This window comes from Streptomyces sp. NBC_00878 (assembly GCF_026341515.1).
Lineage (GTDB): Bacteria > Actinomycetota > Actinomycetes > Streptomycetales > Streptomycetaceae > Streptomyces.
The window spans coordinates 3,964,631-4,022,301 of sequence record NZ_JAPEOK010000001.1; the positions used below are offsets into that span (position 1 = coordinate 3,964,631).

A 57,671-nucleotide genomic window follows, 5' to 3' on the forward strand; every position below is an offset into this window, starting at 1 on the left:
GGTCAACAGCGCGCTCCAGCGGGCCCGGGCGACGCTCGCCGAGAGCGACAGCGCCGCGGCCCGTGCCGCCACGTCCGACCCGCTGGACGAGGAGCAGCAGAAGCTCCTGGAGCGCTATGTGGCGGCCTTCGAGGGGTACGACATGACGGCACTCACGGCACTGCTGCACGAGGACGCCGTGATGACGATGCCGCCGTTCGACCTGTGGCTGACCGGCCCCGAGGACATCACGGGCTTCATGACGACGCTCGGGGCGCCCTGTGCGAACTCGCACCTGGTACCGGTCGCGGTGAACGGCCTGCCGGGCTTCGCCCAGTACAAGCCGGATCCGGAGACGGGTGGCTACACGGCGTGGGCGGTGCAGGTCCTGGAGACGTCAGAAGGCCGGATCACCGGGTTCCACTGCTTCCTCGACACGAAGCGGTGGTTCCCGCTGTTCGGGCTGCCCCTCAACCTCGAAGAGGAGGCCGACAAGAGCGAGTAGCGCACGCAGGGCGGAGTCCGGATCGCGCAGTCTGATCCGTCCTCCGGCGCGACGGGCGGCGAGCTGCATCCTGGCGAGCGCGTCGACGGTGGTCAGACCTGGTGGTCCGAGACCGGCGACATCGCAGACCACGACCCCGGCTCTGCTGCTCTCCAGCCGCGCGCGCACGTCCTCGCACAGCCTCGGCACCTCGTCTCGGGCGACGGGGCCGGGCAGTACGAGTACGGCAGGTGTCATGGCGTCCACGACCGGTAGACCGGACGGCGACACGGAACTCATCGCTGCCCGCTCACAGAACACGAAGCCGAGGTAGCGCAAGGTCACATTGACCTGGTCGTGGCCTGCCCCAGAGGGTTCGGCGTATGCCCCACGAATCGGCACCCGTCCGACCGATTACGGTGGTGGCGCCCCGCAGAAGAAGGCGCCCACCGCCACGTCCCTCAGTCGATGGGGAACTCTCTGGTGTCGATGGCGAGGTCGAAAGGAGCGGGCAACTTGATGGTCTCGCCGAACTTGGCGACGCTCAGGGGGCGGTAGACGTCGCCCTGCGGTTCTCCGTAGAGCGTCGCGGTGGGGCCTTCGGGGGCCCAGCGGTCGACGAGAAGGTACAGAGGAATGCCTGCGGTGGCGTAGGCGGCGGGCTTGCTGATGCGGTCGTGGCGGGCGTTGGACTTGGAGGTGACCTCGACGACGAGTTCGGCGAGGGCTGCCGGAATGTGGGTGTCGGTTTCCGCGTCCTCCCGGACAGGGGCCACCACGATGTCCGGGATGAGCATACCCAGACGCGATGGCACGGCGATGGCCAATGTCTGGAAGACCTCCCAGTCCTCGGGGATCACTGAGTAGAGGCGGCGCTGGATGCGTGCCGCGATCACGTTATGGCGGTACGCGGGAGCAGGTGACACGGTGATGATCCCCTCAATGATCTCCACCTTGCTGCCCTCGGGCCATTCCATCTCCTCCCAGAACCGGACAAGGTCGTCCCAGTTCCGGTCGGGCTCCTGGCTCACGGTGAGTGCGCTCATGGCGGTCTCCTATCGGTGCGTCACCGATCCCAGCATGCCGAACGGGACCAGTGCAGGTCCACCGATCCCGTTCACCCGTACGAGGGCCCCTGACATCAGCGGCCTCCGGCCTCGGGCCAGGTCAGGTCGGTCAGGTCGGTCAGGCGATGCGTTCCAGCACCACCGGCACGGGCGTGTACGCCGTCCCCGGTGCCGCCACGTCGTACGAACCCTCGATTGCCGCCAGGGCGTACTCGAAGCGGTCCGGGGTGTCCGTGTGGAGGGTGAGGAGGGGCTGGCCCTCGGTCACCGTGTCGCCCGGCTTGGCGTGCAGCTCGATGCCTGCCGCCGCCTGGACCGGGTCCTCCTTGCGGGCGCGGCCCGCGCCGAGGCGCCAGGCCGCGATGCCGATGTCGTACGCGTCGAGGCGGGTCAGGACGCCCGAGGCCGACGCCTTCACCACGTGCTGTTCCCTAGACGTCGGGAGCGGGCCGTCCGGGTCGCCGCCCTGGGCCGCGATCATGCGGCGCCACGCGTCCATCGCCGAGCCGTCGGCCAGCGCCTTCGCCGGATCGGCGTCCTTCACGCCCGCCGCGTCGAGCATCTCGCGGGCCAGGGCGAGGGTCAGTTCGACGACGTCCGCGGGGCCGCCGCCCGCCAGGACCTCCACCGACTCGCGGACCTCCAGCGCGTTGCCCGCCGTCAGGCCCAGCGGGGTCGACATGTCCGTGAGGAGCGCGACCGTCCTCACGCCGTGGTCCGTGCCCAACCCGACCATCGTGGACGCCAGTTCGCGCGCGTCCTCGATCGTCTTCATGAACGCGCCCGTGCCCACCTTCACGTCCAGGACCAGCGAGCCCGTACCCTCCGCGATCTTCTTCGACATGATCGAGGAGGCGATCAGCGGGATCGACTCCACCGTGCCCGTCACGTCCCGCAGCGCGTACAGCTTCTTGTCCGCCGGGGCCAGGCCGTCGCCCGCCGCGCAGATGACCGCGCCGACCTCGTCCAGTACGGAGAGCATCTCCTCGTTCGAGAGCAGCGCGCGCCAGCCCGGGATCGACTCCAGCTTGTCGAGGGTGCCGCCGGTGTGGCCGAGGCCCCGGCCCGACAGCTGCGGGACCGCCGCGCCGCAGGCCGCCACGAGCGGGGCCAGCGGGAGGGTGATCTTGTCGCCGACGCCGCCCGTGGAGTGCTTGTCGGCGGTCGGGCGGGACAGGGACGAGAAGTCCATGCGCTCGCCGGAGGCGATCATCGCGGCCGTCCAGCGGGCGATCTCGCCGCGGTTCATGCCGTTGAGCAGGATCGCCATGTTGAGGGCGGCCATCTGGTAGTCGGCGACCTCACCGCGCGTGTACGCGTCGATGACCCAGTCGATCTGTTCGTCGCTCAGCTCGCCGCGGTCCCGCTTGGTGCGGATGACGGAGATGGCGTCCATCGACAACAACGTCATGGCTTTCCTTCCGAAGTGCAGCGGCCCCTCCCGGTGCCCTGGAGGCACGCGACGCGGAGGGGCCGACCGTGAATTACTTGCGGAGATGCCCCGGCCCGAAGGCCTGCGGCAGCATCTCCGAGAGCGGCAGGATCCCGGCAGGGGTATCCATGATCAGATCCGGGCCGCCGAACTCGTACAGCAGCTGGCGGCAGCGGCCGCACGGTACGAGGATCTCGCCGCGGCGGTCCACGCAGGTGAAGTGCGTGAGGCGGCCGCCCCCGGTGTTGTGGAGCTGCGAGACCAGACCGCACTCGGCGCACAGCCCGACCCCGTACGAGGCGTTCTCGACGTTGCACCCGGAGATCACCCGGCCGTCGTCGACCAGCGCCGCGACGCCGACCGGATAGCCCGAATACGGGGCGTACGCGCGGGACATGGCCTCGCGGGCCACCTCCCGCAGGGCCTGCCAGTCGACCTCGGCCGCGGATCCGGTTTCGGCGGACGTCACGTGCCCTGCCCCCGCCGGTACGGCATGCCGTCCGCCTTCGGCATCCGCAGCCGCTGGGCGGACAGCGAGAGGACGAGCAGCGTGATGACGTACGGCGTCGCGGAGACGACCTGGTTCGGCACCACGTCGGTGAGCGCGTACCAGGTGAACATCAGCACGCCGACGGCGAAGGTGATCACGGCGGGCACGTACTTCTTCCTGACCAGCAGCCAGATCGCGCCGATGGCCAGCAGTATGGCGCCGAGCAGCAGCAGCGCGTGGACGTTCTCGGCGCCGCCGCGGAGGTTGAGGCTGTCGGTGTAGCCGAACAGGCCCGCGCCGAGGGCGAGTCCGCCCGGCATCCAGTTGCCGAAGATCATCGCGGCGAGACCGATGTAGCCGCGACCGCTGGTCTGGCCCTCCAGGTAGAAGGGGTTGGCGACGGTGGAGAGGAAGACACCGCCGAGGCCCGCCAGACCGCCGGAGATGATCACGGCCAGGTACTTGTACCTGTAGACGTTGACGCCGAGCGACTCGGCCGCGACCGGGTTCTCGCCGCAGGACCGCAGCCGCAGGCCGAAGGCCGTGCGCCACAGGATCCACCAGGTGGCCGGGATCAGCGCGACGGCGATCAGGGTCAGCCAGGAGACGTTGGTGACCAGACCGCCGAGCAGACCCGCGAGGTCCGAGATGAAGAACCAGCCCTTGTCGTTGAGGTCGACGAGCGCGTCGGACAGTCCTGGCACCGTGAAGTCGCCGATCGACTCGACCGGCGGGGACTGCTTGGCCGAGCCGCCCTGGACGCCCTCGAAGGCGAGCGGGGCAAGGTAGCGGGTGATGCCGAGGGCCAGGATGTTGATGGCCACACCGGAGACGATGTGGTTGACGTTGAAGGTGACCGTGACGATCGCGTGCAGCAGACCGCCGAGGCAGCCGCCGATGATGCCGATGATGACGCCGTTCCACGGGCCCCACTGGTAGCCGGCCCAGGCGCCGAACCAGGTGCCGAAGATCATCATGCCTTCGAGGCCGATGTTGACGACGCCCGCGCGCTCGGCCCACAGGCCGCCGAGACCGGCCAGGCCGATCGGGACGGCCAGTTCGAGCGCGGTGGACATCTGGCTGACGTTGGTGATGCCGTCGGCGCCGGTGATGATGCGGACGAGCGAGGTCAGCGCCAGGCCGCCCGCGATGACCAGCAGCAGGACGGGCCAGGTCAGCCGACGGCTGGTGGGCACCGCGGGCTGCAGCGAGGGCTGGTTGAGGTCGGTCACGGTGGTCATCGTCCGGCCACCTCCTTCTTGGTGTTGTTGTCGGAGGTGGCGCCGAGGACGTGGCCCGCCGCGAGTTCCGCGCCGACGCGGCGCTGCTGGCGGCGCAGACCCCATTCGCGTACGGCCTCGTACGAGACGACGACCGCGATCACGATCAGGCCCTGCATGATGACCGCGATCTCCTTGTCGTACCCGTGGAAGTCGAGCTCGGGCGAGGCCTTGTCCAGCCAGGCCCAGAGGAGGGCCGCGAAGGCGATGCCCGTCGGGCTGTTGCGGCCGAGCAGGGCGATGCCGATGCCGAGGAAGCCGATGCCGGTCGGGAAGTTGAGGCTGTAGGTGTGCGTGTCGCCGAGCAGGATCGGCAGGCCCGCGAGGCCGGCCAGACCGCCGGAGAGCAGCATGGCGGTGAGCACCATGCGCTTGGGGTTCACGCCGCTGGCCGCGGCGGCCGACTCGGAGGCGCCCGAGGCGCGCAGGTCGAAGCCGAAGCGGGTGCGGTTGAGGACGACCCAGTAGCCGATGCCGAGCAGCACCGCGAGGATCACGAGGCCGTAGATCTCGCCGGCGTCGCCCATGTCGAAGCCGGGGACCCAGCCGGACTCCTTCATCTCGCCGGTGGTGTTGTTGTTGCCGACCTTGACGCCGAAGACGTTGGGCAGCCAGAAGTAGGCGATGACGGAGGTCGCGATCGCGTTCAGCATGATCGTCGCGACGACCTCGCTGACCCCTCGGGTGACCTTGAGGACACCGGCGATGCCGGCCCAGAACGCGCCGGTGAGGACCGCGGTCAGGATCAGCAGCGGGACCTGGAGGACGGCCGGCAGGGCGACATGGGCACCGACGACCGCGGCCATCATGGCGGCGAGCTGGTACTGCCCGTCCACACCGATGTTGAACAGGTTCATCCGGAAGCCGATGGCCACCGCCAGCGCCGCGATGTAGTACAGCGAGGCCTGGTTGATGATCAGGACCTGGATGTCGGAGAACGTGGCCTGCTCGAACATGAGCGTGTACGGCTCGATCGGGTTCTTCCCCGAGGCGATCAGCACGACCGAGGTCAGCGCCACGGCCACGACGAGCGCGATGACCGGTCCGGCCACCGCGAGGAGCAGTCGCTCCTTGTCGAACTTCTTCATCAGCGGGCCTCGTCTTCCGGGGCGTCCGGGGTGTCTGTGCTCTCGGCGGTTTCGTCGAGCTCTGCCTGCTCTGCTTCCTCTGCCTGCACTTCTTCGAGCTGTTCTACGAGCTCTTCGTTCTCCAGGTGACCGGAGGCCGCGCCGGTCATGGCCGAGCCGAGCTCCTCCGGGGTGATGGTCGCCGGATCGGCGTCCGCGACCAGCTTGCCGTTGTAGATCACCCGGAGGGTGTCGGACAGACCGATGAGCTCGTCCAGGTCGGCGGAGATCAGCAGGACGGCGAGACCCTCGCGGCGGGCCTCGCGGATGTGGTCCCAGATCGCGGCCTGCGCGCCGACGTCCACCCCGCGGGTGGGGTGGGCGGCGATCAGGAACCGCGGCTTGTGGGTCATCTCGCGGCCGACGATCAGCTTCTGCTGGTTGCCGCCGGACAGCGAGGCGGCGGTGACGTCGATACCGGGCGTGCGGACGTCGTACGCCTCGACGATGCGGCGCGTGTCGTCCTGGGCGCCCTTGATGTCGAGCCAGACGCCCTTCGCGTTGGGCTTCTCGGTGACGTGGCCGAGGATGCGGTTCTCCCAGAGCGGGGCCTCCAGGAGCAGGCCGTGGCGGTGGCGGTCCTCGGGGATGTAGCCGATGCCCTGTTCGCGGCGCCTGCGGGTGGCCCAGGAGGTGATCTCCTCGGCGGCCAGCGTGATGGCCCCGGAGTCGGCGGGCTTGAGGCCGATGAGGGCCTCGATCAGCTCGGTCTGGCCGTTGCCCTCGACACCGGCCAGGCCCAGGATCTCGCCCTCGTGGATGGTGAAGCTGATGTCGTCGAGCAGGGCCTTGCCGCCGGGGGCGACCAGGCGCAGCTTCTCGACGGTCAGCACCGGCCGGTCGGTGACGGTCGACTCGGCGGTCTCCGGGGTGGGCAGTTCGCTGCCGACCATCAGCTCGGCGAGCTGACGCGGGGTGGTCTCGGACGGGACGGCGGTGCCGACCGTCGTGCCCCGGCGGATCACCGTGATGTCGTCGGCGACCGACAGGACCTCGCCCAGCTTGTGCGAGATGAAGATGACCGACAGTCCCTCGGACTTGAGCTCGCGCAGGTTGGCGAAGAGCGCGTCGACCTCCTGCGGCACGAGGACCGCGGTGGGCTCGTCGAGGATGAGGATCCGGGCGCCGCGGTAGAGGACCTTGAGGATCTCCACGCGCTGGCGGTCGGCGACACCGAGCTCCTCGACCAGGGCGTCGGGCCGCGCGCCGAGGCCGTAGCGCTCGGAGAGCTCGACGATCCGGCGACGGGCCTTGGCGCCGATGCCGTACGACTTCTCGCTGCCCAGGACGACGTTCTCCAGGACGGTGAGGTTGTCGGCGAGCATGAAGTGCTGGTGGACCATGCCGATGCCGCGAGCGATGGCGTCGGCGGGCGACGAGAAGGTGACCTGGTCTCCTTCGACGGCGATCGTCCCCTCGTCCGGCTTCTGCATGCCGTAGAGGATCTTCATCAGCGTCGACTTGCCGGCCCCGTTCTCGCCGACGAGGGCGTGGACGGTGCCCTTGCGGACGCTGAGGTGGATGTCGTGGTTGGCCACGACGCCGGGGAATCGCTTGGTGATCCCGGCGAGTTCGACCGCGGTCACCGATCCGTTGACCGCGCCGGCCGGAGGACTGCTTGACGCGTTGATGGCGCACTCTCCTGAAGGGAAAGGGGGTCGTCTACGCGCGTAGCGCCCCTACGGCAACATGAGGGGCCGACGCGCCGCGAGAACGGGGTACGGGGAGCCAGGCTCCCCGTACCCCGTTGAGCGGACGTAACCCCGCGGTTACGAGCGACTCCGGGAAAGATCGGTGTCCCGAACTTCCCCGGATCGCTAGGGGGTGTTTCGAAGGTCCTGTGCGGTGCCCGCGGTGTCCGGTGCGTGCTCTCGGTGTGCCGACCGGAAGCCCTCGTACTGGACGTACTTGGGCTTTCGGTCGGTGCAGCGAGAGCGCGTGCCGGGCGCCGTGGGTGCTGTGCGGGACCTTCGAAACACCCCCTAGCTGCTCCTGAGGTACTGCTGTCAGCTGGTCTTGACCTTGATCTCGCCGCCGATGATCTTCTCCTTGGCCGCCTGAACGGCTTCCTGGATCGCGGTGTCGCTCTTGAATTTCGGGTTGGAGTCCGCGAGGCCGACCTCACCGGACTTCAAATCGCCCCTGACGATACCGGTCCCCGGCTTGCCTTCCTCGACCGACTTCGCGAGGTTGTACACCGCCTTGGCGACGTCCTTCGTCGCGGAGGTGAGGATGGAGTCCTTGTACTTGCTCAGGGCTTCCTGCTGGTACTGGTCGGAGTCGACACCGATCGCCCACACCTTCTTGGCGGAGGCGGCCTCGATGACACCCTGCCCCGAAAGACCGGCCGCCGCGTAGACGACGTCGGCCTTCTTCTCGATCTGACCCTCGGCGGCCGTCTTGCCCTTGTCGGGGCTGGCGAAGCCGCCCTCCTCGGCGGTCTGCGTCAGGTACTGCGACAGGACCTTCACGCCGGGCTTGGTGTCCTTGACGCCCTGCGCGAAGCCCGCTCCGAACTTGTGGATCAGCGGGATGTCCACACCGCCGACGAACCCGACGGTGTTGGTCTTGGTCGCCTTGGCGGCGGCGACACCGGCGAGGTACGAGGCCTCCTGCTCGGAGAAGACCAGGTCCGCGACGTTCTCCGCCTCGATGGTGGAGTCGTCGACGATGCCGAAGGTGGTGTCGGGGTACTTCTCCGCGGCCGCCTTGACGGCCGGCGCGTAGGCGTAGCCGACGCCGATGACCGGGTTGTGCCCCTGCTTGGCCAGCGAGACCAGACGCTGTTCCTTGTCCGCGTCCGTCTCACCGTCGGTGGGCTCGATGTCGGCGGTCTCGTAGCCGAACTCGCTCTTCGCCTTCTCCAGACCCGCGAACGCCGCGTCGTTGAAGGACTGGTCGCCCTTGCCGCCGACGTCGTACGCGATGGCAAGACCCTTGTCGCCCTTCGAGTCCGCCGATCCGGCGGAGGTCGAGGTACCGCCACAGGCGGAGAGGACGAGGGCGAAAGAGGCGGCCGCTGCGCCTGCGAGCGCGATGCGGGGAACCCGGCGCATGTGTTGTGCTCCTGTTGTCGTACAAGCGCCGGGCGGAACACCTTCGGCGCTGGCTTCGCCGCAGATTAACGCGCGTAGACCTCCTAGAGAACCCCTTCTGTCCACCTTGTTATCCGCCTGTGCCCGAGCTCTCCCGCCGACCCGGGGCGGGCCCCCGGACCACGGAGGCCCGCCACGCCGGATGACCTGCGCGGGGAACACGGGAGCGGGCGGACATCGTCGATGCCCGCCCGCTCCTGTGACGTGGACCGCTTCGCCCATCGGGCATCGGTCCGCCCGTCCGACTACTCGGTCTTGACCTTGATGGTGCCGTCGATGATGCCCGCCTTGGCCTTGGCCACGGCGTCGGTGAGACCGGCGATCTCGCCCATCTTCGGGTTGCTGTCGGCGAGGCCGACGCCGTCCACCTTCAGGTCGAAGGTCTGGACCCCGGTCAGCGGCTTGCCGTCCTCGACCGACTTGGCGAGCGCGTACACCGCACCGCCGACATCCTTGAGCGCCGACGTCAGGATGTAGTCCTTGTACGCGGCCAGCGCCTCCTGGTTGTACTGGTCGGAGTCGACACCGATCGCCCAGACCTTCTTCTTGGCCGCGGCCTCGATGACACCCTGACCCGACAGGCCGGCGGCCTGGTAGACGACGTCCGCGCCCTTCTCCAACTGGCCCTCGGCGGCGGCCTTGCCCTTGTCGGGGCTGGAGAAGCCGCCCTCTTCGGCGGTCTGCGTCAGGTACTGCGAGAGGACCTTCACGCCGGACTTGGTGTCCTTGACGCCCTGCGCGTAGCCCGCCTCGAACTTGTGGATCAGCGGGATGTCCACACCGCCGACGAACCCGACGGTGTTGGTCTTGGTCGCCTTGGCGGCGGCGACACCGGCGAGGTACGAGGCCTCCTGCTCGGCGAAGACGAGGGACGCCACGTTGTCGACCTCGACCACGGAGTCCACGATGCCGAAGCTGGTCTTCGGGTACTTCTTGGCGGCGGCCTCCAGCGCGGGACCGTAGGCGAAGCCGACGCCGATGACCGGGTTGTAGCCCTGCTTGGCCAGCGAGACCAGACGCTGTTCCTTGTCCGCGTCCGTCTCACCGTCGGTGGGCTCGATGTCGGCGGTCTGGTAGCCGAACTCCTTCTTCGCCTTCTCCAGACCCGCGAACGCCGCGTCGTTGAAGGACTGGTCGCCCTTGCCGCCGACGTCGTACGCGATGGCAAGACCCTTGCCACCCGCGCTCTCGCTACTGCTGCTGCCGCCGCTGTCGCTGCTGGTGCCGCCGCAGGCCGTGGCCGCGAGTGCCAACGACGCGACCCCCACCGCGACGCGGGTCAGGCTGGATATCCGACGCATCTGTGGTTCCCCATTCTCCAAGCCCCGCAGTGGGTGCTGAGTTCGGCGCACATTAACGCGCGTAGACCCTTGAGGGAACGGGATAGCGCTTGGCCGTTATCCATTCGTGCCGATGGCCGGTTACGTCCTTGTGAACCCTGGGACCAAAAGGGCACACATGGTCATACAGCACCCACCACGACGGTCACGCTCCGCGCTGGGTCGGTGAAGTCCGCGTGACGACACGAGCGGTTGTTGACTGCCGACCACGCTACTGCGCGGGGGTACGCGGCGCGACCGGAAGGGACCGGCCACGCCGCCATACAGCCCCTCGTGCTCAGGCCCCGGCGTCGATGAGGGCGGCCGCGGTGAAGAGCTCCACGCCCACGGTGATCGCGGACTCGTCGGCGTCGAAGTCGCCCTGGTGCAGGTCCCGCACCAGCCGCTCCCCCGGCGTACGCACCCCGAGCCTGGCCATGGCCCCGGGCACGTGCTCCAGGTACCAGGAGAAGTCCTCCCCGCCGAGGCTCTGCTCGGTGTCCTCCACGGAATGGATCCCACGCCGTACGGCCATGGCGTCCCGCAGCAGGTCAGTGCTGTCCGGGTCATTGACGACGGGCGGCACCCCGCGGATGTAGTTGATCTCCGACTTGGCCCGGTACAGATTCGCGATCTCGTCGATGGCGGCGTGCACCAGATCGGGCGCGGCCCGCCAGGCGGCGAGATCCAGACACCGTACGGTCCCGGAGAGCTCGGCATGCTGCGGGATCACGTTGCAGGCGTGGCCCGACTCGATCCGGCCCCAGGTCACGGAGAGCCCGGACCGTGCGTCGACCCGCCGGGAGACCAGCGCGGGCACGTCGGTGACGACACGGGCGGCGGCGGTCACAAGGTCAGTAGTGAGATGCGGCCGCGCGGTATGCCCACCGGCCCCGTCCAGCGAAACTTCCAGCCGGTCACAGGCGGAGGTGATGGGCCCGTGCCGCAGCCCGATCCGCCCAGCGTCGACCTTCGGATCGCAGTGCACCCCCACGATGCGCCCGACACCCTGCAGCGCCCCGCACTCGATGACGTCCGGAGCTCCTCCGGGCAGCACTTCCTCGGCGGGCTGGAAGATCAGGCGTACGGCCCGCGGGAGCAGGCCCTGCTCGTGCAGCTGGGCGAGGACGAGTCCGGCGCCCAGGACCACGGCCGTATGGATGTCGTGTCCACAGGCGTGGGCCCGGTCGGGCACGGTCGAGCGGTACGCGCACTCGGTCTTCGTGTCCGGGATGGGCAGCCCGTCGATGTCGGCGCGCAGGGCGAGCATCGGACGCGTGGGGTCCGGGTCGCCGATGTCACAGATGAGTCCGGTCCCGATGGCGAGCACGCGAGGGCGGAGGCCGGCCCGCTCCAGCCGCGACTTGATCGCGGCGGTGGTGCGGAACTCCTGGTTGCCCAGCTCCGGGTGCATGTGCATGTCGCGACGGAACGCGACGAGTTCGGCGCGCAGCGCCTCGGGCAGCGCGCCGGGAAGCACGGCTTCCCCGGGCTGATCGGCCTCGGACTCTCGGGACATCAGTTGGTTCACCCTCTGAAGGGTAGGGCGACGCGACGGCCAACTGACCCACGATCAACAAAACTTCAACCCGTTGGGGAAAAAAACCTGGCCGCGTGGCGCATAGATATTGACTGGCTTGGGTACACTCGCCCGGCTTTCCGGCCGCCGGGCCCTCTCCCGGGAAAACCCCCGGGCGACGACGCCCATTCCCGGCCTACCGGGAACAGCTTCTCTACGCATACCACGCATACGCACCCACGGCCGGTTCTGTTCACCTGGCGGACGGGGCGGGTGGGCTTGGTGTTGTGGTGACACGTGGCCCCACCGGGCGGCAGCCGCGCACCGGCGCGAGGGGCCGTGTCGGGGTTTCCGATCGCAGCACGGCCTCCCATGGGCACCGTGAAAGTCGGCGATGACACAGCTGCGATCGGATGCCCCGTCGCGGCCCCGCCCCACTCCGGTCGGCAGGCGCGCTTTTCAGGGGCGCGGGGAACGGCGCGACAAGCCCAAGACAACCCGCACCCAACACACAACCAGCCGCCCCCAGCGCTCAGCGCCCGGCTACCGCCTCAGGTCACCGTCGACACAGTCGAGAGCCGGTGGACATCCCGCGCCGTCCCCGTAACCCCCGACAAGAACCCCTGCGCCCGCGGCGAGGCGGTCTCCGTCAGCCAAGCAGGATCGATGTCACACACAGCGACCTTGACCTCCGTACCGACCAGCGCGAGCGGCAACGTGTGCACCACGGTCGACGGGAAGCTCAGGATGGTCCGCCCGATCGGGCCCCGCCGGGCGATCAGTTCCAGCGGAAGGTCCGGCCGGACGATCTCCAGGCCGGTCTCGGCGGCCAGCCGGTGCAGCTTGTCCGGGCTCTCCCGCCGGTGGGCGAAGTACCGGGTGGCGCCGTACGTCGCGGCGAGCCCCTTCACCGCTTCGAGGTAACGGTCGGGGTCCACCACCCCCGTCTCCACCAGCGACGTGCCGACCAGGTCGGCGCCCTTCGTGAGCCGGGGCGGGCCGAACCGGGACCGCGTCCAGGAGAAGTCGTTGGCCGTGATGGTGACGCCCTCGGGCGTCTCGGCGATCGGCATGGCGGAGAAAACCTCCACCCGCCGCCCGTTCCCCGGCGTGAGCCGACGGCGGGCCCGGGCCGAGACAGGTGCGAACACCAGGTCCCGGGCCCCGGGACGCCCCCCGCGCCGGTGCCAGCGCACCAGCCGTTCGCCCTTGGCGAGCTGGGAGACGAACTCCATGGTCGCGGTCCCGTCGTCGACGACGACAAGGTCACGGGCCCGGGTGATGGTGAGCAGCAGTTGTACGTACCGCGAGAACGGGTCGCCCATCACGATCCGCTCGGCGCGCCGCAGGAGCGGGGCGAGTCCGCCGACCGTGTGGAAGGGGGCTGTCGTGCCGCCCCGTGCCTCCTCCCAGCGCACCTCGTATCCCTCGTCGCGCGCCAGCTCTGCCATGCGGCGGAGCTGCCCGCGGGTCATCGGGTCGGTGGGCGAGAGCACGACAAGGGTGAGCCCCGCGCCGGGCCGAGGCCGCCCGCCCTCCACCTCAGGACCCGGGGGTCCGGAGGGCTCCGCCGCCGTCCTGAGGGCGTGGGCATGCGCCCACTCCAGGACGTTGAGGAGCTGCACCGGGCTCTCGACGAAAGCCAGCGTTGCTGGTGCGGGTGACTGGGGGCCGGTGGACCCGGCGCGGGGACTCATCGACGTACGACCGTCGCTTTCCCTTGATCCTGTGATCCTGACGGGGATTCGGAGGTGGCTCAGACCGCGACAGGCTCGCCCGCCGCCGCCGCGATCTCGGCCTCGGCGACGACACCCGGGACGCGGCGCAGCTTCTTCATCGGGCCGAGCTCGGACTCGTAGACCTTCTTGACGCCGTCACCGAGGGAGGCCTCGATGGTGCGGATGTCGCGGACGAGGCGGGTCAGGCCCTGCGGCTCGACGGAGGCGGCCTGGTCGGAGCCCCACATCGCTCGGTCCAGCGTGATGTGGCGCTCGACGAAGGCGGCGCCGAGGGCGACAGCGGCCAGCGTCGTCTGCAGGCCCGTCTCGTGGCCGGAGTAGCCGATCGGGACGTTCGGGAACTCCGCCTGGAGGGTGTTGATGACGCGGAGGTTGAGCTCCTCGGCCTGCGCCGGGTACGTCGACGTGGCGTGGCACATCAGGATGTTGTCGCTGCCGAGGACCTCGACCGCGTGGCGGATCTGCTTCGGCGTCGACATGCCGGTGGAGAGGATGACCGTGCGGCCGGTGGCGCGCAGCGAGCGCAGCAGCTCGTCGTCGGTCAGGGAGGCGGAGGCGACCTTGTGGGCCGGGACGTCGAACTTCTCCAGGAAGGCCACGGCCTCGGTGTCCCACGGGGAGGCGAACCAGGCGATGTTCTTCGACTTGGAGTACTCGTCGATCTGGCGGTACTCGTCCTCACCGAACTCCACGCGGTGGCGGTAGTCGATGTAGGTCATACGGCCCCAGGGGGTGTCGCGCTCGATGTCCCACTGGTCGCGCGGGGTGCAGATCTCCGGGGTGCGCTTCTGGAACTTCACGGCGTCGCAGCCGGCCTCGGCGGCGGCGTCGATCAGCTTGAAGGCATTCTCCAGGGAGCCGTTGTGGTTGATGCCGATCTCGCCGACGACGTAGACGGGGTGACCCGGGCCGGCGGTCTTCGAACCGAACTGGCGCAGACGGGAGTTGGTGCTCATGGTGGGGAAGTTCCTTACTTGTCGAGGGAGTCGAGAGAAGGGCCGAGGATCCAGCTGGCGATCTCTCGGATCGCGCCGTCGCCGCCGGGAACGGTGGTGACCGCGCGCGCGGCGCCGCGTACGACGTCGTGGGCGCTCGCGACCGCCACGGGCCAGCCCACGAGGGCGAAGCACGGGAGGTCGTTGACGTCGTTGCCGACGTAGAGCACGCGCTCGGGCGCGATGCCCTGTTCCTCGCACCACTGCTTCAGTGCGAGGTCTTTCCGGTCGATGCCGTGGAGCACCGGGATCTGCAGCTTCCGGGCTCGGGCGGCGACGACCGGGTTCTTCTCCGAGGACAGGATCAGCATCTTCAGGCCGCTCTTGCGGAGGGCCGCGATACCGAGTCCGTCCCCGCGGTGCACGGAGACGAACTCCCGTCCGTCGGAGTCGATCAGCACCCTGTCGTCGGTCTGGGTGCCGTCGAAGTCGAGGACGACCGCGTCGATGTCGTCGGCGGTCGGGAGGGTGCCGGGGCGGTTCGCGTCGAAGAGCGGCGCGAGGGCCCGGGCACGGGCGAGGTCGTGCGGGTCGTCGATCTCCAGCACGCGGGCCGGGTCGGTGCGGACGAGTTCCGTACGCCCGAAGAAGCGGTGCCTGGCGATGCGGAAACCGGCCGCTTCCATGGCGTAGACCGCGCCGGTCTCCAGGAGGTCCTGGGGGCGGTCCTGGCGGCGCGGGCGGAAGGACTTGTCGTGGTTGATGCCGTAACCGCCGGTGGTCGCGGTGTCGGTGACCAGGGTGTCGGTGCCGCCCTCGACGGCGGCGCGGGAGGTGTCGACCGCCACCGGGTCGTCGTCGGCATCGCGCCACACGAAGCCGTGGAAGGGGGCCACGGTCAGCGCGGTGTCCGCGCCGTTCTCGGTGATCGCGGTCACCACGCCGTCGATGTCCTCGCGGATGATGAACGGGCTGGTGCACTGCACGAGGAGTACGGCGTCGACGGCGGAGCCGTGCAGGGCCTCGTGGGCGTCCATGGCGTGCAGGACGGCCGCCTCGGAGGTGGCGGTGTCGCCGGCGATGGCGGCGGGGCGCAGCACGACCTCCGCGCCGGCCTGGCGGGCGGCGGCGGCGATCGCCTGGTCGTCGGTGGAGACCACGACGTCCGTCACCAGCCGGGCCGCGCGGCACTCGCGCACCGCGCGCGCCACCAGCGGTACGCCGCCGACGGGCAGGAGGTTCTTGGCCGGGACGCCCTTGGAGCCGCCCCGCGCGGGGATCACGGCGAGCACCCGGCGCATCGGCTTCGGCCGGCCCACTGTCGCTCGGCCCGCTGTCGCTTGGCCCGCTTCCGAGTTGGTCATTGGCTCTACTCCTTGGGGAAGGTTCGGGACGCCCGCGGCTCGCGGTTCCGTCGGGTGGGCGGTCACAGTTCGCCCATGCGCCGGATGACGGGTGCCACGCGCTGCACGCCGTGCCGGTAGGCGCCGCGCGCCGCCCGGCGCACGATCTGCCGCACCGGGCCCGGTTCCTTGTCGGCGTCGGGGGCTCCGGGCAGCGGGCTGCCGTCCGGGGCGAGGTGGTGGCGGGCGAGGATGCCGGGCAGATAGCCGGGCGCGGTGGCCGGGGTGTAGTAGGGGGCGAGGACGGGGAGCCCGCCCTTGCCGAGCAGCGTCACGATGCGCGCGCGGGCGGCGTCGAAGGCCGTCTCGTACGCGCCTCCCCCAGAGGGGGTACCCCCAGCCGCGACGCCCTGCCGGGCCACCCACTCCTCGTCGCGCGACGGCTCGTGCCCGGCGTCGAGCTGGTCCCAGGAGGCGAGGCACCCGGAGCCGACGAAGTGGTGGTTGCCGAGCGACTCGCGCACACCCAGGTCGGTGAGCACGACGGTGGGGATCTGGCGGTGCAGGGACTCCAGGGCCGCCGTGGAACTGACGGTGACCAGCAGGTCCGTACGGTCGAGGACCTCGCCCATGTGCCCGTACACGAGGCGGAAGTTGGCGGGCAGGCCGCCCGGGATCCGCTCCGCGAGGCGCTGGTAGGGCTGCTCCTCGATGTGTGTGGTGTGCTCGCCCGGCTTGGAGCGCAGCTTGAGCAGGACCTCGCGGTCCGGGTGCAGCCGGGCGTGCTTCACCAGCCGGTTCAGCAGGTACGTACGGTCCTTGCGGCTCTCCGGCACGGAGGGCTGCGCGGCGAAGACGACCGTGTACGGGTCGTGCTTCTCGTACGGGGCGCCGCCGAGGAACGGCAGCGCGACCTCGGTGACCGAGGAGGCGTCGGCGCCCACTCCCTCGTACACGGCGGTGAACCGGTCCGCGTCCTGGCGGGAGTTGGCGAGGACGAGGTCCGCGCCGTGCCGCAGCAGCAGCCCGTCGGCGAGCTTCTCGTAGACGACGCCGACGTAGCCGGTGACGACGACGGGCCGCTTCGCGCGGCCCGGTCCGAAGCGTTCCCGCCACTGGTGGGAGAGTCCGTGCAGCATGGCCTGGACGGCGCCGCCGACGAGGGAGAGCACGACGACGTCGTAGTCGTTCTCCTCGCGGGCCATGCCCCGGAGGAACTCCACGGCGGTGACCTCCCGGAGGGAGTCGGCGCGCACGCCGACCTCTTCGAGCTGTCGGGCGGTGGGGGTCGCCCGGCCGCGCAGGAGGTAGCCGTCGAGCCTGATGTCCGCATCGGCCGGTGCGATGCGGTTCGCGGTGAGCGCGCCCCACTTCCACCGGGTGTCGGAATCGGCGAGGACGGCGACTCGCAGGGACTTCGAGGTACTTGCTGGCACATCCAAGACGCTAGGAAGCGATTCCGTTGTGCGGCCCAACCTGAATGCAACAAAGGGTTAACAGCACATCGCCGAATGGCGAATCAGCCTCGAATCGGCGGCCGAGAAGGCCTGATTCACCAATCCGCCACGCGTCGTTCACCTTGCATCTCACCGGCCGTCAAGACGAATGCCGGGCCGCCCCCTAACGTCACGTGGGTGGTCAAGCTCTCCGTCATCGTGCCGTTCTACAACGTGCAGCAATACGCACCCGACACCCTGAGGAGTCTGCGTGCGAACGCACGTGACGACTTCGAATTCATTCTCGTCGACGACCGTTCGCGCGACGAGACCCCGGACATCCTCGCGCGCGCGGAGCGCGAGCTCCCGGGTGCGGTGCATGTCAGACACGAGCAGAACGGAGGGCTGGCCACCGCGCGCAACACGGGCATCGACGCGGCACGCGGCGAGTACCTCACGTTCCTCGACGGGGACGACTGGCTGGCCCCCGGCTACTACGAACAACTCGTCGCCGCCATCGAGGACTTGGGGTGCGACTTCGTCCGTACCGACCATGTCCAGTGCACCGCGCGGGCCCGTTCCATCCACCGCGTGCCGCACGGCAGGCGCGGTGTCGTGCTGGACCCGCGCAAGGCGATCCTGCCCGCCGACCGGTCCACCTCCGTCGACTACGCGTACGCGTGGGCGGGCATCTACCACCGCCGGCTCGTCGACCGGGGCCTGCTCCACTTCACCGACGGACTGCGCACGGCCGAGGACCGGCCGTGGATCTGGAAACTGCACCGGGAGGCCGAGTCGTTCGCCGCGGTGGGACTGCTCGGTGTGTTCTACCGGCGTGGGGTCGCCTCCTCGCTCACCCAGATCGGTGACGTGCGACAACTCGATTTCATTCGCGCGTTCGACCAGGTCGTCGTGGAAACCGCGCAGGACGCGGACGCGGACAAACTGCTTCCCAAGGCCGTGCGCACATATTGCGCGATTATTTCCCATCATCTGGGATCCATCGAAAGGTTCGAGCCACCGGTGGCACGGAAACTGAAGTCGATGAGCGCCGCGGCACTGCGCCGCATGCCGCAGAACGTCCTCGACGAGGCCCTCGACTCGATGGACATCCAGCGCGCCACGCGGCTGCGCCGACTGCGCCGCCGCCCGGCCTCCGCGGGAGTCGCCGCGTGACCACGCAGATCTTCCTGGCGTCGACGCTGTACGGGACGGCCACACTCGCCGCCGCCCTCGACTCCAACTGCTTCACTCCCGCCGACCGCCGCATCCTGCTCGTCTGCAACAACACGGCGACGCCCGAGACGACGCCCGGCATCGACGAGATGCCCGGGTTCGAGCGGCTGCGCGAGCGGTTCGACGACGTGGTCTCGTGGAACGAGACCATCTCGCCCTTCCACCCGGGCGGTTGGTCCCCCCGGCTCGACGACGTCCCGATCTGGGAGCGGCACCTGCGGCTCGCCTGGCGGCTCGGCGACGACCCGGTGGAACTCGTCGTCGAGTCGATCCAGGTCAATCCGGCACTCGGCGTCACCCAGATCTTCACCGGCGCCCCCGTCACCGTCTACGCCGACGGCCTGATGAGCTACGGCCCCACCCGCAACAAGATCGACCCGCTGGTCGGCACCCGCGTGGACCGGCTGCTCCACCTCGACCTGGTCCCGGGGCTCAAGCCCCTCCTGCTCACCGAGTTCGGCGCCGAGTCGGAGATCGTGCCGACGGACGCCTTCCTGAAGGTGCTCGCCGAACTGGGCGACACGGGCGACACCCTGCCGTCGATCGACGAACCGGCCCTGCTGCTCGGCCAGTACCTCTCCGCGCTCGGCATCCTCACGGCCGAGCAGGAGGAGGACCTCCATGTGCGGATGCTGCGGGGTGCCGTCGAACTCGGCCACACCCGCGTGGTGTTCAAGCCGCACCCCTCGGCCCCGGCCCGCTGGGCGCGCGGCCTGGAGAAGGAGGCCGAGAAGCTGGGCGCCGACCTGACGGTGCTCGACACCCCGGTCCTCGCCGAGGTCCTCTACCAGCGGATGCGTCCCGCCCTGGTCGTCGGATGCTTCTCCACGGCACTGCTCACGGCCTTCGCGCTGTACGGCCTGCCGGTCGCCCGCGTCGGCACCGCCACCCTGCTGGAGCGCCTGACGCCGTACGAGAACAGCAACCGCGTCCCGGTGACGGTCGTCGACGCGCTGCTGCCGGACCTGACCGACCGCAAGGCGGTCACCGAACAGCGCCGGGGTACGGACGAGCAGGGCCTGACCGACCTCGTACGCGCCGTCGGCTACGCCATGCAACCCAAGATCTACCCGGACCTGCGCCCGGCCGCCGAGGCCTATCTGACGAAGCACCTCAACACCCACACCTGGCGCTACTTCAAGCGCAAGCGCCTCACCTCGCTGGCCCTGCCCGGCGCGGTCCCGGCGCAGCTGGCGTTCCTGCCGCGCAGCGCGGCCGTGCGCCGCGTGGCCCGCCGCGCCCGCTCCCTGAAGAAGGCCGTGCGCCGCTGACTGAGCACCGCCTTGACCGTGTCGGTACGCCGCTGAATTCGGGGCCGGTTCCTTGGGGGACCGGCCCCGAAGCCATGCCTGGCGGTCACCGGCGCGCCACATTGGGGGCCGCGATGGAGTGGCGCGGAAATCCAAACCAACGGACGGGTGAACTCCTTGGGTCCGGGTGGCGAAGGGTTGATCCGTGGGCCGGGGGTTACCTATGAGTCGGACTAGTGTGCTGTCAATCAGCTGAGGCCGGACACGGCCCCGGGTCACGGAATCCACGGCCCGCAGTACGCACGACTTCACAGAACGGCCGTTGAGGGGAAACCCGTGACCGACATTCCTGAGGACACTCGCGCGACCTCCGTGGACACGGCGGTCCGCGCTGTCCTCCCGGCGGCGGACCGGCCCCACCCGCCGCTGGTGAAAAGGCCCCGGGAGAACCGGCTGCGCGCCCTGGACGGGCTGCGGCTGATCGCCGCGCTGATGGTGGCGGCGTACCACTACGGCGGTCGCGGCGGCGAGGTCACCGGAGCCTGGGGAACCTCGGCCAGGTCCCTGTTCCCCTCGCTGCACTCATGGTTCGCGTACGGCTGTCTGGGTGTGCAGGTCTTCTTCGTCATCAGCGGCTTCGTGATCTGCATGAGCGGCTGGGGACGGCCGCTGCGCTCGTTCTTCGCCTCCAGGGCGTCCCGGCTGCTGCCGTCGTACTGGGCGGCGGTCCTCATAGTGACGGCGGTCTTCGCGCTGCCCGCGGTGGCGTACAAGACGGCCTCGCCGAGCGACGTACTTGTGAACCTGACCATGATGCAGCAGCCGCTCGGCGCGGACCGGGTGCTGGGCGTCTGCTGGACGCTCTGGGCGGAGGTCCGCTTCTACGCGCTGTTCGCGCTGTGCGTCGTGATGCCGGGCGCGAACCGGCAGCGCGTCATCATGTTCTGCGCGGGCTGGACCCTGGCCGCGGCACTCGCCCAGGCCTCGCAGGAGCCGTTCCTCATGCTCGTGCTGATGCCCGACTACGCGCCGTTCTTCATCGGCGGCATCGGCCTCTACCTCATCCACCGCGACCGGCACGACGCCTACGCCTGGGGCATCGTGATCGTGAGCTGGCTGATCGGCCAGCACTACGCGGTGAGCGAGCTGTGGCACGCGCCGAACCCGGAGTTCTTCTCGTACCGCACCTCGTACGGAATCATCCTCGTCGTCACGTTCGGCTTCGTCGCGGTCGGCGCGATCGCCCTGGGGTGGCTGAACTGGGCGAACTGGCGCTGGCTGACGGTCGCGGGCGCCCTGACGTACCCCTTCTACCTGGTCCACGAGCACCTGGGCTGGGTCGTCATCAAGGCACTCCACCAGACGCTGGGCATCCCGGCGAACGTGACCGCGCCCCTGACCATTCTGTCGATGCTCGCCCTGGCCTGGCTGCTCAACCGGTGCGTCGAGGACCGGCTGACACCACGGCTGCGCACCCTGCTCTCCAAGCCACGCTGACGCCACGCTCCACCCGCGGCGGCGTCCCCCGCTGTTCACCGGACATTCAGGTCCTCGCAGGTTTGCCACGTACCGAGGGAGAAGACTCTTCACATGGCCAACTCACAGCAGAACCCCAGTCCCCCCGGCGAGCTCGGTGACGTCCCGGGCTGGTTCCCGCCGCTGGACCAGGTGCTCTTCACCTGGCTGCTCGACCAGCAGGAGACGGAGGGGATACAAGGCGACCTGCTGGAGCTCGGCGTCTACATGGGCAAGAGCGCGATCCTCCTCGGCCACCACCTGAAGGACGACGAGAAGTTCACGGTGTGCGACCTGTTCGAGGGGGACGCGCCGGACGAGTCCAACCAGGCCGAGACCTCGAAGTCGTACGCGTCGCTGACGAGGCAGGTCTTCGAGCGGAACTACCTCTCCTTCCACGACAAGCTGCCGACGGTCATCCAGGCACCGAGTTCCGTGATCTCCAAGGAGGTCTCCGCCTCCACCTGCCGCTTCGTCCACGTCGACGCCTCGCACCTGTACGAGCACGTCCACGGTGACATCGGCGCGGCCAAGGACATCCTGCTGCCCGGCGGCATCGTGGTTCTCGACGACTTCCGCTCCGAGCACACCCCCGGGGTCTCGGTCGCCGCGTGGGAGGCCGTACTCAACCGCGGTCTGCGCCCCATCTGTCTCAGCACCCAGAAGCTGTACGGCACCTGGGGCGACCCCGAGCCGCTCCAGGAGAAGCTGCTCACCATGATCAAGGAGCGGTCGGACTTCGGTCTGAGTGTGCAGTGGGCGGCGGGCCACCGCCTGATCCGCACCAGGTCCCAGGGCATCAAACCGCCGCCCTTCCCCCACTCCCGCCACTACGTGGAGCCCGTCCCGGAGCCCACTCCGGTCGCCGCCGCACCCAAGCCGGCCCGGCCGGCGCCCCGCCCCGCCCGGTCCCGTACCAGCCGTATCGCCATCGACCTGCTGCCCCCGATCGTCACGCGTGCCGTGCGCAAGAACCGCGCGAAGAAGCGCGCGGAACGCGCCTGACGGACGCCATCCGACTCACCACTCGGCGCACAGCGCTTATTCGGGCCGGTACCGCGCCTCGATCCCCGTGATCACCAGCGTCAGCCCCTCCTCGAAGTGCCGGTCGTAGTCGGCGAAGATCTCCGCGCCCGCCTGGGCCGACAAGGGAAAGTCGGCCATCAGGCGGGCGCGTTCGTTCACGTCGTAGCCCTCCCGGCGCTCGCCGGGCAGCGGCACGACGCCCTGCTCCTCGGTGACGAACCCGAGGGTGTAGAGGTACGTCGTCGAGGTCGCGCGGACCGCCCGGGCAAGGGTGAACCCGGCGGCCGTGAACAGGCGCAGGTTGTCCTCCATCTGCTCGGCGTGCTCCATGCCGGTGAAGCGTGAGCCGCTGAACACCTTCGCGCCGTCGCGGTAGCCGAGCAGCGCCGCGCGCAGCCCGCGGTTGGCCTTGAACAGCCGCTCCTGCCAGGTGTCGTCCGGGTCGAGGGCGGCGCCGGCGATCATCCGGCGGTACATCTCGGTCGCCATCTCGTCGAGCAGCGCCTGCTTGTCCTTGAAGTGCCAGTACAGAGCGGGCGCCTTGACGTCCAGCTCCTTCGCGATGGCCCGCAGGCTGAGGCCCTCGAGGCCCACCTCGTTCAGCAGCTTCAGGGCGGCGTCCGCGACGCGTTTGCGGTCGAGGGGCGCCCGGCGTTCCGTAGTCACACTTGACAGCTTAACGGCGTTAAGGCCACTCTGGGCGGACAGTGGAACTTAACGATGTTAAGGAGCCTGATCATGGCAGCTCACACGGGCGTACTGATCGTCGGCGCGGGTCCCACGGGGCTGACCCTGGCCGTCGACCTCGCCCGACGCGGGGTGCGCGCCCTGGTCGTCGAGCGGGCCGACGGGCTCTTCCCCGGCTCGCGCGGCAAGGGGATCCAGCCGCGGACCCTGGAGGTCTTCGACGACCTCGGCGTGCTGGACGCGGTCCGGGCGGCGGGCGGCCCGTATCCCGTCGGGATGATCTGGCAGTACGGGACCCGGCAGGGCGAGCACCGGATGTTCGACGAGACCGAGGCGACGGAGACCGAGCCGTACGCGGGCAGCCCGTGGATGGTGCCGCAGTGGCGGACGCAGGAGATCCTGTTCGCACGCCTGGAGGAGCTGGGCGGGACCGTGGCCTTCGGCCGGGAGCTGGTCGGGCTCTCCCAGGACGCGGACGGCGTGAGCGCGGCCTTCGCCTCCGGCGCCCCGGTCCGCGCCCGCTACGCCGTCGCCGCGGACGGCGGCCGCTCGGCCGTGCGCCGCGCGCTCGGCATCGGCCTGACCGGGGAGACCGTGGACCCGGGTCCGACGCTGGTCGCGGACCTGCGCATCAGCGGGCTCGACCGCGACAACTGGCATGTGTTCCCGCCCGCGGACGGCGAGGGCTTCCTGGCGATCTGCCCGCTGCCGCACACGGAGGACTTCCAGCTGGTGGGCAACTTCGTGGATCCGGCCGCCGAGCCGGACCTGTCCCTCGACGGCATCCGGAAGCTGGTCGCCACACGGACGCACCTCGCGGCCGACGACGTGACCGAGGTGCGCTGGGCCTCCGACTTCCGGCCGCGGGCAGCGATGGCGGACCGTTTCCGTCAGGGGCGGGTGTTCCTCGCGGGCGACGCGGCGCACGTCCACTCGCCGGCGGGCGGACAGGGCCTGAACACCAGCGTCCAGGACGCGTACAACCTCGGCTGGAAACTCGCGGCCGTCCTGCGGGGCGAGGCTCCCGAGTCGCTCCTCGACTCGTACGAGGAGGAGCGGCTGCCCGTCGCCGCGCACATGCTCGGCCTGTCCACCCGGGTCCACCGGGGCGAGGTCCGGCGCGGCACGGCCACGCAGCAACTCGGCCTGGGCTACCGGGATTCCTCGCTCGCGCGGGAGACCCGGGAGGACCTGCCCGAGGCGGCACTCCACGCGGGCGACCGCGCACCGGACGGCAGGCGGGGCGGCGTACGGCTCTTCGACGCGTTCCGGGGACCGCATTGGACGTTGCTGGTGGTGGGCGCGGACACCACCGCCGTGCCGACGCTTCCGGCGGCCCGCACGGTCCGGATTCCGGCGTATGAGGCGTACGGGACCGGCGTGTTCCTGGTCCGGCCCGACGGGTACGTGGGCTGGGCGGGCGGGACGGAGGAGGGGCTGGCGGAGTATGCGGGGCGGGTGGGGGTCGTCGGCTGAACGGCGTCAGTCGCCGTCAAGGAGAGTGTCCACAGAGAGGTCGGGGGTAACGCCCACGGACTCCGGCACCGGGACGCTTTGGCCCCGCTTGAAGCGCTGGGGCGCGTCGTACTTTCCGTCGGCCGGGTTCTGGTAGAGAAGCACCTCGTCGTGCTTGCGGTCGGCCACGATGTAGACCGGGATGCCGGCCGCGGCGTAGCACTCGACCTTGGGACCGAGGTCGTCGGACCAGTTCGAGGACGTCACTTCCACGACCAGGCGGAAGACGTTCGGCGCGTAGTAGTTCTTTGTGACGTGGGCGTCGCGGAAATCCGTATCGACCACGGAGAAGTCAGGGATCGCAAAGTCCTCGGGCAACGTGTGCAGCCAAAGGCCAACGCCCTGGACATACTCACACCCCGCCTCAACGATCCCCGCCCGGTCGAATGCCCTGCCCAGCTTCGTCAACGACAGCGCATGCGAGCCGTCCGGCGGTGGTGTCACAGTGAGCCTCCCCTGGAGAATCTCCACGCGGTGCCCAGGCAGTGCACGGGAGAGCAGGTCGGCGGCTTCGCCCAACGTCAGCTCGTGTTGCAGTACAGCCACGGCATCCTCCTCTTCGGGGGTCACTCTTCTTGAGCGTAACCGGGTACGTGAGGTTTCCGCCCTCGATCACTTGTACGGAGTAATTACCCAGGTCAGAAGGCATCCGACGGCACGTAAGTCCCCCAAACCCCCCGCAGGGCATTGCACACCTCCCCCACCGTCGCCCGCGCCCGCAGCGCTTCCTTCATCGGGTAGAGGACGTTGTCCTCGCCCTGGGCCGCCTTCTTCAGGGCGGTCAGGGCCGCGTCAACCGCCGCCCGGTCGCGCTCGGCCCGCAGCTTCGCGAGGCGTTCGGCCTGCTGGGCCTCGATGGCCGGGTCGACGCGGAGGGGCTCGTACGGCTCCTCCGCGTCGAGCTGGAAGCGGTTGACGCCGACCACGACCCGCTCACCGGCATCGGTCTCCTGGGCGATGCGGTACGCCGAGCGCTCGATCTCGCCCTTCTGGAACCCCTGCTCGATCGCGTTGACCGCGCCGCCCAGGTCCTCGACCCTGTCCATCAACTCGACGGCGGCCGCCTCGACGTCGTCGGTCATCTTCTCGATCACATACGAGCCCGCGAAGGGGTCGACGGTCGCGGTCACGTCCGTCTCGTAGGCCAACACCTGCTGCGTACGCAACGCGAGGCGGGCGCTCTTGTCCGTCGGCAGGGCGATCGCCTCGTCGAACGAGTTGGTGTGGAGGGACTGGGTACCGCCAAGGACCGCCGCCAGGCCCTGCACGGCGACCCGGACCAGGTTCACCTCCGGCTGCTGCGCGGTCAGCTGTACCCCGGCCGTCTGCGTATGGAAGCGCAGCATCAGCGACTTGGGGTCGCGCGCGCCGAACTCCTCGCGCATCACCCGCGCCCAAATCCTGCGCGCCGCACGGAACTTGGCCACCTCTTCCAACAGCGTCGTACGGGAGACGAAGAAGAACGACAGCCGGGGCGCGAAGTCGTCCACATCCATCCCGGCGGCGACCGCGGTACGGACGTACTCGATGCCGTCGGCGAGCGTGAACGCGATCTCCTGAGCGGGCGAGGCACCCGCCTCCGCCATGTGATACCCGGAGATCGAGATCGTGTTCCAGCGCGGGATCTCCGCCCGGCAGTACTTGAAGATGTCCGCGATCAGCCGCAGGGAGGGCTTGGGCGGGAAGATGTACGTACCCCGCGCGATGTACTCCTTCAGCACGTCGTTCTGGATCGTGCCGGTGAGCTGCGCTGCCGGAACTCCCTGTTCCTCGCCGACCAGTTGGTACATCAGCAGGAGCAGGGCCGCGGGCGCGTTGATCGTCATCGACGTGGAGACCTTGTCCAGCGGGATCCCGCCGAACAGCACCCGCATGTCGTCGATCGAGTCGATCGCGACCCCCACCTTGCCCACCTCGCCGTGTGCGAGCGGGGCATCGCTGTCGTGGCCCATCTGCGTGGGCAGGTCGAAGGCGACCGACAGACCCGCGGTGCCGTGCGCGATCAGTTGCTTGTAGCGCGCGTTCGACTCGACCGCCGTACCGAACCCGGCATACTGCCGCATCGTCCACGGCCGACCCGTGTACATGGAGGGGTAGACACCACGGGTGAACGGATACCCGCCCGGCTCGCCCAGCTTCTCCGCCGGATCCCAGCCCTCCAGGGCATCCGGCCCGTAGACCGGCTCGATCGGCCGTCCGGATTCCGACTCGCGCGCCATGGTGTGCCGCCTCCCGGGTGTGCTGCCTCCCGCTGAGCTGTTGCCACAACAATGCCGCGTAGTTCGCAACCAGGCACGCCCGGGAAACATCTCAGGGGGCACGACGCAGCATCGGGGATCGGTGAGCAGCGGGGGGTTCGGATGCGTATCCCGGTCATGTGGAGGACAGTCGCGGCGGCGACGGCGGTGGCGGCTCTCGTCGCGGTGAGCGGATGCACCGTCCAGACCGTCGGCCCGACCGCAGGGGAAACATCCGCCGGTAGGACACCGGCCGGTACGTCACCGGACAGCACGGCACCGGGCAGTACGTCATCGTCACCAGCCGGTACGTCTCCGACAGGTACGTCTCCGGCGCCCAGCGGTTCTCCGGACGACGCGAGGCCGTCGAAGCCGCCGAAGTCCACTGAGCCGCCCGCGCCCGCCCCCGAGGTCCTGTGGTCGAGGGGCGACCGGGGCAAGGACGTACGGGAGCTGCAGGCCCGGCTGCGTCAGGTCTTCTGGCTCTACGAGGGCCCGACAGGGACGTACGGCGACGCGACGGCCACCGCGGTGAAGGGCTTCCAGGGCAAGCGGGGCCTGCCGAAGACCGGGAAGACGGACTCGGTGACATGGCAGCGGCTGCTGGGCATGACGCGCGAGCCGGCCAAGTGGGAGCTGTACGCGTCGGGCGGCCGGCCGGCCGCGAAGCCGGACCCGCGCTGTCTGACGGGCCGGGCGCTGTGCATCAGCAAGGCGACCCGCACCCTGCGCTGGATGATCGACGGCCGCACGGTCTCGACGATGGACGTGCGCTTCGGCTCGCAGTACACACCTACCCGGGAAGGTGTCTTCAACGTCTACTTCAAGTCGCGTCACCATGTGTCGACGATCTATGACTCGCCCATGCCGTACGCGATGTTCTTCAGCGGCGGCCAGGCGGTCCACTACTCCTCGGACTTCGCGGCGAGGGGCTACTACGGAGCCTCGCACGGCTGCGTGAACGTACGGGACGAGGGGAAGATCGCGGCGCTGTTCGCCCAGGTGAGGAACGGCGACAAGGTCGTCGTCTACTGGTGAGGAACCTGCGGCGGGAGGAGTGCGTGGGCGCGGGCGGGACCGGGGGAACGTGTCCCGCCCGCGCCACTGTGCACGGAGCCGTGGGTACGGGGGGAACCCCGGCTCTGTGCGACGGCCGATGACCAGTCGGCTCGCTTACTACTGCGTCAGCACGGCTGAAAACGTCACACCCACGGCCGCCCGGAACCGGGCGACAATAGAAAAATGCAGGTCGGGTAGGTCAGGCGGGTGACGCGGACATGCGAAGCCGCTGCGGTGCGGCGCCGGCACCCGGGGCCGATGCCTTGGCCTGCGTCCGAGTCGATGCCTGGTGCGATGTCCGAGTCGGCGCCTTGGCCGTCTGGGTCGGTGCCTTGGCCGATGCCTGGGCCGATGCCTGGGCCGATGCCTTGGACGATGCCTTGGACGATGTCTGGGTCGGCGTCTTGGTCGGCGTCTGAGTCAGCGTCCGCACCCGTGCCGGATCGGATGCCTGCACCCGTGCCGGGCCGGATGACTGGATCCGTACCTGAACCGGTGTCGACACGCCCAGGCCTATGTGAGAGCCGTCGCCGCCCTTGGCGTCGTCGCTGTCGCCGTCGCCGGCCTTGCCGTCGCCGCCCTGGGCGTCATTGTTCGGCTTGCCATCGTTGTCATCGCTGTTCCAGCCCGGGCCGCCCTGGCCCGACGTGTCCTTGTTCGGGTCGGACTCGTAGCCGCGCCGGGTGTCACCGGAGTCGCTGTCGCCCCAGTTCTTGAGGACGCCCTTGCAGTAGTTCTTCAGCTGCTCGGCGCCGTTCGCCGCGTCCTCCAGGCCGTTTCTGCGCCCGGAGTCGAGCTTCTTGCCGTCGCGGTAGTCGCGGCAGGCCGAGACGAGCCAGCGCCACCCCTGGCCCGGCTGCACCTCGCTCGGATCGTCGCCGTTGCCGGGCTGTGCGCCCGGGTCCGCGCCGCCGTTCGGCTCTCCGGGCGGGGCCGAACCCTTGCCGGCCGGGCCGTCCGGGCTGCCTTCGGGTCGCGGATCGTCGGGACTGGCGCCTGACTTCCCCCTGGGCACCGGTGAGACGAGCGGACGGTCCGGGGTGACGGCGACCGTCGAGGATGTGACGGGTTCCGGTTCCTCCGCGTCGAACGACAGGGCGCCGGAGGTCGCGGCCACGGTGACCCCGCCGATCATCCCCGCCGCCAGCGCGGCGGCGAGTCCGTACCGCATCGGGCGGCCCCAGCGGGAGGCGACGCGCCGGTACGCGGCGGGCCGGCCGAGGTGGATCAGGCCCGCGTCGGAGGCTGCCCGGGAAGCCGCGGCGGAGGCGGCGGAAGCGGAGCGCGTCCGCGTGCGCTGACCGAGGCTCGCCCGCTCGCCGTCTTCGCCGGTGCGTGCCGTGCGGAAGGCGGCCAACGCGGCGGCCTCACCCGGGAGTTCGGCGTCGGCGGGCGTGGACTCGGCAGTCAGTGCGGTCAGCGCGGCCAGTGCGTCGAGGGCCTCGGTGAGGCGGTCGGCCTGCTCGCGGTTGTCGGCGTCGACGGCTTCCAGCGGCTCTCCGCGCAGCAGTCGCTCCGCTGTGTCGCGGTCCAGCCACCTGTACTGCTCGTCGGCCATCACATGTCCTTCTGCGTCCGCGAACGCGTATGCGTCACACCGGCGGACGTGACCGCGTTGGTGCGCGGTTCTGCGTGTGGGGGTCTTTGTGGGGGTACGGAACTCAGGGATCCGACCGCTTCCGGATCCGCGCCGATCAGCTCCGCGAGCCGCTTCAGACCACGGTGCGCGGCCGTGCGGACGGCGCCCGGCCGTTTGCCCAGGGTCTCGGCGGCGGTCTTCGCGTCGAGGCCGACGACGACGCGCAGTACGACGGCCTCGGCCTGGTCCTGCGGGAGCTGGGCTATGAGGGAGAGCGTGCTGTCGGTGGCGAGGGCCTCGATGGCCTCACCGGCGGTGTCGGACTCGGCCGCCCTGCCGGTGAGCTCGGTCTCGTCGCCGCCTATCGCGGGTCGGCGACCGCGCATCCGTATGTGGTCGAGCGCGCGGTTGCGGGCGATCCGGGCCGCCCAGCCGCGGAAGCGGTCGGCGTCGCCGCTGAACCGTTCGAGGTCGCGGGCGATCTGCAGCCAGGCCTCGGACGTGACGTCCTCCGCGTCCGGGTCGCCGACCAGCGTCCGCACGTACCCCAGGAGCCGTGGATGCACGGCTCGGTACACAGTCCGGAACGCGGTCTCGTCTCCGTCCTGTGCCGCAAGCACCGCGGCGGTCAGCTCCGCGTCGTCCCCCAGCACCGCGCCCCTTTTGCGCCTAAGCCGGCGCCGCTCTCGCGGACCGGGTTCTCGCCGTCGTGGTCCCTCAATTGATGGTTGCGGTCGTGGAGCCTTCTTGGATACACCGCTCCGCCGCAGTCCGGCGCGAATGGCACGTTACGGCGTGAAACCGTTCGCCGTCCATGTCCGTACAACATGCAACCACCTCGAACCGGCGTGGGGTGTGACACAAAACGCACCTCCGACGCTGAAGCAAGTACGGGCCGCCGCGCGGCCCGTGCCGCGCGACGGCCGGGGCCTCTCCTGTGGGGGGTGGCGGCCCCGGCCGTTGCCATCGGCACGGCGGGGTTTCCATTTTCGCCCGGTTTTTCCGCCTTTGCCGGTCGTCTGATCAGCCGGCCGCCGTGCCGTTGGCGCTCTTCTTGCCCTTCTGCTGCTACCGCTTCCACTGCCGCTTCCCCCTCTTGGCGGACCGCTCGGCGCAGTACGCCTCGACGTTCTTCTCGCCGCCCGCGGCTTGTACCAGCCGCTGCCAGGCGGTCGGGGCGAGGACCCGGCCACGGTTCTTCACGGAGTCGTACGCGCGACAGTGGGCCTTGGCGCCCTGGGCGGAGGGTGAGCGACTGGAGGCACCGACGGTCGACGCGGGCGCCACCGAGCGCCACGCTCGCCGCCAACGCGACCAGGGGCCGCCCGGCGGGGCCGTCGAGGCCGACGACGACACGCAGTAAGCCCGCGGAACCCCGCCCCGTCCCCGCGGAACCGCCCCAGGTCCCGGGCGTTTTCCAGCCACGCGTCCGACGCCACGGCCTCCGCGTCGTCCCCGACCAGCCCCCTCAGGTACCCGAGCAACCCGGGCTGCACGATCCGGTACGCGACCGCGAAGGCGGCCTCGCCCCCCTCCTGCACCCGCGCGACGGCCATGCCCAGTTCCGCGTCGGACGTCTGCACGCGGCACGGTTCCCGTCCCTGGCCCAAACGCAGCCCTGGTTCGCAGCCCTCGTTCGCACCGCATGCGTACCTGGTGCGTACCGAATCCGCACCACGCGCCGCGGATCGCCATGCCCGCGCACCCCGAGCCCATCAGCGCCGGCAGACACGGAAACGTCACAGCCCGTCGGATGACCCTCCGACCCCGCGAACATCACCCGCCACCACACGACACCACAGTGACGAGGGTCATGAGACATGCCCGCGATTTCCGTACAACCATCCGGCCTCCCCGGACGTCGGCTCGACCACGAAGTGACGTACCCCACACCCCTGTTGGGTGATGTTTAACCTCGCCTTACCGCTGAATTAGTGAGCCACCCCAGTGAAGGGTGGGTTTTTTGTGAGGCTTTTCTAGGGGTGGGGTAATTGAGTCGCCGGACGACCCATGCGTACAAGCCGCTGAGTCTGAAGCGGAGAGCGTGGCTGACGGTAGGGGCCGTCGTGCTGGGTGGGGCGGGTGCCGTGACGTACGCCGTCGCGAACCCGAGTACGGACCCGGCCGTGGACGCCGCGCGCGGCAAGCGGCCAGTGAAGGTGCACGAGCTCACGATGCGGAGCGACGGCACGGACCGGCGGAAGGTCGAGCGGACGAGCACCGCGCAGTTCTCGCTGCTCGGCGTCACCTGGACCGGTGCGAAGACGGAGCTCGACGGCACGGCCCAGGTGCGCACCCGCGACCTGGCGACGGGCGAGTGGACGAGCTGGCAGAACCTGGACCTGGAGCCGCACCCGGTCGACAAGGCGGAGCCGGACGCCAAGGAGGCCCGTGGCGCGTCCGATCCGCTGTGGGTCGGCCCGAGCGACGGCGTCGAGGCACGGGTCGTCGCCGACGACGGTTCGACGAGTTCCCCGCTGCCCAAGGGGCTTGAGGTCAGCCTGGTCGATCCGGGCGTGACCTCGGCGGAGGCGAAGAACAAGGCGCTGGACACGACGACCGGCGCTTCCATGACCAACACCGCCATGACCAGCAACGCCATGGAGAACGCCGCGTTCGTCGCCGAGGACCCGACCCCGACTTCGACCGATACGACGCCGACCGACCCGGCCTCGGGCTCCCCGTCGCCGACGGAGTCCACCGGCACGGAGCCGACGACCAGCGCTCCGGCGACGCCCACCGAGAGCACTTCGGAAAGCGCGTCGGAGTCCGCCTCGCCGACACCCGACCCGGTCCCGTCCCCGCCGCCGTCCACCGTGACGCAGCCGCCGGTCGTCTCCCGCGCCCAGTGGGGCGCCGACGAGTCGATGGTCGAGGACCCGCCGGAGTACATCAACAAGGTCAGCGCCGTCTTCGTCCACCACACGGTCGGCACGAACGACTACAGCTGCGCCGAGTCCCCGGCGCTGGTCCGCGGCATCATGGCGTACCACGTGCAGAGCGAGAAGTGGAACGACATCGGCTACAACTTCCTGGTCGACAAGTGCGGCCGGATCTTCGAGGGCCGCGGGGGCGGCATCGACCTGCCGGTGCGCGGCGCGCACACGTACGGCTTCAACGGCGACTCGGCGGGCATCGCGGTGCTCGGTGACTTCGAGGGCGCCGCGGCCACCTCCACCACTCCGGCGAAGGCCGCGGGCAAGCCGAGCCGCGCCGCCCTGGAGTCCGTGGCGCGGGTCGCCGCGTGGAAGCTGGGCCAGTACGGGGGCAACCCGAGCGGCCAGGTCACGCTGACCGCCGCCGCCGACACGGGCGTCTGGAAGGCGGGCCAGCAGGCCACCCTCAACACGATCTCCGGCCACCGCGACGGCTTCGCCACCGCGTGCCCCGGCAAGAACCTGTACACGAAGCTGAGCGAGATCCGCCGGTACGCCTCCAGCCCCGGCAAGAACTCCGCGATACCCACGGCCGACTTCAACCGTGACGGCATCAGCGATCTCGCCGCCGGCGTGCCCAAGGCGTCCAGCGACGTCGGCAACGTCGTCATCGTGCCGGGCGGCCTGAACGGCCCGGCGTCGGCGAGCAAGGTGAAGCTCACCCAGTCCAGCGCGGGCGTTCCCGGTGTCTCCGAGAAGGGCGACCAGTGGGGCGCGGCCACGGCCTGGGGCGACATCAACGCCGACGGCTACGCGGACCTCGCGATCGGCGCGCCCGGCGAGGACGATGGGACCGGCCACGCGGACCGCGGCGCCGTAACGATCCTGTACGGCCCGAAGTTCGACACCGGCGCCGACACCATGGCGCTGGGCGACGACTACGAGCCGGCGGGTGCGCGGTTCGGCGCGACGGTCGCGGTCGGCGACTTCAACGCGGACGGCAAGGCGGACGTCTTCACGGCGGCCACCGGCACGGGCGGCAACTGGGCGGCCCGTTTCAACGACGGCCACGAGGTCGCGGGCGACCTGACCACCGCCTCCGGCGCGCTCGCGTACGCGGACGCCACGACCGGTGACTTCAACCGGGACGGCTACGCGGACGTGGCGCTCAACTACCGCGACGCGTCCGGTGTCGGCAGGGTCACCTGGTTCAAGGGCTCGAAGTCACTGGGCCTGTCGAAGGTGTCCACGATCTCCGTGAAGGGCGGCCGCTCCATCGCCGCGGGCGACGTGAACGGCAACGGCTACGACGACATCGTCATCGGGCAGCCGTACGCCACGGAGTCCGGCGCGATCTCCGGCGGTCAGGTCACCATGGTGCCGGGTACGTCGACGGGCTTCACGACCACCGGGATGGCGAAGATCACCCAGGACACGGCGGGGGTTCCGGGCGCCAACGAGTCCGGGGACGCGCTCGGCACGTCGGTCTCCGTGGGCGACTTCAACGCCGACGGTTTCGCGGACGTCCTGGCCGGCGCCCCGAACGAGGACATCACCCGCACCACCAACCGCGCCAACGCGGGTGCGGTCTGGCTCTTCAGGGGCGCCTCGTCGGGCCTGACCGGCACCGGTTCGCTCTCCTACTCCCAGGACACGACGGGCATCGCCGGCTCCACGGAGAAGGACGACAAGCTGGGCTCGTCGGTCTCGCTGACGGACTTTTCCGGTCATGGCCGGGCCCACTTGCTGATCGGCGCCGAGGGCGAGGACGCGGGCAACGGCACGCTGCTGTACCTGCCGAGCACGGCTTCGGGCGTCTCGGTCGCCAAGTCGGCGTACTTCGGCATCACCCAACTGGGCACACCGACGGCGGGGCGACTGGGGCAGTTCCTGACCCCGTAACTCGTTCCCGCTCCTCAAACGCCGGAGGGGCTGGCTACCAGCCCGTCCGGCGTTTGAGGACGAGGCCGTTCAGGCCGACAGCGGGGGTCTGGGGGCGGAGCCCCCAGGAACGGGATGGTGGGGGTCCCCCCGCTCGAGCGAAGCCGAGAGTGGGGGAGGGTAGGGGCGGCGGGGGCGAAAACCCTCAGACCCGCCCACGCGCCCGCCGCGACACAACCGCCCGCAGCACACGCCGACCCTCCGTCGACAGGGCGAGCGCCTGCCGCAGCCCACCCGGCCCCTGCGCGGACAGCACCTCCAAAATGGCGATCTGACGGCGCAGTTCGGCCGCGACGAGCGGCGACATGTCCTGCGTACGCCCCTCGCGATGGACCGCGACCGAGGCCGCGCCACGGGCCGAGGCGTCGAGCAGCCGGTGGATCTGGAGCGCCGCGACCGAACAGGCGTCCGCCCACACACGCAGGCTCCCGGAGCCCCGGTCCACGGGGACGGCCCCGAGCATGCGGTGCGCGAGCACAGTGGCCTCGCCCTCGGCGGACACGGACACACCGCCCTCCGGAACCACGGAGACGTCGAGCTTGGCGCGGGCCTGCCCGACCCGCTCACTCCACTCCTCGCCCCAGTCCTGACCCCAGCCCTCACCGAACCGCTCGCCCGACGGCTCCCCCCACCGCTCGTTCTCCGCGAGGCTCGCCCACAGTGGCCGCAGGATCTCGTCGTCACCGCCCAGCAAGGGCACGCACCGGTCCAGACACGCCAGACCACTGGCCGCCAGACCACGCTCGTCGGCCTGAGCGATCAGTTCCACCAGGCTCATCACGCCTCCCTCGGTGGGGCCGCCTCTGGTTACGGAGCCCGCACTTCCCCTTACTGCGTGCACTGTGGCCGGAACGTCACACTGCGCGTTGGCCGGAATCTACATGGGGACGACGCCGAGCCGGTCGAGAAACCGGAAGAAAAGCATCTCGGCCGACGGGTCCGCGTCGGAGGTGAGTACCTCGAGGATGGGCTCCTCGGGCACGGGGCGACCCGATTCGGCGGCCCAGGCGACGGCCCGTCCGACGGCGTCGTGCGGTTCGAGGAAGAAGTCGTCGACGGTCAGTCCGTCGTCGTTGTCGCCGAGGTATCCGGCCATGGCCTCCCTGTCCAGACAGGTCGTCCAGGCGCCGCTCTCGGGCGCGGCCGCCTCGACGACCACGCAGTCGCTGTCCATCACGTACCCGAAGAGCGCTGGCGCGCCCGTCTCCTCGGCCAGGGAGTTCATGTTCCCGACGTCACCCTTCGCGGGATCGTCGGGAGCGTTCGGGTACTCCCACACCTGCCAGCCGTCGTCCGCCGTCTGCTGCAGCGTCAAGCCCGCCGCGCCCGAGAGCGCGTCCAGCTCCGCGAGCGGCTGCTCGCTCCTGCCGACGACGAAATATCCCCAGTAGCCCATCCCGCTCCCCGTTGTGTATCGGTTCGACCAGCGCCGAATACACCACACACGCACTGCTGTTCGCCACCTAAACGGGCAAGCCGCCGCAACTCCACCACACCCACGAGGGACGCGTGACGTGCCTTTTCGCCCCGCAGACCGCCACCTGGGCGATGGAGTCTGTGAGATGCGGCACGAGTCAACGTTGATCCCCACGAGTCAAATAATTTTGCTCCCCGCCTCAGCCCAGCTTCCCCGCGAGCCCCGTGAACTCCGCCCACGACAGTGCCGGCTTCCGTGGATCCCACAGCTTCTGGGTCAGCGCCCGCAGCGGCATCCGGACCCCCGCCGCCACCTGGTCCTGCGTCTGCGCACCCGAGAGGTCGCACCAGACGGCGAAGGAACCGCCGAGGATCTGGCCGTCGTACGCGCGTGACACCGGCGTCGTACCGCGCACGACGAGCGGGGTCCACTGCTCGTAGATGCGCTGCCCGGTCGGGTAGACGAAGGCGTTGGGCTGCCCGAGGACGTAGTACAGGTACTCGTCGTTGTAGTTGACCAGCTTGCGCCCGGCCCGCAGATACTCGGCCGGCTGCCGCGCGCCGATCTCCTTGCCCGTCCAGTACGCGACCTGGATGTCGTCGGCGGCCCGCACGACGCCCCCGTCGAAGAACCCGTCGTTCCAGGCCCGCACCGTCCGCCCGTGCCCGCGCATCACGGCGGCCCGGTCGTTCAGCCACCCCGTCGCGAGGTCCGCGATCCCCGCGCCCGACCCGTACTTCTCCTTGGCGGCGGCGGCCAGCTGCGGATACGAGGCCGCCGGGTTCGACACCATCAGCGCCCGGTACTCGTCGGCGCCGAGGTGCCAGTTCCGCCCGGGGAAGAGGTCGGCGTACTCGTTCAGCAGGTCGTCGACGATCTTCGCGGACGCGGGCTTGGAGATGTCGAGCGAGCCCCGCGAGACGACCCCCCGCACATTGCGAAGTTGCAGGTCCGGATGGGCGTCGAGCACCGCTCCCAGGTGGCCGGGCGAGTCGATCTCGGGCACGACGGTGATGTGCCGGCTCGCCGCGAGGGCGATGACGCGCCGCACCTCCGCCTTCGTCAGGTGCTGCTTCGACACGACCTCGGGGTGCGAGTCGGAGGCGATCCGGAAGCCCTGGTCGTCGGAGAAGTGCAGCCCGAGCTGGTTGTACTTCAGGTCCCCCAGCTCACGGATCCGGTCCTCGATCCACCCGGCCGTGAAGTGCTTGCGCGCGATGTCCAGCATGAACCCGCGCTGCGGCTTGGCCGGCGAGTCCCGTACGACACCCTCGGGCGCCGTGCCGCCCTTCCGCACCTCCTGTTTGAGGGTGCGTGTCCCGTAGAAGACGCCCGCCTCGGCCGTACCGCTGATCCGCACCCGCCCGTTCTTCACACTCAGCGTGTACGACTCGGCGTTCGCGTCCTCGTCGGTGAGGCCCAGCTCCACGTCCCCGGCCCGCGCCCCGCCGGAGCCCGCGTAGGCCAGCCCCAGTTCCCCGGCGAGCAGCCGCCCCTCGTCCGCGAGCGCGCCGTCGCCCACGACGACCCGCCCGCCCTTCGCGGGACGCCAGCCGGGCCCGCGGGCCGGGGTGTGCTCCCGCACGGCCGGAATCGTCTGCGGAGTCTTCGACAGCGGATACGTCCGACTGGGTGACGGAGTGGGCGACGGGGACGGTGTCGGCGCCAGGGCGGTTCTCCCACTGGAGGACTGCTGGGAGGAGGGTCCGCCGGAGTCACCGCTCGGCCAGAGCCCGACGGTCAGCACGGCACCCGCCACGACCACCACGCCCGCACTGACCAGCAGAGGCCGCCTGCCGCCAGGCAGAGCCCTCCTGCCGCCCCGCGACGGCCCGGAAGCCCTGCGCCCACGCCCGTTCACCACAGACCACTCACCCTCCTGCACCCTCCGACGACCGTCCCGCGACGACCGTCCTCGCACGCGGTACCTTCTCTGCGAACCTAAGCCCCGCGACCCGGGGTAACCGTCCACCACACATCCTTAAACTCTCTCTTATGGGTGACATTCGGGCATCTGTCGGACAGCTCGCGTCATACCTCGATAGCGTGATGACACATCTCTCACTTGACCCCCTGCCGAACCACGCGTGGTGCACACCCGAGCACCGCCGAACCGCCGAGGAACCCACGCTGCCCGCGCACCGTCCTTCCCGACTCCCCGGCCAGGCCGTCGCCACACCGGAACAGTCCGAGCCACCGGAATCCCCGGAGCCACCGAACATGCCGGAACTGCCGGAACTACCGGGGCAGACCCGCTCGACACCGGATCCCGCCGGGCCCGGCCTCACCGGCCCCCGTCCGACCGGCCTGGAGCGGTTCAACGTCATGCCCGCCGACGAGGCCGAGCGCGCCCTCCTCACCTGCTGCGGCAGCCACCGCTGGGCGCGCCGGCTGGCCGCCCACCGCCCGTACCCCGACCTGGACGCCCTGCTGGCCGCGGCCGACGAGGCGGCGTACGACCTGACGTCCGGCGACCTCGCCGAGGCCCTGGCCTGCGAATCCCTCACCGTCCTGCCGGAGGGCGCGTACTCCGCGGCCCACACCGCCCTGAGCGCCGCCCACGCCGCGTACGAGAGCCGTTTCGGCCATGTCTTCGTCATCTGCCTGGACGACACGGCCCCCGAGGAGTCCCTCGACCAGGTCCTGGCCGGAATCCGATCACGATTGACAAACGATCCGGACGAGGAACGAGTCCTGACAGCGGAAGAACTCCGCCGCCTGGCAAGAGGCCGCCTCACCAGATCTTTCAGAGACGCGGACAACTGCGCGGTCTCTTAGGGGGCGCGGTCTTTCCAGGGGCGCGGGGAACGGCGCAGTCTTTTGTCTTTTAGGGGCGCGGGGCTGTATCGATGTGCGGCTCCGCCGCGTGGGCGCGACAAGCCACAACGCACCCGCACCCGCACCCGCACCCGCACCCGGCAAACCACACAAACCCCCACCCCCGTAGCCGCCCCGCACCACCTACGGAGTAGCCCGTCCGTGTCCCAAACAACTGCCGGTTCGATCACATCGGTAGGCCCGCCGTAAACGTTCCGACAACACGTCGCTACGATGGCCGGGGCCGGTGGACCGTACCCGGCCGGGCCCGTCCGACACAGAAGCCGGCGCGGCCCCTAATCCCCGCTCCCGGAGGGTCTTCCGTGCCGGCTGGAACGCTGTACCGCGGCCGGGAAGGAATGTGGTCCTGGGTGGCTCATCGAGTCACCGGCGTCCTCATCTTCTTCTTCCTGTTCGTACACGTGCTGGACACCGCGCTAGTCCGTGTCTCCCCCGAGGACTACGACAAGGTCGTAGCCACCTACAAGACGCCGATCGTCGCGCTGCTGGAGTACGGCCTCGTCGCCGCCATCCTCTTCCACGCGCTCAACGGCCTGCGTGTGATCGCCGTCGACTTCTGGTCGAAGGGCCCGCGCTACCAGAAGCAGATGCTCTGGACCGTGGTCGGCATCTGGGTCGTGCTGATGGTCGGGGCCCTGTACCCCGTACTCGGCCACGCCGCTCGTGAAGTCTTCGGGAGCTGACGCCAACCATGTCCACCACTGAGAAGACCGCCGCTACCGGCATCGGCCCCGTCGAGGGCGAGTCCCTCTACAGCGTCGAGAACCCGGCGCCCCTGATCGAGGCCCCGCGCAAGCGGACCAAGAAGACCCCGAAGTCCACCCGTGGCAACTTCGAGATGGCCGCGTGGCTCTTCATGCGTCTGTCCGGCATCGTCCTGGTCGTCCTGGTCATCGGGCACCTGCTGATCCAGCTCGTCCTCGACGGCGGCGTGTCCAAGATCGGCTTCGCCTTCGTGGCGGGCCGCTGGGCGTCCCCGTTCTGGCAGACCTGGGACCTGCTGATGCTCTGGCTGGCGATGCTGCACGGCGCCAACGGCCTGCGCACGGTCATCAACGACTACGCGGAGCGCGCGAACACCCGGCTGTGGCTGAAGGGCCTGCTCTACACCGCCACGGTGTTCACCATCCTGCTGGGCACGCTGGTGATCTTCACCTTCGACCCGAACATCCGCTAGAGCCGGGGCTAAGAGACTCATGAAGATCCACAAGTACGACACCGTCATCGTCGGCGCGGGCGGCGCCGGCATGCGCGCCGCGATCGAAGCGACGAAGCGCAGCCGTACCGCCGTGCTCACGAAGCTCTACCCCACCCGCTCCCACACGGGCGCCGCGCAGGGCGGCATGGCCGCCGCGCTGGCCAACGTGGAGGAGGACAACTGGGAGTGGCACACCTTCGACACGATCAAGGGCGGTGACTACCTGGTCGACCAGGACGCCGCCGAGATCCTGGCGAAGGAAGCCATCGACGCGGTCCTCGACCTGGAGAAGATGGGCCTGCCGTTCAACCGCACGCCGGACGGCACGATCGACCAGCGCCGCTTCGGCGGTCACAGCCGCAACCACGGCGAGGCCCCGGTCCGCCGGTCCTGCTACGCGGCCGACCGCACCGGCCACATGATCCTCCAGACGCTGTACCAGAACTGCGTGAAGGAGGGCGTGGAGTTCTTCAACGAGTTCTACGTCCTCGACCAGCTGATCACCGAGGTCGACGGCGTCAAGCACTCGGCCGGTGTCGTCGCGTACGAACTGGCGACCGGTGAGATCCACGTCTTCCAGGCGAAGGCCGTGATCTACGCGTCCGGCGGCACCGGCAAGTTCTTCAAGGTGACGTCGAACGCGCACACGCTGACGGGTGACGGACAGGCGGCGGTCTACCGTCGCGGGCTGCCGCTGGAGGACATGGAGTTCTTCCAGTTCCACCCGACCGGCATCTGGCGCATGGGCATCCTGCTGACGGAGGGCGCCCGCGGTGAGGGCGGCATCCTCCGCAACAAGGACGGCGAGCGCTTCATGGAGAAGTACGCGCCGGTGATGAAGGACCTCGCGTCCCGCGACGTCGTGTCCCGCTCCATCTACACGGAGATCCGTGAGGGCCGCGGCTGCGGTCCCGAGGCCGATCACGTCTACCTCGACCTCACGCACCTCCCGCCGGAGCAACTGGACGCCAAGCTCCCGGACATCACCGAGTTCGCCCGCACCTACCTGGGCATCGAGCCGTACACGGACCCGATCCCGATCCAGCCCACCGCGCACTACGCGATGGGCGGCATCCCGACGAACGTCGAGGGTGAGGTCCTGTCGGACAACACCACGGTCGTCCCCGGCCTGTACGCCGCCGGCGAGGTCGCCTGCGTGTCAGTCCACGGCGCGAACCGCCTGGGCACGAACTCCCTCCTCGACATCAACGTGTTCGGTCGTCGCGCGGGTATCGCGGCCGCGGAGTACTCCGCGAAGACGGTCACGCACGTCGAACTGCCCGAGGAGCCTCAGTCCCTGGTCGTCGCGCAGATCGAGCGGTTGCGGTCGTCGACGGGCAACGAGCGCGTGGCGGACATCCGCCGCGAGCTGCAGGAGACCATGGACGCCAACGTCATGGTGTTCCGCACCGAGCAGACGATCAAGACGGCGGTGGAGAAGGTCGCGGAACTCCGCGAGCGCTACCGGAACGTCTCGATCCAGGACAAGGGCAAGCGGTTCAACACCGACCTGCTGGAGGCCGTCGAGCTCGGCAACCTCCTTGACCTGGCCGAGGTCATGGCAGTCTCCGCCCTGGCGCGCAAGGAGTCCCGCGGCGGTCACTACCGCGAGGACTACCCGAACCGCGACGACGTCAACTTCATGCGCCACACCATGGCGTACCGCGAGGTCGGCGACGACGGCACCGAGTCCATCCGTCTCGACTACAAGCCGGTCGTCCAGACCCGCTACCAGCCGATGGAGCGTAAGTACTGATGGCTACTCCCACCCTGGACAAAGCGGACAGCGCCGGTGCGCCGGAGGCCGGCTTCGCCGACACCCCGTACATCACCGCCACGTTCCGCGTCCGCCGCTTCAACTCCGAGGTCTCGGCGGAGGCGGTCTGGGAAGACTTCCAGCTGGAGATCGACCCGAAGGAGCGCGTCCTGGACGCCCTCCACAAGATCAAATGGGACCAGGACGGCACCCTCACCTTCCGCCGGTCCTGCGCGCACGGCATCTGCGGCTCGGACGCGATGCGGATCAACGGCAGGAACCGCCTTGCCTGCAAGACGCTGATCAAGGACATCAACCCCGAGAAGCCCATCACGGTCGAGCCCATAAAGGGCCTGACGGTCCTGAAGGACCTGGTCGTGGACATGGAGCCGTTCTTCCAGGCGTACCGCGACGTGATGCCCTTCCTCATCACGAAGGACACGAACGAGCCGACCCGGGAACGCCTCCAGACGGCGGAGGACCGCGAGCGCTTCGACGACACGACGAAGTGCATCCTCTGCGCGGCCTGCACCTCCTCCTGCCCGGTGTTCTGGAACGACGGCCAGTACTTCGGCCCGGCCGCGATCGTCAACGCGCACCGTTTCATCTTCGATTCGCGTGACGAGGCGGGCGAGCAGCGCCTGGAGATCCTGAACGACAAGGACGGCGTGTGGCGCTGCCGCACCACGTTCAACTGCACGGACGCCTGCCCCCGAGGCATCGAGGTAACGAAGGCGATCCAGGAAGTGAAGAGGGCGCTGATCACTCGGCGGTTCTGACCGTCGCGACAGCACCGCGGCCGCACCACGACCGCACGTTGACGAAGGCCCTGCCTTCCGGACTTCCGATGCTGTTGGCGAATCCCGTCAGATCCCCGGCAAGTGGGTTGTGAGTCCCAGCGACACGCCGTGAACCCGGCGTGTCGCTGGGACTCTCGCGACAATTGCCTCGCCCTACGGATTCGCCAACGGCATCCGGACTTCCGGGGGCGGGGCCTTCTTCGTGGAACGGTCGGACTCCCCCTCTGGGCGATCCTCACCCAGCAGGACAGGGCGGCCCCCAGCGCACGGTACTGCCCCGCGGCACGGTCGTCTGAGGCAGGAGCGGCCCGTTTACCGCGGCTACACAAGCGGCGCCTTCGCCCCCGCGGGTTCCGCGTGCGTGCCCGGCCCTTCTGCGCCCGGGGTGATCCACTCCGCCCACACCTCCTTGCCTCCGGTCGTGCGCCGCCCGTTGACGAGGAGGTAGTGCCCCCAGTCGTCGGCACACCCGCGCATGAGCCAGAGCCCGCGGCCATGCTCCTGCCCGGTGTCGGGGGCCTGCTCCGGCCCCAGCCGTTCGGACGGCATGTACGGGCTGCTGTCCCACACACTGAGCCTCAGACGGCCGCCCGTACGCATGATCCGTACGGACACGGGATCCCGCGTACAGACAAGGGAGTTGGTGACCAGCTCGGAGGCGACGAGTTCGACGTTGTCGAGGACGGCGTCCCGGACGCGGTGCCGGGTGAGGACGGCTCGCACGTGGGCGCGCACGATGCCGGGGCCGAGGGGGGTTCTTGGGATACGCAGGACGTACTCCCAGTCGGCGTCGAGCGGGGAGCAGTCGGCGAGGTCTTTCAGGGCGAGTTCGGGCATGGCCGTAACTCCTCGTTGAGGTACGGGGGTTGGATGGGGGGCGGGTGGCGCGGGCGGTGGCTCTGCCGCCGGCCTGTGTGTGGGCATGGCGGTGCACTTCCGTGAAGTCCGTCACCACGGTGGGTAGTTGGTACGCCACTGAAGGTAGAGGATTGGGAGTAGGGTTACTACTCCTTACGTCAAACCATTACCCCTAAGGGTGAGAGGGCTGCGGCATGCCACCAAGATCAGCAGCGACCGTACGGCAACAGCGCATCGGTGCTGAGCTGCGCAAGCTAAGAGAACGGGCGGGGCTGACCGCACGCGAGGCCGGGGAGTTGCTGAGCGTCAACGCGGCACGCATTAGCTCCATCGAAGCCGGGCGTTTCGGTGTCAGCATCGACCGGGTTCGCATGTTCGCCCACAGTTACGGCTGTTCGGACGAGCCGTATATCGAGGCGCTCTCAGCCATGACCGCGGGTCGGGGGCGCACCTGGTGGGAGGCGTACCGCGAGTCCCTACCCTCGGGGCTGCTCGATCTGTCCGAACTGGAGCACCACGCGACAGCGATCCGCACGGCTCAGATCGCCCACATCCCCGGCCTGTTCCAGACGGTCGACTACGCACGCCTCGTCTTCAGACAGTCCATCCCCAAGCTGTCCCCACCCGAGGTCGAGTACCGCGTCACGCATCGCATCAAGCGTCAGGGCATCCTCTTCGCGGACAACCCGACCTCGTACACCGCGATCATTCACGAAGCCGCCCTGCGCATGCGGTTCGGCGGTCGGGATGTGACACGTGAACAGTTGGAGCACATCGTCGAGATGAGCGAACGGGACCACGTCACCGTCCTGGTGATCCCCTACGAGGCCGGCATCTTCCCCGGCGCCGGACAGACCGTCCTGTACGCCGAAGGACCTGTCCCCCAACTGGACACCGTGCAACTCGACGCCGAACATGGGTCCGTATTCCTCCACACGGACTTCCAGCTGGAGAACTACCGCACGTTCATGTCCCACTTCGAAGCGGTCGCCCTCAAGGAAGCCGCGTCGCGAGACCTGATCCACGAGATCATCGCCAACCTGTGAAAGGCCCCAAGTGCCTACCCTCCACTGGCAGAAGTCGACCTACAGCAGCGAGGGAAACAACTGCGTCGAACTCGCCACCGCCCCCGACGGAACGATCCGCCTCCGCGAATCCGACGACCCGACGACCGCCCTCACGCTTCTCCCCTCGGGCCTCCGCTCGCTGCTGGTCGCGGCCCGCCGGGAGATAACCAACCGCCCTTGAGGACCCTCGCTGCCGGACCAACGGTCCGCCGACGCATGCTGGTGCGCCGACACGGGGTGCCACCGCCTACCGGATCGACATCCTGGAACAACTCACCAGGCTGTCAGCAACTTCGCTGAAGCGGGGCTGCAGACGCCTCCAACTCGCCGATCTTCTCCAGCTGGGCCCTGACAATGTCGTCCGGACCGCTCGCCGGGTTCTTGCCCTGCGGCCCTCTCGGCCTGTTGAAGGTGTAGAACATGGCGAGCGTCGTACCCATTCGGGCCACGACCACGGCGTAGGGAACCTTCACAGGCTCCTCGTTCGGGAACGACACGACCTGGGTGAGCCGCAAGGAGACACTTTCGTCGCCTCATCCGCTTCCATAACCCGCGCCACTCGACGGCGACTCTGTTCCTGGAACAAGGCGTCGACCTCGTAGTCATCAAGGAACTCCTCGGCCACGCCCACATCGGCGCCACCGCCGGCGTTTACGCCCACGTGTACGCCGACACCACGTCCGACTCCGCCTCCAACGCCAAGCTATCGCCACCCTTAACGATGTGCTTATCGTCGAGGATGGCGGCCTCGATGGCCCGCCCACCGTCGTCGTCCGCTGACGTTGCCGTCAAAGTACTCTTGGCCTCTCTGCAGAACGTGCCAGAGGGGTCAAGCGAGCGCTTCTCTACGTTGCCGGATCCTGGTGTGATTGCCGCCATTCCGAGATTCGCCTGAGGAAAGGCCCCTCAACGTTCTCCGCACCACAGGCGTAAGCCAGCCAGCGGAGCTCTTCACACGGAAACGCTGGCTCGCCAGATGAGTCAACCCACAGCAGCACCGCATCATTCGAACGTTGGGTCACATCCCACCACGCCCAACCCCTCAACTGTGGATCAAAGCAGAAGAGCCAATCCTGAAGTTCCCATGGCTCTTCACCGCGACGGGAAAAATACTGCTGACTTCCCAAGGACGCCACATAGTCACGACCAACCATAATGGAGCCGCGAGTCACTTCTGCGAACCAATCAGGGATCAGAGTTTCTGGAATGGTTTCCGAATCGAAGTCAGCCTGATTCGCCGTACGGATTGCAGCAGACAATACCGCCCGGAATCTAGTGACGTAGTCGACCGCATCGACGTTGGTGGTGACCAGGAACGTAGCGAAGACTGGCGGCCCCTCAACCCCCTTCGCGGGCGAGAAATCGATTCGTTCCAGTTCTCCAATGAACTTACTGGTACTCATCGAATCACCCGACCAGAACCGGGAGTGATTGCCCCCCTGAGATCACCGAACATATTCGACGGGATTCCATATAGCCCAGGTGAAACTGAGGGGTCTGCAATGTCCGGCCGAGTCCTTCGTAGCTGATTCCACTCTCGTGTACTTCCTTCGAACCCTCGCGGCTTTCGCTGTGGAAGAGCCGACTCTCGCACCCGGTCAACGAATGAGCTATCCACATCGAATCCCAAAACCTGACCATCCGCACCACGGAACTGCAGTGAATGCGAAGCGTCGCCACTCATGTTCAAGTACAGGCGCCCTTCTCCATTCAACGAGACGTTTCCGTTCGCATCGATCCCAATACGCTGACTATCAGGGTGGGAAGTTTGCGTCCGGTAAACCGTGCAGTTGGAATTATGGACCAGTACCGGAGTCTGCCCCGCCAGCACATAGTACGTATGCAGGTCATCAACCGTGAGGTTGTACGTCCGAGTGTGCTTGGTGAAGGCGCGGCTGCCGGTGACGATGACCGTGTCGCCGGCATCGGTGAGCAGGGTCATCCCCGGCGCGAGGTCGCCCGCCTCGATCCAATCGTGCTCGGACGGTGACCAGAAGGGGTGCTCATACGTGGCCGTGAGCTTTTCCATGCCGTCCGGTGTGGCGATGGACAGCTCGTTGAAGTGCTTGTCGTCCTCGGTAATGATCAGACGGGTGACTCTTCTGGGGCCGGACTCGCCAGTTCGCGGGTCGGTGGCCTGGACTTTGTCGCCGAGTTCGACGTCCTCGATGTCCTTCGTGCTGCCATCCGACATGAGCACGTCGGTGCCCGCCAGGAAGCACTTGCACGAGCCCTTCAGACCGCGCCCCGCGGAACCCCCTCCCAGACTTCCTGGCCCTTCTCCGACCGCCACCTTGGACAAGAAGCCCATGGAAGGTCCGATGAAAGCCACCTTGCCCAGGCAGCCGCTCTTCCGTCCCAGGCTCATGCACGCGAGAAGTTTGAGGTGCATGAGTTGCTGCCGGTCTCCGTCCGCTTCCTCCTGGTCCTGCGCATCAAGCAGACAGCCGGAAGTCTCCTGGCAGTAATTGTCGACCTGCCGGTTGAGGAGCCGCGCGAACTCGTTGGCGTATTTCCACTGCTTGTCGACGAATACGCCGGGGTAGATCTCCGTGTGTTTCTTACTGGATACCGCTACGGCCGGGTTGGCGGTACCCCGGTCCAGCGCCGCCTGGTGGTTCTGTGAGTTCTTCCTCTTCCCGGGCGTCTGGCCCGGCGTGGTGTTCTCGGCGTTGGCGTCCGGGCGGGTCGGGCAGTCGATGAACGGGCACAGACCAGTGGGATCACTCTTGCTGACGGGGCTGTTGCCGCTGTAGGCGTAGCCATTCATCTGCAACGGGTCCGCGATGTTGATGACCGGGTCGGCCGAGAGGAAGCGGCCCGAGTTCTGGTCGTACTCGCGAGCGCCGATGTGGGTCAGTCCGGTGGCCGCGTCGTCGATGCCGACGCCCAGGTAGCTGCGCTTGTTGGGCCAGGTCGACGGCTTGGGACCGCGGACTTCGCCGTAGGGCTTGAAAGCGCGGCGGGTGACCGGCTGGCCGCTCGACAGTTCCACTGTTGTGTTCGCCGTGCCCACGTGGTCCACGAGCAGCACGCTGAGTTTGTGGCCCGTGGTGGCGCCGTTGCTCGTCGTGCGGACCACCGTGGGTGCCCCGGCCTGGCCGTAGGCACGTGAGGCGCGCGTGATCGTCCCGGTGGCGTCCGTCGTCAGCTCGGTCTCGCCCAGGTAGAGCGTCGAGCCCGACGGTGAGTTCTCCAGGATGCGGTTGCCGGCGGCGTCGTAGACGTATGTCGTCTTCTTGCCGTCGTCCGTGATCGTGTCGAGCTTGTTCTCGGATGTCCAGGTCAGGTTCTGCGTGGCGTTCGACAAGTCGCGGACTTCGGTGTTACCCACAGCGTCGTACGAGTAGCTGCTGCCCATGCCCGAAGGGGTGGAGCTGATCCACTTCATGGTGTGCGGCTGCGGGGTGCCGTAGCCGTACGTGTAGCCGACGTTCTTCGTCGCGTCGGCCGGGTCGTGCTCCGTCAGGTTGGCTCGGTTGCCGAGCCAGTCGAAGGTGAACGACTGGCGGTAGGCCGTGGCGCCGGTGGCGACCGTGCCCACGTCCGGAGCGGTCGCGGCCAGGGTCGACGTCAGCGAGGCGTCCGGGCTCGACACGTCGGTCGCCGCGTCCGGAGCGTCCGCCACCGGGCCTGACGAGGCGGCGAAGTCGGTGCGGTAACCCCAGGTCGTCCCGCCCGACGACTTACAGCCGGTGCCGCTTCCGGCGGGCGCGACACTCGGCGTCCAGGCGTTCACCAGCTCGCCCATCACGTCGTACGTGAAGCACTGGTTGTCCCACGTCGTGCCCGAAGCCTCGGACAGCTTGCGGGCGTTGGACGTGATGGTGCCGGAGACGTCGTAGGAGTAGTAGCTGTCCGTGATGCGGTGCGGGCCGGTGGTCTCCCGGTCCGCGACGGTGCGCTGGAGGCGGCCCGTGTGCGGGTCGACGAAGTTCGTCGTCCACACCCGGTTGGGCTGGGCGCCGGAGACCGTGCGCAGGGCTTCGCCGTAGGGCGAGTAGGTCGCGTCGGACGTGTACCAGGTCAGGCCCGACGTCGACTCGGCGAGGCCGTCACCGTTGTAGCGGGTGACGACGTTCTCCTTCGCCAGCCCGCCCACAGCGGGCAGCGTGATCGACAGCGGCTTGCCGGTCGGGGTGTAGGTGTACGCATAGGCGTACGTGCCGGACAGGCCGGTGGTCGTCGAGTTGGGCGGGACCACCGTCTCACTGCCCGTGGCCCGGTAGTCGGTGTCGTAGCCGGTGACACGGTTGACGTAGTCGCCGCCCGAGGTGTGCCGGGTCGAGGCGACGGGCTGGCCGAGCGCGCCGGGCAGTGTGTCGTAGGTGAACGACTTGGCGGGCGTGGCGGTCGCGGAGCCCTCGCGGATGTACTTGATCCGGCCGAGCTCGTCGTACTCCGTGTGCGTCGTCCGGGACTTGGCGTCCGTCACCTTGTTCGGCCGGTCGGCATCGTCGTACCCGGTGTCCGTCCTGCCCACGTCCGGGTCGGTCGTGGACGTCACTCGGCCACGGGCGTCGTACGTATATGTCCAGGCGTTGCCCGCCGGGTCCGTGACCTTGCTCTGGTTGCCGCGAGCGTCATATTCGTAGGCGGTTACACGCCCGTCGTCCGAGCTTGAGTCGTCCTTGCTGTAGTGACGAATTGAGGTGACCCGGCCGAGGGCATCGGTGTAGGTCCGAGTCCGCGGGACGGTCGAGCCGGCCGGATTCACGTACGTACTGGTGTCGCTGTAGGTCGTGTACGTCGCGTACTCGTAGTCGCCGTCGTAGTACGTCGACTGGCGGACCTGCCGCTCCAGGCCGTCGTAGCGCAGCTTGACCCAGCTGGGGATCAGCGACTTCGATCGAGGGGCAAACAGCTCGGCGGCCGGCTCACCCTTCGCGAGATATGCGCTCGTCTGCTCATCGGGCAGGCCGTGGTCGTTGTAGGTGATGTCGGTGATGATCCGGCCCGGGCCATGAGCCTCGGACTGGCTCTGGACCTGGCGCATCAGGCCGTCATAGAGCGTCACCTGACGGCTGTAGGAGCCGTCGTCCTTCAACGTTCTGGCCGTCACGGCGGCCGGTCGTGTCTGCTCGGACGTGGCGATCGCCGCTTGGTAGTCGATCTCGATGTCCGGCGTCTTGCCGCCGGACGAGCGCGACGGTGACCAGCCCTTCACCAGACGCCCGAGCGCGTCGTACTCGCTGCGCGTCACTCGGCCATTCGCGTCGGTGACCGTCAGCGCAAGGCTGCGGCCCGGATCGAAGGCCGTGGTGGCGGCATGCCCTTTCGCGTTGATCGTCTTGACTGACGTGACCGGCCCGCCCGCATCCCCAGGGGTGTACTGCGTTTCGGTCGTACCGGTGCCCGGCTTGGTGACGGTACGGAGGCGGCCCAGCGGATCGTAGGTGGTCTTCGTAATGACCGAATACGAAGTTCCAGCAGCGTCGATGCCGGCGGAGGAGGTGACGAGCCCCTTCGTCGGCACTTCGCCGTATGCCAGGCCGTCGTAGCTGTTCCGCACCGCCCGCACGAGCTTGGTGGCCGGGTCCGCCGCGTCGTACCCGGCACACGAAGTGCCCGTGCTCCGCTCCTCCTTGGGCAGCCCGATCAGCCACGCGGACGTGTTGTGCACATACGACGTCCTGGTGCAGCTCTGGTCGGACAGGACCTCACTGCTGCCGCTCGGCTTGACCACCGCCGTTTCGGTCTGAACCGGCAGGCCGTACGTGTCCTCGACCGACGTCAGCGTCCGGACGGCGCGCCAGCTCGTGTCGACCGTCTGGATCTCGTCCGTGCGCTTGATGCCGCTGCGGTGGGCCAGTAGCGGGTCCAAGTCCGTGCCGTTCTCGGTCTCCCTCGAACGGGACGCGGTCTGCTTCGACCAGGGGTAGTTCAGCGTCCGCTTCTGGACTCGCTTGTCTGAGTTCAGGTAGGTAATGCTCTCCGCCGCCATGCCCGCGTACTGCGGCGCGTCGTCCGCGAGCAGCGTGTATGCGCCCGTGGAGTCCTTGACCTCACCGCCCACGCCCTGGAAGTAGCGCGTCTCGGAGTACGACTGGGCCTGCGGATCCCCCTGCTGGGAGCTGGACTTGCTGCCCTTGGTGACCGCCACCTTGCGGTAGCCGCGCCAGTCGCTGTACGTGCGCAGGGACGGGCGGGTGAACTCGTCGTCGGACTTCGCCCAAGCGCTGTCCGTGTAGTCGTACGTCGTGTGGACGGGCTTGCCGTGCGACGTGACCTTGTCCGTCTCGGTCACCGAGTCGACGACGTACTTGTTGAACCACGCCTTCGCGGGCGTCTTCTCGTCGCCGTCCGGGGACCAACGGATGGGATAGCAGGTGCCGTTGTTCTTGCCCTTGTCCTCGGACGGTTCGCTCGCGCAGCCGCCCTTGTACTCGACCTCGATGTCGCCGCCGTACTCGGTGGCGACCGTGCCGATACGGGGTCGAGTGAAGCCGGGGCGCTGGTCGTTCGGACCACTGGAGACCAGGTTCGGGAGCTGGCGGTCCTTGAGGCGCAGACGCAGGGGCGAGGTCGCGCCGACCGAGTACTCGGCGAAGCTGACACCGTCCTTGTGCTGGAGAGTGCCGGTGGTGTCGCCGGGCGCGAAGCCCCTGCGGGTGATCGAGTTCAGCCAGAGGCCCGGGGACGTGTCGTACCAGTCCTCCGGGAAGGACTGGTGAAGGGTGTACGTGTCCACCTTGCCGAGGCCACTCTGGCCGGCGCGAGCCGCCTTCGTCGTCACCGTGTCCAGGCGCAGCTGTGTCCAGAAGGACGGGAAGGCCGGGCACAGCTTCGACGTCGACTTGCAGTTGAGGTTGCCGGGGGTGTCCCACCAGGGACGGTACGCGCCCGGGTCGTCGGTCTTGGCGAAGTTCGCCGCGTCGCAGTCCGTATCCGACTTCAGGCAGCGCTGCTTGACGCCGAACTCGACCGTGGCGGAGGGCTTGGTGAGATCGGAGCGCATGCCGTACTCGATGGTCGTCGGGTAGGCGTAACGGTCGTACTGCTCAGGGGACTTGAACTTCTTCTTGACGGCGTAGTGGTTCGTCTCCTGCTTCCAGGTGACGACCAGCGCGTTGCCGTGCACGTCGACGACCTTGTCCAGGCCCCAGCGCCAGGCCTGCTTCTTGCCCGCGCCGCAGCGGGAGTCCGCGAAGGCGGTGGCGTGGCAGGGCTCGCCGGGGTGGTTGCCGAAGACGGGGACGGTGGAGACGGAGTTGGTGTCGGCGTGGCCGCCGCCGACGTTGTTCAGACCGTAGAAGTACTGGGTGCCGTCCGTGGTGGTGACAACCCAGTGCTCGCCGTCGTTGTCACCGTTGCTGCCGCCGGTCTTCAGCTGGACACGAGTGCCGTCATCCTGCTGCGGACGGTACGTGTCGGTGTCGCCGACCCGTACCAGCTCGGTGGTCTTGCCGGCCAGGGACATCACCGCGTTGTCCGACACCCAGCACAGGTCCGACGTCTTGTCCTTCTTTGCGGCGTTGTTGGGTGTGCCGGAATTCAGCGTCTTGCGGTCGTCCTGGCAGGCGCGGTAGCGGCGCTCGATGTGGCCGGGGTCGTATCCCCAGCCCTCGCCGATCCAGGAGGCCTGGGGCGAGGAGACCGCCGTACGACCGTCCACCGTCTGCGAGTTGTAGCTGAAGGAGATGTTGGGGGCCGGGCCCGCAGGCGCGGCCGGAACGGTCAGCGGATACGACCAGTTGAACGCGCCCGAGGAACCCCCGGCCTCCCACTTCCCGTCGGAGGCGAGCGGCGTGGCTTTGAACGAACCGCCGCCGCCACCACCGGAGTCGACCGCACCAATGACCGCGGTGTCACCGGCGGCTGCGACCGGGGTCGCCGAGCTGCGGTACGCAGCCTGGGCTACGGAAGGCCCTTCCGAGCCCGTCGCTGCGGCGGCCGCCGGAGTGACCGTCCCGTCCGCCGCCGTGTCGACCGTGGCCGTGATGGACTGGGTCTTCGTGTCGTTGGCCGTCTCCAGTTCCTCGTACGCCTGGCACGCCTCGTCGTCCGGCGTCGTCAGGTAGCACTCGGGAAACTGGACGAAGCGCAGGCGGGAGGCCCAGTCGGCGCCGTAGAGGTTCCTGAACTCGGCGTAGTCGAGCTTGACCGAGATCGGGACAGAGCCGGTCGCCGGGGCCTGGACGGTCACGACGGCACCGTCGACGCCCTGGGACACGGGCGCGGTGCGAGCGGCCACCGAGACCTGCCAGGTGCCCGTGGGCGCGGCCTGGTCGGGAGCCTGTCCGAGACTGACGGGCAGGTCGTCGACCGGGGTCAGGTCGACCTGCTGGGCGGCCGCGCCCAGGCGGGATGCCGTCGCGGCCAAAGCCCCCTTGCGGGCCGCGATCTGGCCAGTGCGCGTCGCTGCCTGCGTCGCGCTCGCCGTCGAGCCGAAGCTGACCGTCCCGGTGTCGGCGGGCGGTGCCGTCGCCGTGCCGGCCGGTGCCTGTTGCAGGTCCTCGGGGACGTCGACCTTCAGGGTCTCCAGGTCCCGTTCGAAGACCTCACCCGAGATGGGCTTTTCCTGGTCGAGCGCCTCCAACTCCAGCGTTTCGCGGCCCTTTTCGGCCGTGGCCGGGTCGGGCGGCAGCGCCAGCGACTGGGCGGGCAGGAGGCCCACCAGCAGGGCTGCTCCGAGGGCGGGTACGACGGCCGTGCGCAGGCGACGCGCACGGCGGCGCCGGGCAGGCGAGAAGCGACCGAACACGACGGAGTCCCCCGGACCACTTGGAGCGGGACCAGGTTCGGACCACGCGTGATGGCGTATCAGATGCGCAGATTCTGTGACGCCTCTGTGAAATTTCGCTAGATCGCCCGTAAGGATGTGATCATCATCACGGTACGTAGCGTGCCGTAGCGGTCAGTAGCGCGCAGACCTCGACTCGCCTGATATAGCGAACGCTTCCGAATCTCCGTGACCTAACACGCAATTCGTCAATCGCCCCACCAAATACCCTTGGCATTGGGGGCGTTGAAAGATATCTCGTGGCGGTTTGCGATCAAGACCACCTCGTGGCAGGGCAGTTGTCGGCACACGCACCCAACCGTGGGTACGGCTCAGACAGTTGATCGACTCAATCCCCTCCCTCGTATGCGAAGGGTGACGACAGCCCGCTCATAGGTCATCATCGGCGGGCCCGGCAGCGCCCTGTCACGCGCCGGTTCCAAGGGGAGAAGGGGAACTCGCCCGATGACGCGCACCAGGACGGGCAAGAGACGCGGCTGGCGTCGAGCGCCCGGGAGCCGGACCACCACCGCCGCCGTACTCGCGACGGCTCTCGCCGCCACCGGCATCGTTTTCGTGAGCCTCGGCCTGGACGATTCCGGCCCCCGCGGCAAGGTGGACGGCGACCGGAAGGCGAAGCCGGTCACCGAGGCCGCAGCCATCACGCGGGCTGCGAAGACCGGGAAGTCCGTCGAGGTCACCGCGCTGCGCACGGTCCGCTCAACCACCTGGGCCCGGCCCGACGGTCTTTTCGCCAAGAAGCTGTACTCCACCCCGGTGCGGGCCAAGGTAGGCGGCGAGTGGAAAGCCATCGACTACAACCTCCACCGCACCAAGGCCGGTTGGGAGCCCCGGGCCACCAATGCGCGGATGGTGTTCTCGGCCGGCTCCAAGGAAGCCAGTTCCAAGGGCCGTGCAGAGGAGCAGCGCTCCTCCCGTGGCACGGCCCATCGCGTCTCCCTGCTCAAAGGGCTCAAGGGCGCCGCCGCGGCAGACGAGACCTCGACTCCCCTGGTCACCCTGACCGTTGACGGCTACGACATTCAACTCACCTGGCCGGGCCCCGTTCCCGCCCCGATCATCGACGGCTCCCGAGCCCTCTACCCGGAGATCTTCCCGGGCGCCGACCTGGTCCTCACCGCCGACGACGAGGGCTTCGGCCAACTCGTCGTCCTCAAGAACCGGCAGGCCGCAGCCGATCCACGCGCAAAGCAACTGTCGTACGGCATCACCTCCGCGGACCTGACCTTCCGGCTGGACCCGGTCTCGGGCATCGTCACCGCCGAGAGCGCGTACGGCAACGAGGTCGCGATGTCGCCCACGCCGCTGATGTGGGACAGCAGCGGCGCCCCGGCGGTCACCGACGGTACGGTCGGCGCCACCGCCCAGCCGACCACCTCGGAGAGCCCCAACCCCACCGACACGGCCACCGGCACACCGAGCGACACTCCGAGCCCCACCGAAGAGCTCATCGAAACGGATGAGCAGACCGACGCCACCCCCGAGACGCTGCCGGCGGCCACCGACGGCCCGGAGCCCACGGCCGCGGAGTCCCCGCTGCCCTCCGCTCCGGCGGAGCCGACGCCCGCGCCCTCGCCGACCGGCTCCTCGGCCACGCTCGGTCTGCCCGGGCTCGACGGTCCCTCCCCCGACTCGCGCGGGGAGCTCGTGGAGGCTGACCTGTCCGGGGCGAACTGGGTGATCACGCCCGCCCAGGACTTCCTCGTGGACTCGGCCACCACATACCCGGTGTTCATCGACCCGTCGGTGAAGAAGCACACCCAGAACTGGACCACGGCGTACAGCCGCCACCCCAACGCCACCTTCTACAACGGCAAGGGCTTCAACAAGGGCGGTACGCACGAGGCCCGCGTCGGCTTCGAGTCCGACACCTGGGGCACCTCGCGCTCGTACTTCAACATCGCCTTCGACAAGGACCTCAAGGGCACGAAGATCACCAGCGCGAAGCTCCGCATGCTGGAGACGTACTCCTGGTCATGCAGCGACCGCTCGATGAGCGTGCACCTCACCGGCGAGATCAACTCCCACACGAACTGGAAGAACGCCCCCAAGCTGCACGACGGAAACAAGTTCGCGACCAAGAGCTTCGCGCACGGCTACAAGTCCGGCTGCCGGGACGCGTACGAGACCTTCGACGTGAAGAAGGCCGCGCAGAAGCGGGCCGACAAGGGCGAGGACACCATCACGTTCGGTCTACGGGCCCGCGACGAGAACTCGCAGTACGCGTGGAAGAAGTTCCGGGCCAACGGGGACAACGCGCCTGTCCTGGAGCTCGTCTACAACCGCAAGCCGACCGTCGACTCCAAGTCGCTCGACCTCGGCCCGGAGGGCAAGTGCACCACCACCGAGCCGTACGTCCGTATGGGTTCGGGCAATCTGACGTTCACCGCCCGGGCGTCCGACAAGGACAAGAACCTCGACTATCTCGACTTCGACCTGTGGGCCAAGGGCAAGTGGGACACCACGGGCGATCTGCTGAAGTCCACCGGAAAGGTCTCCGTCGGCGGCGACAAGGACACCGCTCTGCGCACCACGAGCGGCTTCTCCACCAGCACCCTCACCAACGGCACCGTCTACTCCTGGCGGGTGCGTGCCGTCGACGACGCGAATGCCACCTCCGGCTACACCCCGGCCAAGACACCGTGCCGCTTCGTCCTCGACACCGCCGCGCCCAAGCCGCCCAAGGTCAGCTCCACCGACTTCCCGAACGCGGACGGCAGCGAGAACGGCTTCGGCAACGACGCCGAGGACGCCAACTGGAGCACCCTCAAGTTCGGCACCGCGGGCTCCTTCACCGTTCGCGCCCTCAACACTGACGTGGTTCGCTACGAGTACGGCTTCAACTCGGCCACCTACTCCGGCTCGCTGACGCGTGCCTCCGGAACTGCCGCCACCGTCAGCGCCACCATCGGCAACGCCAAGCCGCCGACCGCCGGTCCCAACGTGCTGTACGTCAGGACCGTGGACAGCGCGGGCAATGTCTCGCAGCCGACGAAGTACTTCTTCTACGTCACGCCCCGCGACCAGGCCGACGCCCCCGGCGACTTCACCGGCGACAAGCTCGCCGATCTGATGGTCGTCACCGAGGGCGGAAACCTCTCCCTGTACCCCTCGCAGGCCACGAGCGACCTCACCAAGGGATCCGGCGACCTGGACTACTCGATGTCCGGCGCCTACCGCGCCAATCCGGAGAAGGACCCGAACGGGGACGACCTGCCACCCTTCGTGGCCGCGCCCTCCGGCCACTTCACGGGCGCGCTGATCACCCACAACGGCGACGTCTACGGCGGCGACGGCCTCCAGGACCTCATCGTCCGCGTCGAAGGCAAGCTGTGGGTCTACCCGGGCGACGGCTACGGCGCCGTCAACGTCGACAAGCGCCGCGAGATCCTGCTGCCCGACGGCGCCCCCAGCCCGGCGAGCCTCACCCAGATCGTGTCCGCCGGTGACGCCACCGGTGACGGCCGGACCGACTTCTTCGCCACCGTCGGCGACGAGTTGTGGGCCTTCACCGGCTACCACGGAGCCACCATCGACCAGGCGATGCGTCTGGCCGCCTCGACATGGACCGAGCGCGACCTGGTCACCGTCCAGGACATCAGCGGAGACGGCATCACCGACATCGTCTACCGCACCGATGTCTCCGAGCGCCTACTGCTGCGCAAGGGAATCGCCGCAAGCGGCGGCGGGGTCAGCATGGACTCTCTGAAGTCCGGCGCGAACTCTTCAGGCGGCGCCGACACCGAGTACGGCGCCGCCGGATGGTCCAGCACCAACATCCCACTGCTCATCGGAACAGCGGACGCCAACGGAGACTCCATCCCCGACATCTGGACCGTGCGCTCCGACGGCTCGGTCCGCTTCTACGCGGGCGGCAAGACGGTCCTCTCGGGCTCCGGCACCGAGATCATCGCCCCTGCGAGCTACTGGAAGACCCGCGTCGCCATCGGATGACGATTCTGGACTCGACTCACGGCGATCGAGACATGGTTGAGGTCTCATCAGCCTCCCGCCGGGGGACTCAGCGCTCGTCCCGCACGCGGCCCACCGGCTCCCCCTCCCGCAATCAGCCTGAAGAGTACTGAAGCCTCCAGGGCAGGTCCCGTGCCGGGCAGGAAGAGGCTCAGGGTGAGGTCAGGGTCCTGTCCGGGATCTTCCCGATGGAAGCGAGGGCTGTGCGGCGCGAGGCTGGTGTGCATGGCGAAATTACGTGAGCACAAGGGGCGTTGGAGGACGGCGGCGGCCGCCGGAGCGGTGGCGGCCGTGCTGGTGGCGGGGACCGTGCCGGCTGTGGCCGCGGGCCCCGGGCACGGTGTGGCCCGAGGTGACCGAGGGCTCGACAAGAGCGACCGGGAGCTCGACAAAGAGGCGCTGCGGGCATCTCTCGCCGGGCTGCCCGACGAGAACGTGACGGGCGGGCTGATCCGGATGTCCGGCACGGACGGCCGCTGGTCAGGCACGGCCGGTCCGTCCGTGCCGTCCGCCGACGCGCACTTCAGGATCGGCAGCGTCACGAAGATCTTCACGTCGACCGTGCTGCTCCAACTGGCCGCCGAGGGACGGCTGACTCTGGACGACACGGTGCAGGAGTTGATGCCGGGCCTTCTGCCGCCCGGCTACTACCCCGTCACCGTGGGCCAGTTGCTCAGCCACACCAGCGGTCTCCAGATCATGACCTGCGCCACGGAGGACATGTCACCGCGCGAGGCCGTGGACGCGTCACTGGCCTGCGGCGAGCCGACGGAACCGGGCAGGGCCACGCGCTACAACGGCATCAACTACTTCATCGCGGGCCTGATCATCGAGCAGGTGACTGGCCATACGTACG

The 57,671-nt window shown here is 68.9% G+C and carries 44 protein-coding genes and 2 pseudogenes (2 of these 46 running past the window's edge); 18 read left to right on the forward strand and 28 right to left on the reverse strand.

Annotation, left to right across the window (positions count from 1 at the left end; all coding sequences use genetic code 11):
- On the forward strand, positions 1-484 hold the final stretch of the coding sequence (locus OHA11_RS16535) for a sigma-70 family RNA polymerase sigma factor (RefSeq protein ID WP_266496970.1). 524 nt of this gene lie to the left of the window's left edge; the window shows 484 of its 1,008 coding nt (coding positions 525-1,008); its start codon lies beyond the left edge, outside the window; its stop codon occupies positions 482-484.
- Here OHA11_RS16535 and OHA11_RS16540 read toward each other — a convergent pair.
- From OHA11_RS16540 to OHA11_RS16605, 14 genes are all read right to left on the reverse strand, one after another.
- A complete protein-coding gene (locus OHA11_RS16540) occupies positions 377-763 on the reverse strand; it encodes an STAS domain-containing protein (protein WP_266507221.1) in 387 nt (128 codons plus the stop codon). The two genes, OHA11_RS16535 and OHA11_RS16540, sit on opposite strands and share 108 nt — an antisense overlap.
- A gap of 161 nt (positions 764-924) precedes the next feature.
- Entirely contained in the window at positions 925-1,509 is a 585-nt protein-coding gene (locus OHA11_RS16545; protein ID WP_266496973.1) for a Uma2 family endonuclease, read from the reverse strand.
- 139 nt (positions 1,510-1,648) lie between these two features.
- Positions 1,649-2,932 (reverse strand): thymidine phosphorylase, encoded by a 1,284-nt coding sequence (locus tag OHA11_RS16550; protein ID WP_266507223.1) that lies wholly within the window; start codon positions 2,930-2,932, stop codon positions 1,649-1,651.
- A gap of 82 nt (positions 2,933-3,014) precedes the next feature.
- Positions 3,015-3,431, reverse strand: a complete 417-nt coding sequence (locus OHA11_RS16555; protein WP_266496975.1) for a cytidine deaminase — start codon at positions 3,429-3,431, stop codon at positions 3,015-3,017.
- On the reverse strand, positions 3,428-4,693 hold the full coding sequence (locus tag OHA11_RS16560) for an ABC transporter permease (RefSeq protein WP_266496977.1): 1,266 nt from the start codon (positions 4,691-4,693) through the stop codon (positions 3,428-3,430). The genes OHA11_RS16555 and OHA11_RS16560 overlap by 4 nt, the downstream gene beginning before the upstream one ends.
- Positions 4,690-5,820: an ABC transporter permease gene (locus OHA11_RS16565; protein ID WP_266496978.1), complete on the reverse strand. Its 1,131-nt coding sequence runs from the start codon at positions 5,818-5,820 to the stop codon at positions 4,690-4,692. The genes OHA11_RS16560 and OHA11_RS16565 overlap by 4 nt, the downstream gene beginning before the upstream one ends.
- Positions 5,820-7,445, reverse strand: coding sequence for an ABC transporter ATP-binding protein (locus OHA11_RS16570; RefSeq protein WP_266496979.1), 1,626 nt, complete (start codon positions 7,443-7,445; stop codon positions 5,820-5,822). The genes OHA11_RS16565 and OHA11_RS16570 overlap by 1 nt, the downstream gene beginning before the upstream one ends.
- 420 nt (positions 7,446-7,865) lie before the next feature.
- Positions 7,866-8,915, reverse strand: a complete 1,050-nt coding sequence (locus tag OHA11_RS16575) for a BMP family protein (RefSeq protein WP_266496981.1) — start codon at positions 8,913-8,915, stop codon at positions 7,866-7,868.
- Positions 8,916-9,199: 284 nt separating this feature from the next.
- On the reverse strand, positions 9,200-10,255 hold the full coding sequence (locus tag OHA11_RS16580; protein ID WP_266496982.1) for a BMP family protein: 1,056 nt from the start codon (positions 10,253-10,255) through the stop codon (positions 9,200-9,202).
- Positions 10,256-10,571: 316 nt separating this feature from the next.
- Positions 10,572-11,792, reverse strand: coding sequence for a M20 family metallopeptidase (locus OHA11_RS16585; protein WP_266507225.1), 1,221 nt, complete (start codon positions 11,790-11,792; stop codon positions 10,572-10,574).
- Between the two features lie 551 nt (positions 11,793-12,343).
- Positions 12,344-13,489, reverse strand: a complete 1,146-nt coding sequence (locus tag OHA11_RS16590; protein ID WP_266496983.1) for a hypothetical protein — start codon at positions 13,487-13,489, stop codon at positions 12,344-12,346.
- Between the two features lie 59 nt (positions 13,490-13,548).
- Positions 13,549-14,487, reverse strand: a complete 939-nt coding sequence (locus OHA11_RS16595; RefSeq protein WP_266496985.1) for an N-acetylneuraminate synthase family protein — start codon at positions 14,485-14,487, stop codon at positions 13,549-13,551.
- A gap of 14 nt (positions 14,488-14,501) precedes the next feature.
- Positions 14,502-15,767: an N-acylneuraminate cytidylyltransferase gene (locus OHA11_RS16600; protein ID WP_266507227.1), complete on the reverse strand. Its 1,266-nt coding sequence runs from the start codon at positions 15,765-15,767 to the stop codon at positions 14,502-14,504.
- Between the two features lie 125 nt (positions 15,768-15,892).
- The gene (locus OHA11_RS16605; RefSeq protein ID WP_266496986.1) at positions 15,893-17,245 is read right to left on the reverse strand and encodes a DUF6716 putative glycosyltransferase; all 1,353 of its coding nucleotides are present in this window, start codon (positions 17,243-17,245) and stop codon (positions 15,893-15,895) included.
- 198 nt (positions 17,246-17,443) lie between these two features.
- Here OHA11_RS16605 and OHA11_RS16610 point away from each other — a divergent pair, with 198 nt between their 5' ends.
- From OHA11_RS16610 to OHA11_RS16625, 4 genes are all read left to right on the forward strand, one after another.
- Complete coding sequence (locus OHA11_RS16610; RefSeq protein ID WP_266496988.1) at positions 17,444-18,421, forward strand: glycosyltransferase family 2 protein; 978 nt, start codon at positions 17,444-17,446, stop codon at positions 18,419-18,421.
- Positions 18,418-19,752: an alpha-2,8-polysialyltransferase family protein gene (locus OHA11_RS16615; RefSeq protein ID WP_266496989.1), complete on the forward strand. Its 1,335-nt coding sequence runs from the start codon at positions 18,418-18,420 to the stop codon at positions 19,750-19,752. Before OHA11_RS16610 ends, OHA11_RS16615 begins: the two co-directional genes overlap by 4 nt.
- Positions 19,753-20,157: 405 nt before the next feature.
- Positions 20,158-21,228, forward strand: coding sequence for an acyltransferase (locus tag OHA11_RS16620; protein WP_266507229.1), 1,071 nt, complete (start codon positions 20,158-20,160; stop codon positions 21,226-21,228).
- Positions 21,229-21,321: 93 nt separating this feature from the next.
- Entirely contained in the window at positions 21,322-22,251 is a 930-nt protein-coding gene (locus OHA11_RS16625) for a class I SAM-dependent methyltransferase (RefSeq protein ID WP_266496990.1), read from the forward strand.
- Between the two features lie 36 nt (positions 22,252-22,287).
- Here OHA11_RS16625 and OHA11_RS16630 read toward each other — a convergent pair whose 3' ends face one another.
- Positions 22,288-22,938: a TetR/AcrR family transcriptional regulator gene (locus OHA11_RS16630; RefSeq protein WP_266496991.1), complete on the reverse strand. Its 651-nt coding sequence runs from the start codon at positions 22,936-22,938 to the stop codon at positions 22,288-22,290.
- Between the two features lie 72 nt (positions 22,939-23,010).
- Here OHA11_RS16630 and OHA11_RS16635 point away from each other — a divergent pair, with 72 nt between their 5' ends.
- Positions 23,011-24,435, forward strand: a complete 1,425-nt coding sequence (locus OHA11_RS16635; RefSeq protein WP_266496992.1) for an FAD-dependent oxidoreductase — start codon at positions 23,011-23,013, stop codon at positions 24,433-24,435.
- A gap of 6 nt (positions 24,436-24,441) precedes the next feature.
- On the opposite strand, the gene OHA11_RS16640 is transcribed toward OHA11_RS16635, so the two are convergent.
- Both OHA11_RS16640 and OHA11_RS16645 read right to left on the reverse strand, forming a co-directional pair.
- A complete protein-coding gene (locus OHA11_RS16640) occupies positions 24,442-25,044 on the reverse strand; it encodes a Uma2 family endonuclease (RefSeq protein ID WP_266496993.1) in 603 nt (200 codons plus the stop codon).
- A gap of 68 nt (positions 25,045-25,112) precedes the next feature.
- The gene (locus OHA11_RS16645) at positions 25,113-26,693 is read right to left on the reverse strand and encodes a methylmalonyl-CoA mutase (RefSeq protein WP_266496994.1); all 1,581 of its coding nucleotides are present in this window, start codon (positions 26,691-26,693) and stop codon (positions 25,113-25,115) included.
- A gap of 141 nt (positions 26,694-26,834) precedes the next feature.
- On the opposite strand from OHA11_RS16645, the gene OHA11_RS16650 reads away from it, so the two are divergent.
- Complete coding sequence (locus OHA11_RS16650) at positions 26,835-27,749, forward strand: L,D-transpeptidase family protein (protein WP_266496995.1); 915 nt, start codon at positions 26,835-26,837, stop codon at positions 27,747-27,749.
- A gap of 220 nt (positions 27,750-27,969) precedes the next feature.
- Here OHA11_RS16650 and OHA11_RS16655 read toward each other — a convergent pair whose 3' ends face one another.
- The 4 genes and pseudogenes from OHA11_RS16655 to OHA11_RS16670 form a co-directional block, all read right to left on the reverse strand.
- Positions 27,970-29,328 carry a hypothetical protein gene (locus OHA11_RS16655; RefSeq protein WP_266496997.1) on the reverse strand — a complete coding sequence of 453 codons (1,359 nt, stop codon included), beginning with the start codon at positions 29,326-29,328 and terminating at the stop codon, positions 27,970-27,972.
- Positions 29,328-30,002, reverse strand: coding sequence for an RNA polymerase sigma factor (locus tag OHA11_RS16660; RefSeq protein ID WP_266496999.1), 675 nt, complete (start codon positions 30,000-30,002; stop codon positions 29,328-29,330). The genes OHA11_RS16655 and OHA11_RS16660 overlap by 1 nt, the downstream gene beginning before the upstream one ends.
- Before the next feature lie 415 nt (positions 30,003-30,417).
- Positions 30,418-30,636, reverse strand: a complete 219-nt coding sequence (locus tag OHA11_RS16665) for a hypothetical protein (protein WP_266507883.1) — start codon at positions 30,634-30,636, stop codon at positions 30,418-30,420.
- Positions 30,637-30,704: 68 nt separating this feature from the next.
- Positions 30,705-30,959: pseudogene (locus OHA11_RS16670) on the reverse strand (RNA polymerase sigma factor); the annotation flags it as partial.
- 381 nt (positions 30,960-31,340) lie between these two features.
- On the opposite strand from OHA11_RS16670, the gene OHA11_RS16675 reads away from it, so the two are divergent.
- Positions 31,341-34,127 (forward strand): FG-GAP-like repeat-containing protein, encoded by a 2,787-nt coding sequence (locus tag OHA11_RS16675; protein WP_323186570.1) that lies wholly within the window; start codon positions 31,341-31,343, stop codon positions 34,125-34,127.
- A gap of 184 nt (positions 34,128-34,311) precedes the next feature.
- Here the strand turns inward: OHA11_RS16675 and OHA11_RS16680 are convergent, their stop codons facing one another.
- The 3 genes from OHA11_RS16680 to OHA11_RS16690 form a co-directional block, all read right to left on the reverse strand.
- The gene (locus OHA11_RS16680) at positions 34,312-34,944 is read right to left on the reverse strand and encodes a hypothetical protein (protein ID WP_266497000.1); all 633 of its coding nucleotides are present in this window, start codon (positions 34,942-34,944) and stop codon (positions 34,312-34,314) included.
- Positions 34,945-35,043: 99 nt separating this feature from the next.
- Complete coding sequence (locus OHA11_RS16685; RefSeq protein WP_266497001.1) at positions 35,044-35,562, reverse strand: hypothetical protein; 519 nt, start codon at positions 35,560-35,562, stop codon at positions 35,044-35,046.
- 220 nt (positions 35,563-35,782) lie between these two features.
- Positions 35,783-37,369, reverse strand: coding sequence for a glycoside hydrolase family 20 protein (locus OHA11_RS16690; protein ID WP_266507232.1), 1,587 nt, complete (start codon positions 37,367-37,369; stop codon positions 35,783-35,785).
- 263 nt (positions 37,370-37,632) lie between these two features.
- Between OHA11_RS16690 and OHA11_RS48340 the strand changes: the two genes are divergently transcribed.
- The 5 genes from OHA11_RS48340 (at position 37,633) to OHA11_RS16715 (ending at position 42,154) form a co-directional block, all read left to right on the forward strand.
- The gene (locus OHA11_RS48340; protein ID WP_323186572.1) at positions 37,633-38,361 is read left to right on the forward strand and encodes a 2-oxo-4-hydroxy-4-carboxy-5-ureidoimidazoline decarboxylase; all 729 of its coding nucleotides are present in this window, start codon (positions 37,633-37,635) and stop codon (positions 38,359-38,361) included.
- Positions 38,362-38,723: 362 nt separating this feature from the next.
- Positions 38,724-39,104 (forward strand): succinate dehydrogenase, cytochrome b556 subunit, encoded by a 381-nt coding sequence (gene sdhC, locus OHA11_RS16700; RefSeq protein ID WP_079053671.1) that lies wholly within the window; start codon positions 38,724-38,726, stop codon positions 39,102-39,104.
- 8 nt (positions 39,105-39,112) lie between these two features.
- Positions 39,113-39,598 carry a succinate dehydrogenase hydrophobic membrane anchor subunit gene (locus OHA11_RS16705; protein ID WP_266497003.1) on the forward strand — a complete coding sequence of 162 codons (486 nt, stop codon included), beginning with the start codon at positions 39,113-39,115 and terminating at the stop codon, positions 39,596-39,598.
- A gap of 19 nt (positions 39,599-39,617) precedes the next feature.
- Complete coding sequence (sdhA, locus tag OHA11_RS16710; protein ID WP_266497004.1) at positions 39,618-41,375, forward strand: succinate dehydrogenase flavoprotein subunit; 1,758 nt, start codon at positions 39,618-39,620, stop codon at positions 41,373-41,375.
- Positions 41,375-42,154, forward strand: coding sequence for a succinate dehydrogenase iron-sulfur subunit (locus OHA11_RS16715; RefSeq protein ID WP_266497005.1), 780 nt, complete (start codon positions 41,375-41,377; stop codon positions 42,152-42,154). Before sdhA ends, OHA11_RS16715 begins: the two co-directional genes overlap by 1 nt.
- A gap of 342 nt (positions 42,155-42,496) precedes the next feature.
- Here the strand turns inward: OHA11_RS16715 and OHA11_RS16720 are convergent, their stop codons facing one another.
- Positions 42,497-43,012: an ATP-binding protein gene (locus OHA11_RS16720; RefSeq protein WP_266497006.1), complete on the reverse strand. Its 516-nt coding sequence runs from the start codon at positions 43,010-43,012 to the stop codon at positions 42,497-42,499.
- Between the two features lie 215 nt (positions 43,013-43,227).
- Between OHA11_RS16720 and OHA11_RS16725 the strand changes: the two genes are divergently transcribed.
- On the forward strand, positions 43,228-44,079 hold the full coding sequence (locus tag OHA11_RS16725) for a helix-turn-helix transcriptional regulator (RefSeq protein WP_266497008.1): 852 nt from the start codon (positions 43,228-43,230) through the stop codon (positions 44,077-44,079).
- A 10-nt stretch (positions 44,080-44,089) separates the two neighbouring features.
- Positions 44,090-44,281: a DUF397 domain-containing protein gene (locus OHA11_RS16730; RefSeq protein WP_266497009.1), complete on the forward strand. Its 192-nt coding sequence runs from the start codon at positions 44,090-44,092 to the stop codon at positions 44,279-44,281.
- A gap of 103 nt (positions 44,282-44,384) precedes the next feature.
- On the opposite strand, the gene OHA11_RS16735 is transcribed toward OHA11_RS16730, so the two are convergent.
- Positions 44,385-44,615 (reverse strand): hypothetical protein, encoded by a 231-nt coding sequence (locus OHA11_RS16735; protein WP_266497010.1) that lies wholly within the window; start codon positions 44,613-44,615, stop codon positions 44,385-44,387.
- 20 nt (positions 44,616-44,635) lie between these two features.
- On the opposite strand from OHA11_RS16735, the pseudogene OHA11_RS48345 reads away from it, so the two are divergent.
- A pseudogene (locus tag OHA11_RS48345) lies at positions 44,636-44,880 on the forward strand (tyrosine-type recombinase/integrase); the annotation flags it as partial.
- 65 nt (positions 44,881-44,945) lie between these two features.
- On the opposite strand, the gene OHA11_RS16745 reads toward OHA11_RS48345, so the two are convergent.
- On the reverse strand, positions 44,946-45,503 hold the full coding sequence (locus tag OHA11_RS16745) for a hypothetical protein (RefSeq protein WP_266497012.1): 558 nt from the start codon (positions 45,501-45,503) through the stop codon (positions 44,946-44,948).
- Positions 45,500-52,804: a polymorphic toxin-type HINT domain-containing protein gene (locus OHA11_RS16750; protein ID WP_266497014.1), complete on the reverse strand. Its 7,305-nt coding sequence runs from the start codon at positions 52,802-52,804 to the stop codon at positions 45,500-45,502. Before OHA11_RS16750 ends, OHA11_RS16745 begins: the two co-directional genes overlap by 4 nt.
- 483 nt (positions 52,805-53,287) lie before the next feature.
- Between OHA11_RS16750 and OHA11_RS16755 the strand changes: the two genes are divergently transcribed.
- Together OHA11_RS16755 and OHA11_RS16760 are read left to right on the forward strand one after the other, a co-directional pair.
- The gene (locus OHA11_RS16755; protein ID WP_266497015.1) at positions 53,288-56,797 is read left to right on the forward strand and encodes a DNRLRE domain-containing protein; all 3,510 of its coding nucleotides are present in this window, start codon (positions 53,288-53,290) and stop codon (positions 56,795-56,797) included.
- A 243-nt stretch (positions 56,798-57,040) separates the two neighbouring features.
- Positions 57,041-57,671: the 5' portion of a serine hydrolase gene (locus OHA11_RS16760; RefSeq protein WP_266497016.1), read on the forward strand. It continues 587 nt past the right edge of the window; 631 of the gene's 1,218 nt are visible here — the first part of the coding sequence; its start codon is at positions 57,041-57,043; its stop codon lies beyond the right edge, outside the window.

Bases quoted from the DNA above. Each gene is read 5' to 3' on its own strand.
- OHA11_RS16580 (WP_266496982.1), bottom strand. From the start codon at position 10,255: ATGCGTCGGATATCCAGCCTGACCCGCGTCGCGGTGGGGGTCGCGTCG.
- OHA11_RS16650 (WP_266496995.1), top strand. From the start codon at position 26,835: ATGCGTATCCCGGTCATGTGGAGGACAGTCGCGGCGGCGACGGCGGTG.
- OHA11_RS16715 (WP_266497005.1), top strand. From the start codon at position 41,375: ATGGCTACTCCCACCCTGGACAAAGCGGACAGCGCCGGTGCGCCGGAG.
- OHA11_RS16645 (WP_266496994.1), bottom strand. From the start codon at position 26,693: ATGGCGCGCGAGTCGGAATCCGGACGGCCGATCGAGCCGGTCTACGGG.
- OHA11_RS16705 (WP_266497003.1), top strand. From the start codon at position 39,113: ATGTCCACCACTGAGAAGACCGCCGCTACCGGCATCGGCCCCGTCGAG.
- OHA11_RS16575 (WP_266496981.1), bottom strand. From the start codon at position 8,915: ATGCGCCGGGTTCCCCGCATCGCGCTCGCAGGCGCAGCGGCCGCCTCT.
- OHA11_RS48340 (WP_323186572.1), top strand. From the start codon at position 37,633: ATGACACATCTCTCACTTGACCCCCTGCCGAACCACGCGTGGTGCACA.
- OHA11_RS16585 (WP_266507225.1), bottom strand. From the start codon at position 11,792: ATGTCCCGAGAGTCCGAGGCCGATCAGCCCGGGGAAGCCGTGCTTCCC.
- OHA11_RS16680 (WP_266497000.1), bottom strand. From the start codon at position 34,944: ATGAGCCTGGTGGAACTGATCGCTCAGGCCGACGAGCGTGGTCTGGCG.
- OHA11_RS16560 (WP_266496977.1), bottom strand. From the start codon at position 4,693: ATGACCACCGTGACCGACCTCAACCAGCCCTCGCTGCAGCCCGCGGTG.
- OHA11_RS16590 (WP_266496983.1), bottom strand. From the start codon at position 13,489: ATGAGTCCCCGCGCCGGGTCCACCGGCCCCCAGTCACCCGCACCAGCA.
- OHA11_RS16635 (WP_266496992.1), top strand. From the start codon at position 23,011: ATGGCAGCTCACACGGGCGTACTGATCGTCGGCGCGGGTCCCACGGGG.
- OHA11_RS16725 (WP_266497008.1), top strand. From the start codon at position 43,228: ATGCCACCAAGATCAGCAGCGACCGTACGGCAACAGCGCATCGGTGCT.
- OHA11_RS16595 (WP_266496985.1), bottom strand. From the start codon at position 14,487: ATGAGCACCAACTCCCGTCTGCGCCAGTTCGGTTCGAAGACCGCCGGC.
- OHA11_RS16685 (WP_266497001.1), bottom strand. From the start codon at position 35,562: ATGGGCTACTGGGGATATTTCGTCGTCGGCAGGAGCGAGCAGCCGCTC.
- OHA11_RS16600 (WP_266507227.1), bottom strand. From the start codon at position 15,767: ATGCGCCGGGTGCTCGCCGTGATCCCCGCGCGGGGCGGCTCCAAGGGC.
- OHA11_RS16565 (WP_266496978.1), bottom strand. From the start codon at position 5,820: ATGAAGAAGTTCGACAAGGAGCGACTGCTCCTCGCGGTGGCCGGACCG.
- OHA11_RS16745 (WP_266497012.1), bottom strand. From the start codon at position 45,503: ATGAGTACCAGTAAGTTCATTGGAGAACTGGAACGAATCGATTTCTCG.
- OHA11_RS16545 (WP_266496973.1), bottom strand. From the start codon at position 1,509: ATGAGCGCACTCACCGTGAGCCAGGAGCCCGACCGGAACTGGGACGAC.
- OHA11_RS16720 (WP_266497006.1), bottom strand. From the start codon at position 43,012: ATGCCCGAACTCGCCCTGAAAGACCTCGCCGACTGCTCCCCGCTCGAC.
- sdhA (WP_266497004.1), top strand. From the start codon at position 39,618: ATGAAGATCCACAAGTACGACACCGTCATCGTCGGCGCGGGCGGCGCC.
- OHA11_RS16755 (WP_266497015.1), top strand. From the start codon at position 53,288: ATGACGCGCACCAGGACGGGCAAGAGACGCGGCTGGCGTCGAGCGCCC.
- OHA11_RS16540 (WP_266507221.1), bottom strand. From the start codon at position 763: ATGAGTTCCGTGTCGCCGTCCGGTCTACCGGTCGTGGACGCCATGACA.
- OHA11_RS16625 (WP_266496990.1), top strand. From the start codon at position 21,322: ATGGCCAACTCACAGCAGAACCCCAGTCCCCCCGGCGAGCTCGGTGAC.
- OHA11_RS16655 (WP_266496997.1), bottom strand. From the start codon at position 29,328: ATGGCCGACGAGCAGTACAGGTGGCTGGACCGCGACACAGCGGAGCGA.